This window comes from Pseudomonas fluorescens (assembly GCF_000968015.1).
Lineage (GTDB): Bacteria > Pseudomonadota > Gammaproteobacteria > Pseudomonadales > Pseudomonadaceae > Aquipseudomonas > Aquipseudomonas fluorescens_W.
This window is the reverse complement of the sequence record NZ_LACH01000047.1, coordinates 55,953-113,196: the sequence shown is the minus strand read 5'-3', so window position 1 is coordinate 113,196 and position 57,244 is coordinate 55,953. Positions and strand designations below refer to the sequence as shown.

General features: G+C 57.8%; 52 protein-coding genes and 1 pseudogene (1 of these 53 running past the window's edge). 23 read left to right on the top strand and 30 right to left on the bottom strand.

The window, feature by feature from the left end; translation table 11 throughout:
- The 5 genes from VD17_RS20770 to VD17_RS20750 all read left to right on the top strand — a co-directional run.
- Window positions 1–1,068, top strand: the 3' portion of a protein-coding gene (locus VD17_RS20770) for a sensor histidine kinase (protein ID WP_046055427.1). The gene continues 381 nt to the left of window position 1, outside the view; only the last 1,068 of its 1,449 coding nucleotides appear in the window; its start codon lies beyond the left edge, outside the window; the stop codon is at window positions 1,066–1,068.
- A gap of 173 nt (window positions 1,069–1,241) precedes the next feature.
- Complete coding sequence (locus VD17_RS20765; protein WP_046055426.1) at window positions 1,242–4,049, top strand: multicopper oxidase domain-containing protein; 2,808 nt, start codon at window positions 1,242–1,244, stop codon at window positions 4,047–4,049.
- 17 nt (window positions 4,050–4,066) lie between these two features.
- Complete coding sequence (locus tag VD17_RS20760; RefSeq protein WP_440130577.1) at window positions 4,067–5,086, top strand: SCO family protein; 1,020 nt, start codon at window positions 4,067–4,069, stop codon at window positions 5,084–5,086.
- Window positions 5,087–5,188: 102 nt separating this feature from the next.
- Window positions 5,189–6,682, top strand: coding sequence for an ATP-binding protein (locus VD17_RS20755; protein WP_046055424.1), 1,494 nt, complete (start codon window positions 5,189–5,191; stop codon window positions 6,680–6,682).
- On the top strand, window positions 6,651–8,081 hold the full coding sequence (locus VD17_RS20750; protein ID WP_046055423.1) for a sigma-54-dependent transcriptional regulator: 1,431 nt from the start codon (window positions 6,651–6,653) through the stop codon (window positions 8,079–8,081). Before VD17_RS20755 ends, VD17_RS20750 begins: the two co-directional genes overlap by 32 nt.
- 3 nt (window positions 8,082–8,084) lie before the next feature.
- Here the strand turns inward: VD17_RS20750 and VD17_RS20745 are convergent, their stop codons facing one another.
- Complete coding sequence (locus VD17_RS20745; protein WP_046055422.1) at window positions 8,085–8,471, bottom strand: hypothetical protein; 387 nt, start codon at window positions 8,469–8,471, stop codon at window positions 8,085–8,087.
- Window positions 8,472–8,924: 453 nt separating this feature from the next.
- On the opposite strand from VD17_RS20745, the gene VD17_RS20740 reads away from it, so the two are divergent.
- The 7 genes from VD17_RS20740 to VD17_RS20710 all read left to right on the top strand — a co-directional run bounded on the left by VD17_RS20740 (window position 8,925) and on the right by VD17_RS20710 (window position 16,336).
- Window positions 8,925–9,725: a class I SAM-dependent methyltransferase gene (locus VD17_RS20740; RefSeq protein WP_046055421.1), complete on the top strand. Its 801-nt coding sequence runs from the start codon at window positions 8,925–8,927 to the stop codon at window positions 9,723–9,725.
- Window positions 9,726–9,912: 187 nt separating this feature from the next.
- Window positions 9,913–10,581: an ABC transporter ATP-binding protein gene (locus tag VD17_RS20735; protein ID WP_046055420.1), complete on the top strand. Its 669-nt coding sequence runs from the start codon at window positions 9,913–9,915 to the stop codon at window positions 10,579–10,581.
- A 1-nt stretch (window position 10,582) separates the two neighbouring features.
- The gene (locus VD17_RS20730) at window positions 10,583–13,054 is read left to right on the top strand and encodes an ABC transporter permease (RefSeq protein ID WP_046055464.1); all 2,472 of its coding nucleotides are present in this window, start codon (window positions 10,583–10,585) and stop codon (window positions 13,052–13,054) included.
- Complete coding sequence (locus tag VD17_RS20725) at window positions 13,044–14,099, top strand: lipocalin-like domain-containing protein (RefSeq protein ID WP_046055419.1); 1,056 nt, start codon at window positions 13,044–13,046, stop codon at window positions 14,097–14,099. Before VD17_RS20730 ends, VD17_RS20725 begins: the two co-directional genes overlap by 11 nt.
- A gap of 125 nt (window positions 14,100–14,224) precedes the next feature.
- A complete protein-coding gene (locus VD17_RS20720; protein WP_046055418.1) occupies window positions 14,225–14,467 on the top strand; it encodes a hypothetical protein in 243 nt (80 codons plus the stop codon).
- A gap of 120 nt (window positions 14,468–14,587) precedes the next feature.
- Window positions 14,588–15,166, top strand: coding sequence for a hypothetical protein (locus tag VD17_RS20715; RefSeq protein WP_046055417.1), 579 nt, complete (start codon window positions 14,588–14,590; stop codon window positions 15,164–15,166).
- 357 nt (window positions 15,167–15,523) lie between these two features.
- A complete protein-coding gene (locus tag VD17_RS20710; protein ID WP_046055416.1) occupies window positions 15,524–16,336 on the top strand; it encodes a VanW family protein in 813 nt (270 codons plus the stop codon).
- Between the two features lie 287 nt (window positions 16,337–16,623).
- Here VD17_RS20710 and VD17_RS20705 read toward each other — a convergent pair whose 3' ends face one another.
- The 14 genes from VD17_RS20705 to VD17_RS20645 form a co-directional block, all read right to left on the bottom strand.
- A complete protein-coding gene (locus VD17_RS20705; protein WP_259674587.1) occupies window positions 16,624–17,118 on the bottom strand; it encodes an immunity 22 family protein in 495 nt (164 codons plus the stop codon).
- Window positions 17,119–17,135: 17 nt separating this feature from the next.
- Window positions 17,136–17,570, bottom strand: a complete 435-nt coding sequence (locus VD17_RS20700; protein WP_046055414.1) for a hypothetical protein — start codon at window positions 17,568–17,570, stop codon at window positions 17,136–17,138.
- Between the two features lie 160 nt (window positions 17,571–17,730).
- A complete protein-coding gene (locus tag VD17_RS20695; RefSeq protein ID WP_046055413.1) occupies window positions 17,731–18,081 on the bottom strand; it encodes a hypothetical protein in 351 nt (116 codons plus the stop codon).
- A 93-nt stretch (window positions 18,082–18,174) separates the two neighbouring features.
- Window positions 18,175–18,510, bottom strand: coding sequence for a DUF7716 domain-containing protein (locus VD17_RS20690; RefSeq protein WP_046055412.1), 336 nt, complete (start codon window positions 18,508–18,510; stop codon window positions 18,175–18,177).
- 93 nt (window positions 18,511–18,603) lie between these two features.
- Window positions 18,604–18,930 (bottom strand): DUF7716 domain-containing protein, encoded by a 327-nt coding sequence (locus VD17_RS20685; protein WP_259674586.1) that lies wholly within the window; start codon window positions 18,928–18,930, stop codon window positions 18,604–18,606.
- An 84-nt stretch (window positions 18,931–19,014) separates the two neighbouring features.
- The gene (locus VD17_RS31280; protein ID WP_052962725.1) at window positions 19,015–19,620 is read right to left on the bottom strand and encodes a hypothetical protein; all 606 of its coding nucleotides are present in this window, start codon (window positions 19,618–19,620) and stop codon (window positions 19,015–19,017) included.
- 189 nt (window positions 19,621–19,809) lie between these two features.
- Window positions 19,810–20,238: an SMI1/KNR4 family protein gene (locus VD17_RS31755; RefSeq protein WP_080932047.1), complete on the bottom strand. Its 429-nt coding sequence runs from the start codon at window positions 20,236–20,238 to the stop codon at window positions 19,810–19,812.
- A 184-nt stretch (window positions 20,239–20,422) separates the two neighbouring features.
- Window positions 20,423–20,893: a hypothetical protein gene (locus VD17_RS20675; RefSeq protein WP_046055410.1), complete on the bottom strand. Its 471-nt coding sequence runs from the start codon at window positions 20,891–20,893 to the stop codon at window positions 20,423–20,425.
- A gap of 298 nt (window positions 20,894–21,191) precedes the next feature.
- On the bottom strand, window positions 21,192–21,392 hold the full coding sequence (locus VD17_RS32685; protein WP_259674585.1) for an immunity 22 family protein: 201 nt from the start codon (window positions 21,390–21,392) through the stop codon (window positions 21,192–21,194).
- Window positions 21,393–21,522: 130 nt separating this feature from the next.
- Window positions 21,523–22,185, bottom strand: coding sequence for a hypothetical protein (locus VD17_RS20665; RefSeq protein WP_046055409.1), 663 nt, complete (start codon window positions 22,183–22,185; stop codon window positions 21,523–21,525).
- 12 nt (window positions 22,186–22,197) lie between these two features.
- Window positions 22,198–26,997 carry an RHS repeat-associated core domain-containing protein gene (locus VD17_RS20660; protein ID WP_046055408.1) on the bottom strand — a complete coding sequence of 1,600 codons (4,800 nt, stop codon included), beginning with the start codon at window positions 26,995–26,997 and terminating at the stop codon, window positions 22,198–22,200.
- A complete protein-coding gene (locus VD17_RS20655) occupies window positions 26,994–27,734 on the bottom strand; it encodes a DUF4123 domain-containing protein (RefSeq protein WP_046055407.1) in 741 nt (246 codons plus the stop codon). The genes VD17_RS20660 and VD17_RS20655 overlap by 4 nt, the downstream gene beginning before the upstream one ends.
- Window positions 27,724–29,766 carry a type VI secretion system Vgr family protein gene (gene tssI / locus VD17_RS20650; protein WP_046055406.1) on the bottom strand — a complete coding sequence of 681 codons (2,043 nt, stop codon included), beginning with the start codon at window positions 29,764–29,766 and terminating at the stop codon, window positions 27,724–27,726. Before tssI ends, VD17_RS20655 begins: the two co-directional genes overlap by 11 nt.
- A gap of 132 nt (window positions 29,767–29,898) precedes the next feature.
- Window positions 29,899–30,414 carry an Hcp family type VI secretion system effector gene (locus VD17_RS20645; RefSeq protein WP_033058787.1) on the bottom strand — a complete coding sequence of 172 codons (516 nt, stop codon included), beginning with the start codon at window positions 30,412–30,414 and terminating at the stop codon, window positions 29,899–29,901.
- A gap of 444 nt (window positions 30,415–30,858) precedes the next feature.
- Here VD17_RS20645 and VD17_RS20640 point away from each other — a divergent pair, with 444 nt between their 5' ends.
- Entirely contained in the window at window positions 30,859–31,536 is a 678-nt protein-coding gene (locus VD17_RS20640) for a type 1 glutamine amidotransferase domain-containing protein (RefSeq protein ID WP_046055462.1), read from the top strand.
- A 100-nt stretch (window positions 31,537–31,636) separates the two neighbouring features.
- Here VD17_RS20640 and hglS read toward each other — a convergent pair whose 3' ends face one another.
- From hglS to VD17_RS20625, 3 genes are all read right to left on the bottom strand, one after another.
- Entirely contained in the window at window positions 31,637–33,016 is a 1,380-nt protein-coding gene (gene hglS, locus VD17_RS20635; protein ID WP_046055405.1) for a 2-oxoadipate dioxygenase/decarboxylase HglS, read from the bottom strand.
- Window positions 33,017–33,266: 250 nt separating this feature from the next.
- Window positions 33,267–34,208, bottom strand: coding sequence for an alpha/beta fold hydrolase (locus VD17_RS20630; RefSeq protein WP_046055404.1), 942 nt, complete (start codon window positions 34,206–34,208; stop codon window positions 33,267–33,269).
- A gap of 22 nt (window positions 34,209–34,230) precedes the next feature.
- Window positions 34,231–35,685, bottom strand: coding sequence for a flavin-containing monooxygenase (locus tag VD17_RS20625; protein WP_046055403.1), 1,455 nt, complete (start codon window positions 35,683–35,685; stop codon window positions 34,231–34,233).
- A gap of 192 nt (window positions 35,686–35,877) precedes the next feature.
- Here VD17_RS20625 and VD17_RS20620 point away from each other — a divergent pair, with 192 nt between their 5' ends.
- From VD17_RS20620 to VD17_RS20610, 3 genes and pseudogenes are all read left to right on the top strand, one after another.
- On the top strand, window positions 35,878–36,951 hold the full coding sequence (locus VD17_RS20620; protein WP_046055402.1) for a diguanylate cyclase: 1,074 nt from the start codon (window positions 35,878–35,880) through the stop codon (window positions 36,949–36,951).
- A 164-nt stretch (window positions 36,952–37,115) separates the two neighbouring features.
- A complete protein-coding gene (locus VD17_RS20615) occupies window positions 37,116–38,360 on the top strand; it encodes a M20/M25/M40 family metallo-hydrolase (RefSeq protein ID WP_046055401.1) in 1,245 nt (414 codons plus the stop codon).
- A gap of 464 nt (window positions 38,361–38,824) precedes the next feature.
- A pseudogene (locus VD17_RS20610) lies at window positions 38,825–39,126 on the top strand (hypothetical protein).
- A 179-nt stretch (window positions 39,127–39,305) separates the two neighbouring features.
- Here the strand turns inward: VD17_RS20610 and VD17_RS20605 are convergent.
- The 8 genes from VD17_RS20605 to VD17_RS20570 form a co-directional block, all read right to left on the bottom strand.
- Entirely contained in the window at window positions 39,306–40,175 is an 870-nt protein-coding gene (locus tag VD17_RS20605) for an isocitrate lyase/PEP mutase family protein (protein WP_046055400.1), read from the bottom strand.
- 130 nt (window positions 40,176–40,305) lie between these two features.
- A complete protein-coding gene (gene astA / locus VD17_RS20600; protein WP_046055399.1) occupies window positions 40,306–41,340 on the bottom strand; it encodes an arginine N-succinyltransferase in 1,035 nt (344 codons plus the stop codon).
- A gap of 61 nt (window positions 41,341–41,401) precedes the next feature.
- On the bottom strand, window positions 41,402–42,418 hold the full coding sequence (locus tag VD17_RS20595) for an arginine N-succinyltransferase (RefSeq protein WP_046055398.1): 1,017 nt from the start codon (window positions 42,416–42,418) through the stop codon (window positions 41,402–41,404).
- Window positions 42,419–42,537: 119 nt separating this feature from the next.
- On the bottom strand, window positions 42,538–43,887 hold the full coding sequence (locus VD17_RS20590) for an APC family permease (protein WP_046055397.1): 1,350 nt from the start codon (window positions 43,885–43,887) through the stop codon (window positions 42,538–42,540).
- A gap of 57 nt (window positions 43,888–43,944) precedes the next feature.
- Complete coding sequence (locus tag VD17_RS20585; RefSeq protein ID WP_046055396.1) at window positions 43,945–44,697, bottom strand: N-formylglutamate amidohydrolase; 753 nt, start codon at window positions 44,695–44,697, stop codon at window positions 43,945–43,947.
- A complete protein-coding gene (locus VD17_RS20580; protein WP_046055395.1) occupies window positions 44,681–46,012 on the bottom strand; it encodes a glutamine synthetase family protein in 1,332 nt (443 codons plus the stop codon). Before VD17_RS20580 ends, VD17_RS20585 begins: the two co-directional genes overlap by 17 nt.
- A complete protein-coding gene (locus VD17_RS20575) occupies window positions 46,009–46,653 on the bottom strand; it encodes an isochorismatase family cysteine hydrolase (protein WP_046055394.1) in 645 nt (214 codons plus the stop codon). Before VD17_RS20575 ends, VD17_RS20580 begins: the two co-directional genes overlap by 4 nt.
- A 2-nt stretch (window positions 46,654–46,655) precedes the next feature.
- The gene (locus VD17_RS20570) at window positions 46,656–47,510 is read right to left on the bottom strand and encodes a MurR/RpiR family transcriptional regulator (RefSeq protein WP_046055393.1); all 855 of its coding nucleotides are present in this window, start codon (window positions 47,508–47,510) and stop codon (window positions 46,656–46,658) included.
- A 341-nt stretch (window positions 47,511–47,851) separates the two neighbouring features.
- On the opposite strand from VD17_RS20570, the gene VD17_RS20565 reads away from it, so the two are divergent.
- Window positions 47,852–48,424: a histidine phosphatase family protein gene (locus tag VD17_RS20565; RefSeq protein WP_046055392.1), complete on the top strand. Its 573-nt coding sequence runs from the start codon at window positions 47,852–47,854 to the stop codon at window positions 48,422–48,424.
- Window positions 48,424–49,179, top strand: coding sequence for a precorrin-6A synthase (deacetylating) (cobF, locus tag VD17_RS20560; protein ID WP_046055391.1), 756 nt, complete (start codon window positions 48,424–48,426; stop codon window positions 49,177–49,179). The genes VD17_RS20565 and cobF overlap by 1 nt, the downstream gene beginning before the upstream one ends.
- A 123-nt stretch (window positions 49,180–49,302) precedes the next feature.
- Here cobF and ftrA read toward each other — a convergent pair whose 3' ends face one another.
- Window positions 49,303–50,277: a transcriptional regulator FtrA gene (ftrA, locus tag VD17_RS20555; RefSeq protein ID WP_046055390.1), complete on the bottom strand. Its 975-nt coding sequence runs from the start codon at window positions 50,275–50,277 to the stop codon at window positions 49,303–49,305.
- A 101-nt stretch (window positions 50,278–50,378) separates the two neighbouring features.
- Here ftrA and VD17_RS20550 point away from each other — a divergent pair, with 101 nt between their 5' ends.
- The gene (locus VD17_RS20550; RefSeq protein ID WP_046055389.1) at window positions 50,379–50,813 is read left to right on the top strand and encodes a rhodanese-like domain-containing protein; all 435 of its coding nucleotides are present in this window, start codon (window positions 50,379–50,381) and stop codon (window positions 50,811–50,813) included.
- A gap of 111 nt (window positions 50,814–50,924) precedes the next feature.
- Here the strand turns inward: VD17_RS20550 and VD17_RS20545 are convergent, their stop codons facing one another.
- On the bottom strand, window positions 50,925–51,560 hold the full coding sequence (locus VD17_RS20545; protein WP_046055388.1) for a type 1 glutamine amidotransferase: 636 nt from the start codon (window positions 51,558–51,560) through the stop codon (window positions 50,925–50,927).
- A gap of 259 nt (window positions 51,561–51,819) precedes the next feature.
- On the opposite strand from VD17_RS20545, the gene VD17_RS20540 reads away from it, so the two are divergent.
- From VD17_RS20540 to VD17_RS20530, 3 genes are all read left to right on the top strand, one after another.
- Entirely contained in the window at window positions 51,820–52,599 is a 780-nt protein-coding gene (locus tag VD17_RS20540) for an ABC transporter substrate-binding protein (protein WP_046055387.1), read from the top strand.
- Window positions 52,600–52,816: 217 nt separating this feature from the next.
- The gene (locus VD17_RS20535) at window positions 52,817–53,929 is read left to right on the top strand and encodes a succinylglutamate desuccinylase/aspartoacylase family protein (protein WP_046055386.1); all 1,113 of its coding nucleotides are present in this window, start codon (window positions 52,817–52,819) and stop codon (window positions 53,927–53,929) included.
- A 183-nt stretch (window positions 53,930–54,112) separates the two neighbouring features.
- Window positions 54,113–54,829: an alpha/beta hydrolase gene (locus VD17_RS20530; protein ID WP_046055385.1), complete on the top strand. Its 717-nt coding sequence runs from the start codon at window positions 54,113–54,115 to the stop codon at window positions 54,827–54,829.
- 3 nt (window positions 54,830–54,832) lie between these two features.
- Here VD17_RS20530 and VD17_RS20525 read toward each other — a convergent pair whose 3' ends face one another.
- Entirely contained in the window at window positions 54,833–55,420 is a 588-nt protein-coding gene (locus VD17_RS20525; protein WP_046055384.1) for a hypothetical protein, read from the bottom strand.
- Window positions 55,421–56,034: 614 nt separating this feature from the next.
- Between VD17_RS20525 and VD17_RS20520 the strand changes: the two genes are divergently transcribed.
- Window positions 56,035–56,403 (top strand): DUF6124 family protein, encoded by a 369-nt coding sequence (locus VD17_RS20520; protein ID WP_046055383.1) that lies wholly within the window; start codon window positions 56,035–56,037, stop codon window positions 56,401–56,403.
- 150 nt (window positions 56,404–56,553) lie between these two features.
- Here the strand turns inward: VD17_RS20520 and VD17_RS20515 are convergent, their stop codons facing one another.
- Window positions 56,554–57,228 (bottom strand): glutathione S-transferase family protein, encoded by a 675-nt coding sequence (locus tag VD17_RS20515; protein WP_046049595.1) that lies wholly within the window; start codon window positions 57,226–57,228, stop codon window positions 56,554–56,556.
- Window positions 57,229–57,244 lie beyond the last annotated feature (16 nt).

The following is a 57,244-nucleotide window of genomic DNA, read 5'->3' as shown; positions in this document are numbered from 1 at the left end:
GCCAACATCTATGCCCCCGACCGCAGGGTGATCTGGTCGACCAACCCGGCGTTAATGGGCACCACGATCCACGCCGACGAAGACCTGGAGAAAGCCTTTGCTTCCAAAGTTCCTGTGTCGGTCAGTTATCACGATGTGGACAAGAGCCGCCTGGAACAGAAGTTCGTGACGCCTCCGGAATACATCTTCATCGAGAATTACATTCCGTTGTTCGATGCCGACGGCGACAAAGTCACGGCGATGGTCGAGATCTACAAGGAGCCCAAGGACCTGATCAGCCGCATGGAGCGAGGCCTGGTGTTGATCTGGCTGGCCACTGCACTGGGCGGTGGGCTGATTTACCTGGGGCTGTACTGGATCGTGCGCCGGGCGGCCATTTTGCTGGCGACGCAGCAAAAGCAACTGATCACCAACGAAACCTTTGTCGTCCTGGGCGAGATGTCGTCAGCGGTCGCCCACAGTTTGCGTAATCCGCTGGCGACCATCCGTTCAAGCGCCGAACTGGCGCTGGAGTTCGACAGCGGCCCGGCCCACAAGAACATCAACGACATCATCGGCCAAGTGGATCGCATGTCGAAGTGGGTGAGGGAGCTGCTGCAATCCTTGCGTCCGCTCAACGATGATGCCGAGCCTGTCAATTTGGTGGCGGCGCTGCATGACAGCCTGATGGCATTCGAGCATCAAATCGCCAAAGCCTCGGTCCACGTGGTGTTCGAACCGAAGCTGACGCCCATGGTCCTGAGCCAACAAGTACAGTTGACGCAGATCCTCAACAGTTTGCTGGCCAATGCACTGGAAGCCATGGACAAGAGCGGCACGTTAACCATCACATTGGAGCCGACCGATTCCCTTGGCCTCAGCGTGGTGGTGAGCGACACCGGCAAAGGCATGAACGAAGAACAGCGCAGCATGGCCTTCCGGCCGTTTTTCACCACCAAACAAGGTGGGTTGGGTGTCGGGCTGGTGCTGGTCAAGCGGATCATGGAACGGTTTGGCGGTGCGGTGACCCTGGAAAGCCGGGAAGGCGAGGGCACGAGTGTCCGTCTGTCGTTCAAATTGGTCCCCTGAAAACGGGTGTGAACTTTCCCCGTTAGCGGGTGTCATTCCCCAGTAATGGCACATTGATGTTGATAAGCCATTGTTTTGACAAGTATTAATACTTTCGTAAAAACCGGTTACAACTCTGGCGAGGTCCTTGCACCACCCCCATTACCCCCTTCATTACTTCGAGGCGGCTGGTGATGGACAGAAAAGCGCGTTACCCCTTCAAATGGTTCGGTCTCCTGACGCCTCTGAGCGTTCTTCTGACAATGACGCTGGGCTCAGCGACTCTGCGCGCCAGCCCCATCGACGACGAGCGACAGCCAGAACCTTCCGACCCCTCGGCTTACCACGATGAACCGGCTGACAAAGCGGCGGCGTTGAACGCCATTTTGACCATGCCCGAGGCTAATCTGGATTCCTTCGACTTGCCGGGTGGCGTCAAAGGCAGCAAAGACACCACGCAGGTGGAAAACATCCTGCCGCCGGCGGTGCAGACCAGTTTCAACTACCCCACCAACGGCAAGCCGAGCCCGCTGTATGGTGCTCTACCGTTTACTCAGCAGTTGGTGCTGTTCGAAGAATTCGGCCCGGAAAAACTCGACCCCACCACACCGGCGGCGCCGTTGGGTTTTCCACCGCCAGCCATCGGCCCGTTGCCACAGCAGGACCCCACCAGTGCAGCCCGCAGTGCGCCACCGAGTGCGGCACTCGACGCCTTTCTGCGTCAACCGGGGCTGACACCGTTCCCGAGTCTGTACTCCAACGTGGTCGACCGTAACCCGTGGCAGAAGCAGATCGAATTTTTCCTCAACCGCCGTATCGGCTCCTCGGCTGAAGGCCGTCCGCCAGGAAAAGGCTGGTCGCACCAGCGCTGGAACGAGTTTTACCCGCAGACGGCCTACAAGACCGTGCAAACCGGTGCACGGGTCAATACCGGTTTGCGTGACAGTCGTCAGATGCACCGCTATGCCGTGGGCGAGTTTGGCCCTGGCGGCCTCTATCACAACGTGGCGGGCGTACCGGCGACCGACGGCACCGCCAAAGGCGTCGATGCGCGTTTTCACCCGAAAATGCCGGTGCAGAACCACAACTCGGTATGGACCTTCGACGGCACCTTGCCGCCCAAGTTGCTCATGGTGCGTTACGGACAACCCGTGTTGATGCGCCATTACAACGGCTTGCCGATCGACCCGTCGGCGAACATGGGTTTTGGTCTGCACACCATCACCACCCACGAACACAACGGCCACCAACCGGCGGAAAGCGACGGTTATGCCAATGCGTTTTACTTCCCCGGGCAATTTTACGACTATCGCTGGCCGATCCAGTTGGCCGGCTACGACAGCATCAACACCAAGGCTGAAGACCCGCGTGCAGCGTTTCCGTGCTCGCCGGGCGAAACCCTGTGGACCAACGACCTCATCCCCAGCCTCAAGACCTGCAACAACGGCACGATCAAGATCCGCGGCGACTGGCGCGAAACCATGAGCACCCACTGGTTCCACGACCACATGCTCGATTTCACCGCGCAGAACGTCTACAAGGGCAACGCGGCGATGATGAACTACTACAGCGCGCTGGACCGCGGCAATGAGTCGGTGAATGACGGCGTCAACCTGCGTCTTCCCAGTGGCTCGGCGTTGCCGTGGGGTAACCGCGACTACGACGTCAACCTGCTGTTTGCCGACAAGGCGTGGGATAAAAACGGTCAACTGTGGTTCAACCCGTTCAATACCGACGGCTTCCTCGGTGATCAGGTGCTGGTCAACTGGCAGTGGAAACCGGCCCTGGATGTGCGCGCCCGCAGCTATCGGTTCCGTATGCTCAATGGCTCGGTGTCGCGCTACTTCAAACTGGCACTCGTGCGCGAGATCAAAGGCACCAGCGGGGAGTTCCAAGGGCCAGCCGGGTCGGGAGTGTCGTATGCCCGCGTGCCGTTCCACATGATTGCCAACGACGGCAACCTCATGGAACACACCGTGCCGTTCGACGGCAGCATGGACCTGGATGCCGACGGCGATAAACAGAACCACAACGCGATACTGCCAACCATGGGCATCGCCGAGCGTTTCGACATCATCGTCAACTTCTCGAAAAACGGGATCAAACCGGGCGACAAGCTGTTCTTCGTCAACCTGCTGGTGCACGAAGACGGCAAGGGCCCGGAAGAACCCGCCTCCCTGGCTGACGTGCTGTCCGAGAAATACAAGGCGATCATCAAGCAAACCAGCAAGGGGCCGAAGTGGGAAGACGGTGACCCGGCGGTCGGCAAAGTGTTGCAACTCAATGTCAAGGCGTACACCGGTCAGGACCTGGCCATGGACCCGGCTGCTTATGAACCGGCCAAACCGGGCAAGGCTGAAGGCCTGGTGATGATCCCCCTGAAGATTCACCGCGACAACATCGCCGACAAGGCGCTGCTGGCCAAGGCCCGTCACCGCACCTTCACCTTCGGCCGTTCCGACGGCACCGATGAAGCACCGTGGACGGTCAAGACGGATGGCGGTTTCGGTTTCTCCATGGACCCACGGCGTTTGAACGCCGCGCCCCAACTGGCCAGTGGCCCCACCGATGCCGGTGTGACCGGTTTCGGCACCCTGGAAGTGTGGAACATCAAGCTCGGCGGCGAGGGCTGGAGCCACCCGGTGCATGTGCACTTCGAGGAGGGGATCATCCTCAGTCGCGGCGGCAAGGCGCCACCGGAATGGGAAAAATGGGCACGCAAGGACGTCTACCGCATCGGCTCGGAAAAGGATGGCCTGGACAACGTCGAGATGGCGATCAACTTCCGCGAGTTCGCCGGGACATACATGGAGCACTGTCACAACACTCAGCATGAGGACAACTCCATGCTGCTGCGCTGGGACATTGAGAAACCCGGGCAATTCCAGCTGATGCCGACACCGCTGCCAAGTTGGGATGGTGTGCGTTACGTGAACTCCGCCGCGCTGCCAACCTTCCGTACTGGCGACGGTTACGGCCCTAAAGCGGTGGCCAAACCATGAGCCGCGAGGGAGCCGACATGAAACTGCATACGCCACGCTACCGCGCCCTGGGCATGCACCTGGTTTTGATGCTGGTCACCTGCCTGCTGGCCAGTCGGGTGCTGGTGGCTCATGAAGCTGCTCCGTCGGTGTCGTCACCGACGGAGTCGGCGACACCCTGGGGCGGCGATTACTTTCCCAACACCTTGCTGACCGATCAGAACGGTCGGCAGGTGCGTTTCTTTGATGACTTGATCAAGGACAAAGTGGTGGTGATCAATTTCATCTTCACGTCATGCAGCGACTCTTGCCCGCTGGAGACCGCGCGCCTGCGTCAGGTGCAGAAGTTGCTGGGGGACCGGGTCGGCCAGGACATTTTTTTCTACTCCATCAGCATCGACCCCTTGAGCGATACACCCGACGTGCTCAAGGCCTACGCACAACGCTTCAAGGTCGGGCCGGGCTGGAAGTTTCTCACCGGGGAATTTGCCGACGTCACCGAACTGCGGAAAAAACTCGGGCTGTTCATCGAAGGCGTCGACAACGGGCGCAACAAGGACCACAACCTCAGTCTGATTGTCGGCAACCAGACCACGGGCCGCTGGATGAAAGCTTCACCTTTCGAAAATCCGTGGATTCTGGCCGATCAGTTGGCCAACACGCTGCAGAACTGGAAGCAGCCCAGTATTGAAGAAAGCTACGCGGATGCGCCCGATATTCGTCCTCCGAGCAACGGCGAAGAACTGTTTCGCACCCGTTGCGCATCGTGTCACAGCCTGGGTCCGATGGACGGGCAGGGCCTCGGCATGCGCAGCATCGGCCCGGACCTGATCGGCGTCACTCGCCTGCGTGATCCGGCCTGGCTGAGTCGCTGGATTCGCGAGCCGGACCGCATGTTGGCGGAAAAAGACCCGATCGCGCTGGAGCTGTTTGAACGTTTCGACAAAATTCCCATGCCCAACCTGCGCCTGGATGAGAACGCTGCGCAGTCAATCATAGGGTTTTTGCAAGAAGAGACCGATCGTCAGCAACCGCTGCAGGCAGCGCAATCGCAATAGCGGCTTAATACTACATTGGGGCCGTCAGTCTCGATCAATGCCACCTACACTGATCCGAAACGCGGCTGAAAAGGCTTGATGCAAGGCAACCGGGAAGGTCCTATGCAGATACCAGAACAACAAAAAATACCTGCGTCGGCGATGTCGGCAGCAGACAGCAAGGGCTGGCGAGGACAGTTCAATTTGCTGCGCTGGTTTTCCCTGGGCAGTTTTTTCATTATTGCCGCCGTGGCGCTGGGGTTGGGCTACGTGTCCACGCGTTTCGTCGTCGATGAGAGCATTGAGCGTGATTCCTTGCTGACTGCGCAGTTCATTCAGGCCATTGGTGATGCAGAAATTCGCCATGCCGGCATCCCCTTGCAAAGAACCATGGGGGAAATGCTCGATCCGCGCGATGACATTGCCTATCCCGACGTAGATCCGGCGGCCCGTGCCGCTGCCCGTATAGAGTTTCTCGATCATGTCGAACACCTGCCGGACACGCTGTTGGCGGTGGTGTACGCCCTGGATCGCACCGTGGTCTGGTCGACCAATACGAAAATGATTGGCATGCGCGTCGAAGGTGATGAGGAACTGGACGAGTCTTTCGAAATGAAGGAACCCGTGTCCACCAGCTACCACCAAATTGATGAGGAGCGCCCCGAGCAGCAACTGCTGCGCGAGCCTGAATACCTGTTCATCGAGAACTACATCCCGATGTTCAATGCCGACAAAAGCAAAGTGATCGCCATGGTGGAGATCTACAAGGAACCCGTGGACCTGGTGGAACGCATCCAGCGTGGCTTCAAGTCGATCTGGCTGGCAACTCTGCTCGGCGGCCTGGCCATCTACCTCGGACTGTTCTGGATTGTGCGGCATGCGTCCACGCTGCTGCAGAGCCAGCAGAAACAACTGATCAGCAACGAGACCTTTGTCGCGCTGGGGGAAATGTCCTCGGCGGTGGCCCACAGCTTGCGCAATCCGTTGGCCAACATTCGTTCCAGTGCCGAACTGGCTCAGGAAATCGCCAGCCAGAACGCGCAAAAGAACATCGGCGACATCATCAACCAGGTCGATCGCATGTCGCGCTGGGTTCGGGAGTTGCTGGTGTCATTGCGACCCGTGAACGACGACTACGAAACGGTAGACCTGGTGCTGGTCATCGACGACACGTTGAGTGCGTTTGACGCGCTGATCAAACGCTCAGGCATCGACGTGCGTTTCACCCCTCAGAGTTGTCCGCCGGTCGTCAGCCAACAGGTGTTGCTCACGCAAATTCTTAATAGCCTGTTTGCCAATGCCCTGGAAGCCATGCCCAAGGGCGGCGTGCTGAGTATCGATATCGAAACGCCGCAGCCCGGACTCGTGCGCATGACCCTGAGCGATACCGGCAAGGGCATGACCACACAGCAACAACAAATGGCCTTCAAGCCGTTTTTCACCACCAAACAAGGAGGGTTGGGCGTGGGCCTGGCCCTGGTCAAAAGAATAATGGAGCGTTTCGAAGGCTCGGTCGAATTGACCAGCCAAGAGCAGGAAGGAACCCGCGTTTGTCTCAATTTCAAAGTGGCAACGGGAGGGGTATATGGAGCACAGCATTCTGCTGGTCGAGGATGATGAACTCCTCGCCGAGAATATTCAGACCTACCTGGAGCGTAAGGACTTCGAGGTGACGGTCTGCCACTCGGCTGAGGACGCGCTGGACCAATTGGGCACTTTCGTCCCGGACGTGGTGCTGACCGATAACTCGCTGCCGGGCATGAGCGGTCACGACCTGATCCAGAAGCTGCGCATCAGCGCGCCGGATCTGAAAGTGATCATGATGACCGGCTACGGCAACGTCGAAGACGCCGTGGTGGCGATGAAAGAGGGCGCTTTCCATTACGTCACCAAGCCGGTGGCGCTGCCGGAGCTCAAACTGCTGCTGGACAAGGCCATGGCCACCGACCGAATGGAACGCACACTGTCGTTCTATCAGGAGCGCGAAGCGCAGAAGTCAGGGGTGCAGGCATTGATCGGCGAATCGGCACCGATGCAGTACCTGAAAAGCACCATTGGCCAGTTAATCGACGCCGAGCGGCGCATGGCCAATACCGATCTGCCTCCGGTGTTGGTGGAAGGCGAGACCGGCACCGGCAAGGAATTGGTGGCCCGTGCGTTGCACTTCGACGGCCCGCGCAGCAAAGGCCCGTTCATTGAGTTCAACTGCGCCTCGATTCCTTCCAACCTGGTGGAGTCGGAGCTGTTCGGTCACGAGAAGGGCGCCTTCACCGACGCCAAGGACCGCCGCGTCGGGCTGGTGGAAGCGGCCGATGGCGGGACGCTGTTTCTCGATGAAGTCGGCGAGATGGACCTGTTGCTGCAAGCCAAACTGCTGAAGCTGCTGGAGGACCGGACGATCCGCCGGGTCGGCTCGGTAAAGGAGCGCAAGGTCGATTTGCGGGTGATCAGTGCGACCAACTGCAACCTCGAACAAATGGTCCAGCAGGGCAAGTTCCGCCGCGATCTGTTCTTCCGTTTGCGGATCATCTCGATCAAGGTGCCGCGCCTGTATGCCCGCGGTGCAGATATCCTGCTGCTGGCCCGGCACTTCCTGGCGGTCCACGGCAAACGCTATGGCAAACCGAACCTGCATTTCAGCGATCAGGCCGAGGAATTGCTGCTCAGCTACAGTTGGCCGGGCAACGTGCGCGAGTTGCGCAACATGCTTGAGCAAACCGTGTTGCTGGCCCAGAGCGACACCATCGCCGCCCATCAATTGAACGTGTGCCTTAGCCTGGTGGATGAGCCACTGCTGTTTCAGCAAGAGCCGCAATACTGCGAACCGCGTCCGGTCTACTACGGCACCGAGTCGATGAACCTGCCGGAAGTGGAGCGCGACATGGTGCGCAAGATGCTCGACAAGACCGACTGGAACGTCACCAAGTCCGCACGGCTGCTTGGCCTGAGCCGCGACATGCTGCGCTACCGAATCGAGAAACTCGGCCTCGCGCGCCCGGAGAAGCGCCAGTGGTAGGCCTTATTGCATCAATGGCCCCTGACGGCTGAGGCAGGCGAGCAGGCACGTGGGGTCGAGGACTTCTTCGTTCACGTAGACACCGCGTTGCTGATCGTAGGAGCGGATGAACACGCGAACCGTGGCATCCGCTACCGTCGGCAATCTTGAGTCGTAGAACACATGCTGACTCGAAATGGGGATGAAGTCCTGAGGTGCTGTCGGGATGTACGAGCCGGGCGGCACCGTGCTCAGTGACGGTGGCACGGGGTGAGCGAAGGGTTGGTCGGCCCCGTAGTAGTTGAACCCACTGCTGTAATCGGTAGTGGGTGTCAGGCTGTCGTCCGCGTAAGCACCGGTTGTGGTGATCAGGCAGAGGGCGAGCAGTAGCCTCGGATCAGTTGTTTTCATGGCAGCACCTGCGAAATCGGTTTTTCCCGCAATTCCCCAAGGTCATTAACTATAGCTCCCGTACGAGCGCGCGTTCGCCATGCGCGGAATACAAGATTTGAACAAAGACTCAATGGGGTTTTTCAAAACGCTGATCTAGGGGGCGTTCTCAATTAGTTTCCACACCGCGCCGGGTCTGCTGTTGCGCAGGGCAAGGCGCGAGAAGCGTGGTTTGGTCATTCCAACTAAGCTTCGAGCAACGCAGCCCTGCACAACAGCAGGCCCGGCGCTTCGGGTTGTGCCTTAAAGCGGGCCAGGCTGCGTTGCAGGCCTTGGAAAGGGAACAACCATTCCCAGCGGCCTGCGCCTTGCCTGGCCCGCTTTAAGGCGACAACGCGGCGTGGAAACTAATTGAGAACGCCCCCTATACTCGTGCCGGTCAATCAAGACCCCAGTCTGGAGCGCGCAAAGGAAATGCCGACAAAAGAAAAAGCCATCGCCAGCAACCGCGATGCCTGGAATGACTCCGCCCGACACCACAAAGACACCCCCGAATGGCAGGCCCGTTTGACGGCTGTGGGTGACAGGGATTTTTGCTGCATGGACGACACCCTCCGAGGTTTGCTGGAACACGTGGGTGTCGACGGCAAGGACGTGGTGCAACTGGGCTGCAATAACGGCCGCGAAAGCCTTTCGTTGTTTGCGTTGGGTGCCCGAAGCGTCGTAGGCGTCGACCAGTCCGAGGCCTTTCTCGATCAGGCGCGGGAACTGACGTCACGCTCGCCCCATGCGCCTGAGTTCATCGAGGCAGACATCCATCACTTGCCGCCTGAACTTCATGGCCGCTTCGACGTGGCCCTGATCACCATCGGCGTGTTGAACTGGATGCCGGACATCGGCGAATTCTTGCGCCACGTCGCGCAAACCCTCAAGCCCGGTGGCAGCCTGGTGGTGTACGAAACCCATCCCTTCCTCGAAATGTTCGACCCCGAGTCCGCCGATCCGTATCGGCCGGACAGCTCGTACTTTCGCAGCGAACCTTTCGTGCAGGACCAACCGATCGTCTACGAAGGCAAAGTCGATCGGCAGACGGCTCCGTCCTACTGGTTCGTCCACACCCTGGGCGCCATCTTCACCGGCGCCATCGACGCCGGATTGCAGATCAGCCACTTCAAGGAGTACCCGCATTCCAACCGCGAGGAGCTTTATGATCGGTATGAGCAGCAAACGGCGCAGTTGCCGTTGTGTTTTACGTGGGTGGCGGTGAAGACCTAAAGCCGCGTCGCCTGCATCGCGAGCAGGCTCGCTCCCACATTTGACCTCCATGAGACACAGATTGTGTGTACGACGAAAATCTACTGTGGGAGCGAGCTTGCTCCGGGCGGCGTTCCGACGATGAACGATAACGCGGTGCCGCTACCGTCCGCTATCCTTGCTCCACGCACATCGAACGGTTTCCCCCATGCTTTCGGTCCAAGGCGTCTTCAAAAGCTACGCCACTCCCCAGGGCCCATTAGCGGTTCTGCAAGGTGTCGACCTCACCTTGAAACCCGGCAGCAGCCTGGCGTTGATGGGGGAGTCGGGCAGTGGCAAGAGCACCTTGCTGCACCTGATTGCCGGACTGGACAAGGTTGATCGCGGCAGCATCCGCAGCGGCGAACATCGGCTGGAGCAGATGAACGAAGGGCAACTGGCGAACTGGCGGCGGACCGAAATCGGCCTGGTGTTTCAGCAGTTCAACCTGATCGGCAGTCTGCGCGTGGAGGACAACCTGGCGTTCCAGGCACGACTGGCGGGGCGCCATGATCCGCGCTGGCAGGCGCATCTGGTGCAACGTCTGGGCTTGGCTGATTTGCTGCGGCGTTATCCGGAACAGCTGTCCGGCGGCCAGCAGCAACGGGTCGCGCTGGGCCGGGCCCTGGCGTCGCAGCCAAAACTGCTGCTGGCCGACGAGCCCACCGGCAGCCTCGATGAAGCCGCCAGCGATGAGGTCTTGAAGTTGTTGCTGGAGTTGCTCGACGACAGTCCCACCACCTTGTTGATGGTCACCCACAGCCCACGCGTTGCCGCGCGCTTGGCCGAAAAAGTGGTGCTCCACGGTGGCCGTCTGGCTGGCGCGGACGAGCGCTGAGGTGCGGGTCTTTCGCGAGACGCTGCGGGCGCTGCTCAGTCATTGGCGGCAGCATCCGGTGCAGTTTTTCAGTGTGTTGACCGGGCTCTGGCTCGCCACCAGTCTGCTGACCGGCGTGCAGGCGCTGAACAGCCAGGCGCGCGAAAGCTATGCCCGGGCCAGTCAGTTGATCGGCGGCGAACCCCAGGCCAGCCTCAGTTCACCCAGTGGTGCAACCTTTTCCCAGCACGTGTTTGTCGATCTGCGTCGTGCGGGTTGGCCGGTGTCGCCGGTCCTGCAAGGCCGGGTGACGCTCAAGGGTCACGAAGACCAGCGTTTGCAGATGATGGGGATCGAGCCGGTGTCGCTGCCCGCCGGTTCCTCAGTGGCCGGGCAGGGGTTGGCGATTGAGCAGGTTGTCGAGTTTTTCAGCCCGCCGGGCAGTACCTGGATTTCGCCGCAGACGTTGCAGGCACTGGGTCTGCATGAAGGCGAACGCCCGCTGCCTTTGAGTGGTCAGGCCTTGCCGCCGCTGCATGCCCAACCTGATATGGCCCCCGGTGTGTTGTTGGTGGACATCGGCTTCGCCCAGCAGATTCTGGGCCTGCCGGATCAGCTGTCGCGCCTGCTGCTGCCGAAGGGTTTCACCGCGCCGCTGCCTGAGCAATTCAAGGGGCAACTGCAGCTCAAAACCAGCGGCGAAGAGAACAATTTGTCGCGCCTCACCGAAAGCTTTCACCTGAACCTCGATGCGCTGGGTTTTCTTTCATTCGTGGTCGGCCTGTTCATCGTCCACGCCGCGATCGGCCTGGCGCTGGAGCAACGTCGTGGCTTGCTCAGAACCCTGCGCGCCTGCGGTGTCAGTGCACGGATGCTGATTGCCTGTCTGGCGGTTGAACTGGGTGGGCTGGCGTTGATCGGCGGACTGGTCGGCGTCGCCAGCGGCTACCTGCTGGCCAGCGTGCTGTTGCCGGATGTCGCCGCGAGTCTGCGCGGGTTGTACGGCGCCGAAGTGGCGGGGCAGTTGAGCCTCAGTCCGTGGTGGTGGCTCAGCGGCGTCGGCCTGAGTCTGTTGGGCGCGTTGTTGGCGGGGGCCAACAGTTTGTTGCGGGCCGCGCGCCTGCCTTTGCTGGCCCTGGCCGACCCGCAAGCCTGGCATCAGGCTCACGCGCGCTGGTTGCGGCGCCAAGGTTGGGTTGCTGCGATTGCTGCGGTGATCGCACTGCTGGCGTTGATCTTTGGCGACAGCCTGAGCAGTGGCTTCGTGCTGATGGCGGCACTGTTGATCGGCGCTGCGCTGGCGTTGCCGGTGGTGCTCAACTGGGTGTTGAATCGGGTGCTGCATCGCAGTCGCTCGGTGCTCGGCCAATGGTTTCTCGCCGACTGCCGTCAGCAACTGCCGGCCCTGAGCCTGGCGCTGATGGCGCTGTTGTTGGCACTGGCGGCGAACATTGGCGCGGGCAGCATGACGGCCGGTTTTCGTCAGACCTTCAGCGATTGGCTCGAACAACGCCTGACCGCCGAACTCTACGTTAATCCGCAAAATCCGGCCCAGGCCAGAGAGCTGCAAACCTGGCTCAAGCAGCAACCCGGACTCACGGCGGTGCTGCCCAACTGGCAAGTGTCGATCCAGTTGCAAGGCTGGCCGGCGGACGTCTTCGGCGTGATCGATCACCCGACGTATCGCCAGCATTGGCCGCTGCTGGAAGCCTTGGGCGACAACCCGTGGGACCGACTGGCCAAGGACGATGCGCTGATGCTCAGCGAACAACTGGGCCGTCGGCTGAAGGTGCGCCTTGGCGATAACCTGACGATTCCGACACCGAACGGCGCCTGGTCGCCACGGATCGTCGGCATCTACGCCGACTACGGCAATCCCAAGGGCCACATGCTGGTCAACGTCAACCATCTGCTGCGCGGCTGGCCGCAGCTGACACCCAGCCGTTTCAACCTGCGCATCGACCCGACGTTGATCCCTGATTTCCTGACCGCGCTGCAAACCCGCTTCACGCTGGAGGACAGCCGCATCGTCGACCAGGCCCGGCTCAAGGGCTGGTCCACGCAAGTGTTCGAACGCACCTTTGCCGCGACCGCCGCGCTCAACAGCCTGACCCTCTGTGTGGCGGGCGTGGCGCTGTTCATCAGCCTGTTGACGCAAAGTCAGAGCCGCCTGGGGCAACTCGCCCCCCTGTGGGCGCTCGGCGTGACTCGCCGGCAACTGATGCTGCTCAATCTCGGGCAGACCTGGTTGCTGGCGGTGCTGACCCTGGTGCTGGCGTTGCCATTGGGGATCGCGTTGGCGTGGTGCCTGGACACGGTGATCAACGTCCAGGCCTTCGGTTGGCGCTTGCCGCTGCGGGTGTTTCCGCTGCAGCTGTTGCAGTTGATGGGGCTGGCGCTGTTGGCGACTTTACTGGCGTCGGCGTGGCCGCTGTACTCGCTGTACCGCACGCAACCGGCGGATCTGCTGAGGACGTTTGCTCATGAAGATTAAGGTCGGTGTGTTGCTATTGGCGTTATTGAGCGGGTGCGATAACTCGGCGCCTGTTGAGAAAGGCTTCGCCGGGCTGGGTCATCAGGCCGCCGCGTTCACCCCGGTGGTGCCCGGTCGGGTGTTCAGCTTTCCGGCGGATCACGGTCCTCATGACGGTTTTCGCATTGAATGGTGGTACGTCACCGCCAACCTCAAGGACGATCAGGGACGCGAGTTCGGCGCGCAGTGGACGCTGTTTCGCAGCGCCTTGAAAGCGACGCCCGAAGTGGCCGGCTGGGGTAATCAAATCATCTGGCTTGGCCACGCGGCCGTGACATCGGCGACGGTGCATCACGCCGCCGAGCGTTACGCCCGTGGTGGCGTTGGTCAGGCTGGCGTGAGTCTCGAACCGTTCAACGCGTGGATCGATGATTGGCGTTTCAGCAGTCAGGGTTCCGAGCCTATGGCGCAGCTTCAACTCAGCGCCCGGGACAAGGATTTTGGCTATCAACTGCGGCTGACCTCCACACGTCCTTTGGTGCTTCAGGGCGACAAAGGCTTCAGCCAGAAATCCGAACAGGGGCAGGCGTCGTACTACTACAGTCAGCCGTTTTTTCAGGCCAGCGGCACACTGGATATCGACGGCAAAACGTATCAAGTCAATGGTCCGGCCTGGCTCGACCGCGAATGGAGCAGCCAACCCCTGACCGCCAACCAGACCGGCTGGGACTGGTTTTCCCTGCACCTCGACAGCGGCGAACAGGTGATGCTCTACCGCATGCGGCAGAAGGACGGCGCGCCTTACCTCACCGGCACCTGGATCGACGCTCAAGGCCAGACGCAGTTGCTGCACGCCACCGACATCAGCCTCACACCGCAAGACACCGCCAAAGTCGCCGGACGTTTGATGCCGGTGCGCTGGTCGATCAAAATCCCCGACAAACACCTCGACATCACGATCAGCGCCCTTAATCCCAATGCCTGGATGGATTTGCGCATACCGTATTGGGAAGGTCCCGTGCAATTCAGCGGCGGGACGGGCTACCTCGAAATGACCGGCTACTAACCCCCTGTAGCAGCTGTCGAGTGAAACGAGGCTGCGATCCTTTGACCCTGCTTCTCACCAAATCCCCCGGAACTCCAAACGGTGCGCAAGCCTCTACCGTTAGAACGCCCAGCAGGAGCTCACTCATGAGCGAAGACCTAAAACCCCCCGACCTCGATGCCTGGCAGCGCCTGTTCGAAGACAAGGCCTACTGGCAACAATCCCCCGACGCCCATTACGCCGAACTGCTGCGGGTGGCCGACGACTTGCTGGGGCAGGGCGCCATTGACCTGGAACAGTGGCAAGCCTTGAAGGCCCAGGCCGATCAATCCCATAAAGACTCGCCTGCCGTGAACGTCGCCCAAGAAGTCGACGATCCCGAGGCTTGAGGAGCGCTCCAAGAAACTTCGAACACTCCCTGATCAGCGTCTATGCTCATTTGCGCAGAGGGCGCCGAACGGTGGTTCAGCGCTCGTTGCTGCCTCCAATTCACAGGGAATGTACCGCTTATGAAACTTCACACACTGACCAAAGCCATCACCCTCGCAACGCTGCTGTCTGCCGCCAGCCTTAGCGCCATGGCTGCGGACATCCCGCTGTCTGCCGTTGTGGAGGCGGATCAGGTCACCACCAAAGTTGTCTCGGTCGATGCTGCCAACCATCAGGTCGTCCTGGAGGGGCCGGAAGGTCGTCAGGTCCATGTGCAATTGACCGACAAGGCCAAAAACCTCGGCAACTTGAAAGTCGGCGACCAAGTCGATGTCAAGGTGACTAGCGCTGTCGCCGCCTACCTCGACACCGATGTCGACAAAGGCCTGCCAGGCACCGTCGAACGCGCTGGCGAAGTCCGCGCAGCCCCCGGCAGCGACAACCCGGGCGGCGAAGCCTACCGTCAGGTGCAGGTCCAACTGAAAATCACCAAAATCGACCTGAAGAAAAACCAGGTAACCTTCGAAAACCCCGCCGGCCAGTCCAAGACCGTTGACGTCGTAAGACCTGAAGTTCAAGCGAAATTGAAAGACCTGAAAGTTGGACAGAGTGTCGTTGTGACCTATACCGACATATTGACAGTGACCAGCAAGCACTGAAGTTGAGTATTAGCTCTATATGTTGATTGTTCTTGTACAACTTTTCTGTATAAGAGTAATCAGTTTTAATGGTCTAACTGGTGAGTTTGCGGGTTTGTAAATTTGTATTTGGGCCGACATTTAATCAAATGTTGTTTCGATAAATTTCATGTTCATGTACGCGGACATATTCGAAGACTTCAATTAAAATACTTCCCGTTCGCCCAGTGTCAGGGCTCTTTACCGGTGCATGGATTGCCAGGCCATTACACTGGGCGAACACCTTCTCGGCGTGCGATACACACCTGCAGCAATACGTTAAAATGCGCGGTATTTTGCAGATCAAGGAAGAAAACGGCAGCCGCCGTTCTGACACGGATGAAACCACTCTCTCTCTACCACCCGGCGCTCTACTGGCTCCGCGTGTGGCAAAAAAGACTGTTCCGGCAATTGGCCTGGCGCTTCTCCCGCAAGCAATACGCTGTTTCGCTGAACACCGTTTCCCGCTTGCCATTTCGCTACCTCAAGCACACCTCCAAACTGATCCGCAAACTCGGCAACTCCGATCTTGCCCTGCAACACAACAAAGTCATCAACCTGAAACTGGCCGTCGCTTCGATGGACGGCGTCATCATCGGTCCTGGCGAATATTTTTCATTCTGCCGCCTCGTGGGTCGACCCACCCGCAAACGCGGTTATGTCGAAGGCATGGAGCTGTCATTTGGTGAAGCACGCAGCGGCATCGGCGGCGGGATCTGCCAACTGAGCAACCTGATTCACTGGATGGCGATCCACTCGCCGCTGGTCGTGGTTGAGCGGTCGAACCACAGCTTCGATCCCTTTCCTGACGACGGGCGGGTCCTGCCATTCGGGTCCGGGGCTGCGATCTTCTACAACTACATTGACCTGGTATTGCATAACCCGACCGAACGCCATTTTCAGTTGAAGCTCAATGTCGCGGAGCAACAGTTGGAAGGGGAGTTGTTGTGCGATCAGGTGAGAGAGTTTCGATATCACGTTTATCAACTTGGGCATCGGTTTGTGCGAGACGGTGGGCGGGTTTTTCGCGAGAACGAGATATGGCGGGAGATCAGGAGCAAGGGGCAGGAGAGTGAGGTGTTGAAGAGTGAGCGGCTTTATAAGAATCGGGTGGTGGTTAAGTATGAGGTTGAGGAAGGGTTGCTGAGTTGAAGGGTATAAAAAAACGGTTGATCGATAGATCGCTCGTTTTTTAACGCAAAGTCGTGCAAAAGCGCGCCATCGTCATAGAGGCATCGGCTTGAGATCTGCGCAGATCATAAGTATTCGACATGGCTCAAACGATCCAGGCGTTCGAGGCTCTTATCAATCTTCACTTTCATCGGTTTCCCGGTATGCGAGTCGAAGTCTCCGGTTTAACATTGATGGGATTTCTCAGGGACAGATTCATTTTAAAGTGCAGTAGTATATCTTTCCCTTATTCTCTATTCTCTGAGAGTTTAGTCTTGATATTCAAAGCTTCCTTGGTATGTAAAGAGATTATTTCTGATTTTAGTGTTTTTGGGGGTGTCCGAGAAGGAGCAGTCGTAGATTGCAACTATGGTGTCTATAGGCGCTTCGGTCAGAGGGGTGTTTTTATTTTTCATGTCAGACGCGATGTCAAGGTCGTATGAACACCCGTCAATTGCATCAATTAGAGAGTTTGTTGGCTCGATTTTATCTGCTTCGACAGTGTCATCGTCAACAAAACCAAGTGAGAAAGCCTTGCTGAACTCAGAGCCAAGAAAGTCTCCGTCGTCAGAATACTCTGGGCTCATCACATCTCGAAGCGTAGACGGTTCCCAATCGGTGTTCGCCGTCCAAATAGAAACGATTTTTTTCGAGCCCATTTTTTGCTTCCTCAATTTTTTAGTCCTGAAGGCAGAGCATCGGCGCAGCGAACAAAAGGGGACAGATTTATTTTCGTGATTGCGTGGAAAATAAATCTGTTCCATTTTTTTAGTCCCGTTTTTTATTTTGTTGTCGAAAGATACCACCTGACAAACTCAAAAAAACCACTCCACTTTGGAGGAGTTAGGCCAGATACGAAGTCTTCTCGTTGAGCTAAGCCGAAGTCCCAAACGCCACCGCTATTCTTGTCGAGTAAATAACCTCCTTTACCTTGCAAGGAGGTGAAGCCTATGTAATTTTCTGGTAGCTCCCACATGTCGTGAATGAACTCAGTCCCCATCAGAATCTGCTCTATGGGCTCGGATATGTCAAAAATGTATTCGTCAGATACAGAGCTCTGAAAATTAGCAGGTAGGTAATTTATATAAATACTACCGAACTCGCTGTCTGGAGCGACCCCAAGTGTTTCAAGAGCGCTTATAGCCAGGTCCTTGTCGGTTCTATGTATGTTGCCTGGCTGCTTTTCTATCAGGCTAACTAAGTCTTTGGGTATCATTTGTTTACCTCGGCTGCGCGCCCCCTACAACATTGAGGAACCTCTTTGTCAAATAGCTTTCTGTCTACAGGTGCCAGCATAGAAAATAAATCCGCCCCCTTTTCCTTTACTCTTTTCGTCGAAGGCCGGTCAGGTATTCAAGTGTGAAGAAAGGGCTCGGCTACTCGTAAAGTCCTTTAGATGAATCCAGAGCGTTTAGCAGTTCCTCTTCAGATATTGAATATTGACTAAGGTTGTCTGTATCTAAATCCCCCCATTCCTGTTCATCTTCGATTTTCAGGAGCAGCAGTGGAAGTTTCTTTTGACTGAAGAAGGTAATTATGTCGCGAATGTCTTTTTCGCGCTGAACATGGTCATTTCCGTAAAGATTACATGTGTAAAAAAAGCCTCTATCACCCATGGCAAGTTTTTTTTGTGAGCCCACCAGTGACATCTTAAATCGTTGGTGTAGAAATTTTGCAGCTTTGAGGTCATCAGAAGGGGGTGCAGAAGCAATACTAATCTTGGTCATGGCTCAAAAATCCTCAGGAACCAACAACAAAAGGGGACAGATTTATTTTCGTGACTGCGTGGAAATAAATCTGTCCCCTTTTGTTCAATTTTTTTATAGGTCCATAAAGCTGTCGCGCTCATTATAATGTTTTATGGCTTTTAGTATTTCCTCATTTGTAGCAGATTTTTTTTGCTTCAGTACGTTGAATGTAACATCTTCCAAAAGCTCATCGGTAAACCAAAATTCGAGATTATTTTGAGTAATGTTCTCTGGGAAAATCTCTTCATCGTCATCGGTGATCTCCGAGTATTCATCAATCACGCAGTCGGTTTCCAGAGTCGCTTTGTCCGATGATCCTTTTCCATAAACACAATAGGTAAGGGTTTTCTTCTGTGTTTTTAAAAAATCGATTAGATCGGCAAGCTTGATAGTTTTATTGTATTTCATCGTTAATATTCACAACCAAAAAGGGGCACGCTTTTTTCTAATGCGCTGCCCAAAACGACGGGCAAGAGACCCCAAACAATCGACTGTTCTAGCTTAAGCATTTAATTTAATAAAGCTGTCATTTTCGAAGTAGAAAATAAATGCTTTGTAAGCGTTATCCAAATCATACCAGGCGCTCTGCTCTTGTAGGTTTTTTATGATGGACAATAGGTCGTCGCAAAGTAACACATACCTGTAATTGATTTTCGACATGGCTACTGGATTGTCATCCACATCACAATCTTCGTAATTGTCCGGGTTTTCGATAATTGCTTCGCAATTCAGACCCCATTCTTCTTTATTTTTTGGTAAATAAAGTGCGTCTTCCCAGTCTAGGTTCGCAACATCAGAAAGAACATCAGCAAATTTTATCTTTTTCATTTGGTTCGTCATTTGTTTTCGACCGCCTAGCCAAAGCTTCCCTTTGTTTTCTGACTGAATGTTTTTTTCACTGACTGTCCTGACTTAATATCGATATACGCTGAGCGAACCAACTTTCGCGTTCAACGTCAGGACAAATTCCTCTTCGGATGTGAACCCCGACGTTTCCAGAAAGTCCAGAAACCACTCCACGTCCAGCGCCGCGAATATCGCCAGCCACTCAGGTCTTTTCGCTTTGCAAGCCGGCATTGCTGTCCCAACCAGTCCATGACCCTTGCCTTCAAAAAACAAGAAGTAAGCTTCGTCGTAGCAGTAGCCTATCAACTTGGGCCAATCAGAACTATGGGGCTGCTGCGGTACAAGATCCTTTTCCGCAATCACGTAGTAACTGCGGACTTTGTGGGGCTGTGGGGCAGGGCGGTTGTCAGAAAGCCAGATCAGACATTGGGTTGCTTTGTCGGTGTCATCCATCCAGGCCGATTCTTTCTTGTCCAACTCAGTCATTGTCCCCGCCGCGTCTGCGCGATAAAACATCAGCCAACCGTCTCGACCTTCGTTGACGATTAAATAGGTGCGCCCATGGCCTTCGACGGTTAGCGACCAACAGCCAAAATAGTCTCGTTGATCTGAGTAATCAGTGATGGTGAGTCCGGCACGTTGAACAGCGTTTTGCAGATCGGGGTAAGGCATGCGGTGGAATCCTGTCCGGGGTGAAAGCGCTGGTTGAAGGACCAATAGGGGGTACCAACGTTTCTCTGGGGCAGTGGCTGTAGAGAACTAAAAGGAGCCAAAAGGGGACAGATTTATTTTCGTGTTTGCGTGGAAAATAAATCTACGCTCGTTGTTCGTCCCCCTTTTTTTCCTCAACTATGAAGCCCTCTATTCGCTCCACAAGTTAACAAAATCATCGAAGCTATTAGCAATAAAGTAAACGTTGCGCGAGTTTGTATCAAAAATCTCAACAGTGATTGAGAACGTTTTAAAATTCAGGCAAACCAGGTAACCACCTGCATCCCTTGCTATAGGGACCATTCCTTTGGGAAGGCCAAGGGGTCTTCCTGCCCCTAAATACCATGTGATGGTATACGGGGTCACAACAGGCGAGAAAGAAAAGAACTCGCTTATGCAGGTTTCTTCATTACCATATGAAAATGAAGATATTTCTGGAGAAGCTTCATTGGAGTATGTGACTAGATTCAAAAATGATTCTGGAAAAACTACACCAAGTAGTTTTTGTACTTGGAAAATCGTATCGCAATCAACTGAAGATCCTGGATCAATCCCATAAGAATTCCAGTCGAATTTCATATATGGCTCCCTTGCAGTGAATAAATCTACGCCCTCTTTTTGGAGGCGATGGAAACATGCACAAAAAAGGGACACATTTATTTTCGTGGTTACATAGAAAATAAATTAGTCCCCTATTTCCGGGTTTTTTTGTTTAGAAAAAAATCTATCTCAGTTTTTCTTCTCTTTTTTTTCTTGATGTCAGCTACAGTTTTTCTAGATCAAAACTGCAACCATTTGTCTTTATTTCAGACAGAAATTGGTTAAGGCTAATCACAGGCTTGCCAGCATTTTGGTTGGCGTACTCTCTACGTAGAAGTCTGAACAGTTCGCCGATTGTTTTTTTGTTTCTTTCGCTAAGGTTCGCTATTAAGTCAAAGCTGTCTTCGGGCATGAACGATGTATCATTTCGCATTAGATAGTAACAGCTTATATTTAACAGCAAGGAGTCCGCATCTTCGTAGCGGATCTGCAGTGATGTTAAATATTTACTGAATACGTCAAGTAGTATTTTGTTTGGGCTTTCTTTAGATTTTAGATATCCGCAGAGACCTTGCCAGTTGTTTATATAGAGATGATCTCCCCAATCAGGGTCTCGGGAGAAATATTGTCCTTGACCTTTAAAGAACTCGGAGGGCTCATTGTTTTCTAGTGCGATCTGAAATTTGGTTTTCATTGAGGTTTTTCCCAGTCCTCAAATTGGTTTGAACCAAAAAGGGACAGATTTATTTTCGTGATTGCGTGGAAAATAAATCTGTCCCCTTTGTTTCTATTCTCTGAGAGTTTAGTCTTGGTATTCAAAGCATCCGCGGTATGTAAAGAGATTATTTCTGAGTTTAGTATTTTGAGGGGGGGCCGAGAAGGAGTAGTCGTAGATTGCAACTATGGTGTCTATAGGCGCTTCGGTCAGAGGGGTGTTTTTATTTTTCATGTCAGACGCGATGTCAAAGTCGTATGAGCACCCGTCAATTGCATCAATTAGAGAATTTGTTGGCTCGATTTTTATCTGCTTCGACAGTGTCATCGTCAACAAAACCAAGTAAGAAAGCCTTGCTGAACTCAGTGCCAAGAAAGTCTCCGTCGTCAGAATACTCTGGGCTCATCACATCTCGAAGCGTAGACGGTTCCCAATCGGTGTTCGCCTTCCAAATAGAAACGATTTTTTTCGAGCCCATTAGTTGTTTCCTCAATTTTTAGTCCTGAGGGCAGAGCATCGGCGCAGCGAACAAAATGGGACAGATTTATTTTCGTGATTGCGTGGAAATAAATTTGTCCCCTTTTTCTTTTTTTCTTAATTGTTTTGGCTTAGTCGCATTGAGTAAGAATATATACGTTGTTGTCAAAAGCCTTTGAGGGTTGGCCGAAAAAGTACGTTTCATTTTGATTGAAGAAGAAGTAATTTCTTTTTTTTCTGTCTTTTTCGCCGCCAAATATATTAATTTCTTTTTGTGGTGGGGCTGCGTCTGTAATGTCAAAAGCCTGGTCGCGTTTTACTTGGAGTAGAAAATCGAGACTTTCACCTTCGTAAGTGGACGGAGCTTCGTCTTCAAGTATCCATTTTGGAGGTAGACCAGCCCAGCCAAAGATTTCTCCATTTTCTTGGGTGGAAAACTCTAGATGTTGAAGTTTTATGCGGGAGGCTATATTTAATGTTTTAGCTGTTTCTGTTTTAAATAAATATGTTTTGAAAAGCTTTTGATATGTTCTTAAAAAGCCGTTTGGAATAATTGCATTCTTTAGGTCCGTACTAAGCATTTCGGGTATCGTAAGATTTTCATCGGATTCATCTGTAGCACTGAAAAAGCTTAACGTGTAGCCGCTGAACGCGTGCGTGGCAGGGAACTCAATGGTAAAGAAAAAAGTTAGTGGTACGTCGCTTTTACTTTTCGGCGCATCTACTCCTGATGGAAGTACAGGATTACCACCAATGTACGAGTTTGTTTTGATGTCTGTTTTGACTATAAACATTGGTAGTGTCCTTTAGTTATCAAATTCTTTGGTGAGCTTTGTGCCGTCTGAGAATGTAATTTTATAGATCAATTTGTACGGGCGAGTGTCTTGCCCTTCATAAACTGCAGTCAAGCGGGCGCTAGCGCTGACGTCATTTTCAGTTATATGTTCTGCAACACCTTTTTCGAACACTCTAAATTGTCCCCGGTTTACTGATGGCGCTTGAGGGAAAATGTTGTCCAGCACCGTCCCTGGTCCACCTAGCTTGTTCCCTCTCGCATGTCCTGCGTCATCAGTTGCGTTCCCAAGCTCTCTTGCATGATCCCGAGCGGCTTGATTCGTCGCGCTACCCGTTCCTATGTCATCCGGAGTGACATCAAACTCCCAGTCTGTGATTCTGCCTTGTGCATCTCGAGTGACTTTGGGGCAATTTCCAACTCCGCAGGCCAACCCCAACGGATCCACCCACCCCGTAGGGTTAGGCACGTACTGGTAGTTGTTCAACCCACCTGCAAGCTTGATCGGATCCGGCGTCAAATACCGCCCAGTTCCCGGATTGTAGTAGCGATGCCGGTTGTAATGTAAGCCCGTTTCCGCATCGAAGTACTGACCCTGGAAGCGCAGCGGGTTGTCGATTTCCGCAATGTCGAGGGTGGCGAGGTTGCCGTAGGCGCGGTATTTCGCCGACCACATGATCTCGCCGCTGTAGTCGGTGAGTTCCTGCGGGGTGCCGAGGTGGTCGAGTTGGTAGTAGAACGGCTCGGCTTTTAGCGGGCCTTCGCCATCGAGCATCGCCAAGGGGCGGAAGGTGCCCGGCTCGTAGATGTAGCTGCGATAGCGGTTGTCCGCGCTTTCGGCGATGAGGCGTTCGCCTTGCCACAGGAATTCCGTGGTTTGACCATCGACGGTTTTGGCGATTCGACGGCCGAAGGCGTCGTACTTGTAGCTTGCGATGCTGCCACCCGGGAGGCTGACTCCGATCAATCGGTGCTGGCAGTCGTAACGGTATTCGGTGACAAGCTTTTGCCCGGTGCCGCGGCGTTCGCGGATCTGGTTGCCGTAGGCGTCGTAGTCGTAATGGCGGTCGCCCTGCATGAGCAGGCGGTTGCCTTTGACGTTGGCCAGGTTCGAGGTTGGCTGGTCGCCTTGACCCAGGAGGTTGCCCGCGGGGTCGTGGGCGAAGCTTTCCGGGGTGGTGCCACGGACGTTGATCAGGCGATCGAGCGGGTCGTAGTGGTAGCTGCGGTTGCCTTTGCGACTGTCGTCGATGCCGGCGAGGTTGCCGTTTGCGTCGTAGGCGTAGCGGCGCTGGAACAGGTTCCGGTCTTGCTGACTGACGCTGTGGGCTTGCAGTCGGCCTTGTTCGTCGTACTGGTATTGGCTGAGCAACAGACCCTGTTGACGCTGCTGTTCGCGTCCGGCGCTGAACTGGTGAGTGGTCAAGCGCGAGCCATTGAGGTCGATACTGCTCAGGCGACCGCCGGATTGGTGGCGGTAGTCGAGTTTGCTGCCGTCGGGGAGACGGCAGTGGCTCAATTGGCCGAGGTTGTCGTATTCGTAACGCGTGATGCCCCAGCCCTGGTGTTCGGTGATCAGACGGTCTTGCAGGTCGTATTCGTAGGCGAGGGGCCAGTGGCCGTCGTCGACGCTCACGAGGCGACCGAGGGCGTCATAGCTGTAGTGAATCTTCTCGCCATCGGCCAGGGTTTTCACCAGCAAGCGGCCAGCGGTGTCGCGTTGGTACTCAGTGAGCAGCTCACTGCCGTCGTCGCCGAACTCGGTTTTCTTCAGCAACTGACCTTTGAGGTCGTATTCGTAAGCGGTACGTCGACCGTCGAAACCGGTTTCCTGCTGGATGAGACCATTAGGGTAATAGTCGAGGTGGTAGTGCTCGCCACGTTGGTTTTCGATCTCGCTGAGCAGCAGGCGCGAGTTGTCGTAGCGATAGCGCAGCTGGCTGCCATCCGGGTTGATGCGGCGGCTGACCAGGTGCAGGTTATCGGCGTATTCGAAGCGGGTGACGCGACCCAGTTCATCACGTTCGGCGGTGACTTTGCCGTAGGCGTTGTAGGTGAACGCACGGGTTGCGCCACCGGGCAGGGTAATTTGCGCGAGGCGGTTCGCCGCGTCCCATTGGTATTGAGTGATTGCGCCGCTTTCGTCCTGGCGAGTGATTTGCCGACCAAGCGCGTCATAGCGGTACTTGCGCTGACCGCCATCCGGTAGCTGTTCTTCGAGCAGTTGGCCTAGGTTGTTCCAACCCAGCTGATGACGGCTGCCGTCGGGGTGGCGGATTTCCAGCAGACGGCCCTGACGGTCGTAGTTGTAATGGGTCGAATTGCCGTCCGGGTCGATTTGTTCGGTGATGTCGCCTTGGTCGTTGCGCCAGTATTTCCAGGTCGCCGGCCCACGGTTCACAACGCGGACGAAGCCGTGGTAGTACTCGTAGGTAGTCGGTGCATCTTCCGGTGGAATGACCGCCACCAGTCGGCCGGCGTCGTTGTACTGGTATTCGGTGACGGCGCCGAGTGGGTCTTTTTCGGCGATCAGGCGGCCCTTGTCGTCGTAGGCCTTGAGGTGTTCCGCACCGTCCGGATCGACTTTGGCAACCAGTCGAGCCTTATCGTCGTGGGTATAGACCTCTTCGCTGCCGTCAGCGTTGGTAACCGTGACGCTGCCTTTGTCATCCCAGGCGTAATGCGCGTCCATCTGCGAGAAGCTTGCCCAGTGATGGATGCAGCGCGCCGACTTACCTTCTTTTTCCCATTCCCAGTAGAAACTGGCGCCGCCGGCCAGTTGACGCTCGAGAATGACGTTTTGGTCGTTGTAGGCATAACGCTCGGCTTCACCAGCAGCGTTTTTGGCTTCGATCAGGCGGTGCTGGGCATCGTAGCCATAGGTGACCAACGTCTGGATGGTGCTCCAGGCATCTTCCAGATTGTCTGCCGGGCTGAACTGCTGATAGTCGATGGCGACGATGTGTTTTCGATCGTAACGCACGAGGAGGGCGCGACCGGCACCGTTATCGACACGTTTGATTCGATCGTGGATGTCACGAGTAATGTGCAGGCGATTGCCATAATCGTCACTGATGGCAATCAGCGTCGCGCCTTTGGTGTTGTAGCGGAAATGGTAGAACTGGGTGCGTTCACCGGCTTGGGTGAGGATCAGTTCGGAGGGATCCTCACCGAGGAAAATCGCCGCTTCCGACAGGCTGTTGGTAATAGCTGGGCGCTGCACACTTGGCAACGGGAATGTGGTGACGCGGTTTTCGTGGTCGGTCCAGATCACCTCGTCGCCGTTGATGTCGACGCGTTGCGCGAGGGCGTGGCTCCAACCGTAGCCGAGGCCGCAGTCGATTTCCGCAGCGCTGGTGCGATAAAGGCGCGTCCAGCTGAAGGGCAGCAGGCCGCCGAGTTCGCCGTCGGTCAGGGTCAGCAGTTCTTCGCCAGTGACCATCGATACGGGGCAGCCATTGGTGCAGGTTTTCTTGGCGCATGTGGCGCTTTTGTCGTCAGGTGTTTTCGACTGAGTAGAAACGTCGTCGATCTTTTCCTTTGGCTCCAGAACGAATTGTTTTTCTGCTTTCTTACGAGCAAATACAGAGGCGTTTTTCTCCAGCAGGGTAGGCGTGTCGCTGGTGATCGGCACTGGACCTTTGGCGGTTGCCTTCGTCGCTTGTTCGATTTTCAGTGCGGCCTTTTTGGCGGCATTCATCGGTACGCCTTGCGCGCTAGCAACAAGGGGTTTCACGGTTTCACCGTGAGCCTTCAAGGCGTGTCCCTTACTCGTCGCCAACAGTTTTTCGGCAAACTCTTGCAGCATTTGTACTGCGGTACCCGATTTGACTTTGACCAAGGTTTTTGTGCCAACACGAATCGCCAGCCCGACGCCACCGGAAAGACAGATCCCCAGCACCACGTTGATCAGAAAGGAAGTGCTGATGGCGGTAATCACTTCCACACAGACTTGCGGCGGCAACATGCCGACCCACGCGACAATGGCCGAGAGATAGATGAACATCAGCGGCTCGTCGCTGAGAATCAGCAGCCCGGTAGCAATGGCTTCTTTCGATGCTGAATAGAGTTTTTTTACCTCGTCTTCATCCAGGTACTGGAGAAGTTTCTTCGCATTGTCGACGGGGTGGGCTAATAATTCGAATAGGCTTTTGATGTCATCCCAGAGACCCAGAAGCGCTTTCTCAAGACTATCAAGTGCGGACTTCACCAAAATGACCGAGCGACCCGTCCGGTCAGCTGCCGTGTAGCTCGCCCATTGCGGCTGGAACTTACCCGACCACTCGCTTTTCAACCAGCCGTCAAGATTTCCGATAACACCCTGGTACGAGGCGTACAGCGCCTTGACGTTGCTTTCAGACACGTTCGGGAAAAAAGTAATGCGGTACATCTGACCCGGCTTGCAGCCTTTGATGACTTCAATACCGCTCGGACCGATATTTGCGGGAATCACCGGGCCGACAACATCGTATCCGCCGAACATCGCTTTTTTGACGGGTTCGAGCTTGACCGGCGTATTGCCAATGGGAACGTACCGCGCGCTTTCAAACATGTGGATCAGCGTGAAATCACCCATCAACGGACAGGTGGCGTAGGTTTCAACGGGGCCTGTCTTGGTCTTGCGCTCAGTGACGCTGACTTCGTTGCCCACTTTGAACTTTTGATCTACATCCATTGCCCAGCCAGTCCAGAAGCCGTCGGCCCAGGTCTTGTAGTCGCTCAGGCAATTATTGAAATCCTTGAGGATGACATTCACGTCAGGCGTCTTGGCGTCCAGGACTTGAAGGACCAATTTACCGATGGGATCAATCATGACGTGACTTCCTTTGTCAGCTCAGCAGCAAGACGCTCTGCCATATCTTCTGTATTGGATTGTTGGCGCACGAAGCGCTCGACCTTGTGGCGCAAGTTACTTTCGGGGAAGGCGAAGAACAGTTCCGGGCAATCTTCTCCCAACCACTGCATCAGGTTGTCGACGACGGTGGTGTGGTCTTTTTCCGCCAGCGTGTCGACTAACTTCTGCGGCACCTCCCACCACGGCCAGGCCTTGGCCGGCGGCACTCCTCTCGGTCCCACTTCCAGTGTCTGGCCATTGATCAGGTAGCGGTCGAACACTGGCAAAACCTCTCCCGCGCCAGCACCCAATCCTTCAAGAATCGGGAAGATATGCCGCCCATCCCAGAACCGAAAAAACACCTCGGTGCCATCGGGCATGCGCACTTGAGTCAAACTGCGAAGATGTTCGAAGACCACGTCCGGGGTGCTGGTGGACACCGCCAGCCAGCCCCAATCCTGAGCGTCGGTTTCAGCAATCCACTGAAGGAAACCGGCGTTGGGTTTCAGCTCGGCGAGGTAGGGCATCACTGGCTGCCAATCGGCGTACGGCGTGCCGCTCCAGATCGGGATCAGTTCCGGTGCCATCTCCTGCTGGTAGAAGGCCTTCAGTGGCTCGGCATCGCTCGCCGCACTGACAATCAAATAGAGACGTTCATTAGCCTGCAACGGCCGTTCCGCCAGCCAATCCTGCGGGGTCAAAAGATCAGATCGCACAAGCACCTGCCTTGCATTTTTCGCACTCTTCACAGAACGGCGCGTTGCGTTTGAGGGTGTTGATCTGCGCCGGGGTCAGGACCGCACCGGCCTTGTCGGCGTCGGCCTGCTTCAGCACGCCGGGCATCAGTGGCGCCGCGCCGGTGCCGTTGCCGGGGCTGCCACCCGAGTTCACGTTGATCACCGGCCCGCTCAGGGTCACGCCGCTGCCGTCGATCTTGATGAAGCTGCCGCCGCCCTTGAGGGTCAGTTCACTGCCCGCTTCGAGCACGACTTTCATGCCGCTGCTCAGGTGGATTTCCTGGCCGGCTTCGATGAATTGGCCAGTGCCGACCTTGATGTGCTGGTTGACGCCCACAGTGAGGTGGTCGTTGGCGCGGGTTTCGACTTTGCGGTCGGCGTAGACGGTGTGGTGTTCTTCGGCCTTGAATTCGCTGTAGCTGTTTTGCTCGACGGTGTCGTGGCGTTCGTTGCCGACGCGGATTTTCTGGTCGTGTTCGACGTTTTCGTCCCAGTCGCGCTGGGCGTGCAGGAAGATTTGTTCCTGGCCCTTTTTGTCTTCGATGCGCAGTTCGTTGTAACCGCCGCCACCGGGGGAACTGAGGGTTTTGAAGGTGCTGCGGGTTTTGTTCGCCGGCAGGGCGTACGGGACGACGTTTTCCTTGTGGTACAGGCAGCCGCTGATCAGCGGTTGGTCGGGGTCGCCTTCGAGGAAGGTGACAAGCACTTCCATGCCGATGCGCGGGATGGCGATGCCGCCGTAGTGGGCGCCGGCCCAGGCGGAGGAGACGCGCAGCCAGGAGCTGGTCTTGTCGTCGGCCTGGCCTTCGCGGTCCCAGTGGAATTGCACTTTGACGCGACCGTATGGGTCGCAGTGGATTTCTTCACCTTTTGGCCCGGTGACCACGGCGCTTTGGCTGCCGAGGATGCGCGGTTTCTTTTGCGTCAGGGGCGGGCGGTTCGGCACGTCCCACGGGGTGGCCTGGAAGCGGTTGCGGTAGCCCTGGTGGAAATCGCCTTTCAGATTGGTGGTGTCGCTGGTGACCGACTCTTCCAGCACTTGCGGCTGTTTGCCTTCGTGGAGGATTTCGGTGAGCAGCCACAGGTCGTTCCATTTGGCTTTCGGGTGTTGGGTCAGGGCCAGGAAGTGGCCGCTGACCAACAACGGCTGATCGCTTTTGCCTTCGGCGAGCTGGAAGTCACTGCGGTGACGTTCGAGGGCGCGTTTGGCCAGGTGCTTGCCGCGTTCGCGGTCGATGAAGCGGCCGGGATAGTCGTAGTCTTCGAGGTCGGGCAGGGCGTCGCCACGGTTTTCGCTTTCCAGGGTCAGGCGCGGTTTTTCGAAGTCGTAGTCGCGGCGGGTGGTGCGGCTGGTGCGGGTTTCCAGGCGCAGGTCAAAGCGCTTGATCACCGGGTCGTTGGCGACCATGCCGGAGTCTTGCTGGTAGGCCACAGGGGAGAGTTTCGGGAACACCGTCTGGTCATCGCCGAACACCAGTTTGTGGGCGGTGGCGCTGTGCTGAAAGTGGTAGTGGATACCTTCTTCCTCGCACAGGCGCTGGATGAATTGCAGGTCCGATTCATCGTACTGAACGCAGTAGATGCGCTCGGGATAAATCGCCCCGACTTTGAATTCGTAGGCATTGCTTTGGATGCCGTGCTCTTCGAGGACGCTGCCGATGATTTTCGGCACGGTGAGGTTCTGGAAGATGCGTTGGTTGATGCGGTGCGCCAGGTAAGACAGTTGCGGGCGCAGGGTCACCGCGTAGCGGGTCAGGCGTTTGCCGGAATCACCCTGGGCGGCGCGGTAGATCTGGCCATGTATGCCGCTGCCGTCAGGCGAGAGCTGCAAAAAGGCCGGTTTGTGCAGCAGGGTCTCGAGGTCCAGGGACGGCTGTTCACTGACCAGCTCCACCTCAAACACAAAAGGCTGGCTGATGGCTTCCCGACCTTGCAGGGAAAAAACCTGGAAGTCGCTGGAAAGACCTTCGATGGTCAGGGCAAAGTGAGTTTGATTGGCCGGCGCGAACATCCCTTGTTCCTCGTGCAGTGCAGCGGCGCTCGCCGGCACCCGTGCAGGGAGCTTGCGGACGCGAAAATTCTGGAAGGGCGAAAACAACATCGACCAGCAGAGCTGGCCGATGCTTGAGACGGTCGGCCTGAGTTAGGCGACCGGCAGACGCCAGTCATCGGAACCCGAAGTACCGGATACTTCGTGGGTCCAGGTGATTTTGCGGTAGGTGAATTGCACTTCTTCCAGGTGAGTGAAGTGCGAGTTCGACGGGTCCTGGCAGTTGTGCATTTTGTTGTTGATGGCGACGATGATCGCGTCTTCCAGTTTGGTGGTGTAGTAGTGCTCTTGGGTACCTTGAGCCGAGGTGCGGTACCACTGGATAACGATTTCGCTCATGCGCTCGCCGGAGGTCAGAGCCGCCTGCAGCAGTGGCGAAGCCTTGTCGTACACCTTGGTGATCACGACTGGCTTGTGGACGCGCTGACCGGTCGGTTGGCCGGACTGCGGGTCACGCGGGATGATCACGTCGTGGCTGAATGCCTGAACCATGACCTGGTCTTCGTGACCTTCCTGATAGGTGTTGCCAACCGAGTCGGCGGTGAAGGCGCCGGCGGTGATCAGACCTTGTTTTTCGCCAGTGACGGACATGTACGCTGGTGTAGCCATGGATGTGCTCCTTGCTAAAAGTTAGGGTGCCCGGGAGGCGGTATCGCCCGGTGGGTGCCTGACTGTTATCAAGGTCCGTGCCAGAAACGGTTAAGGCTATATAAATCAGGTGGTTGAGAGGATTTTCAGCACTCGCGGAGGATGTTCGGCAGCGATCGCCAGTGAATGTGCGCAAGAAGTTGCGCAGTACTGCGCAACTTCTTGCGCACTTGGCTGGGGCGCCTGACAGGCCGGGCGCTCAGCGACCCGGGAAGGGCGTTTGCAGCGCTGAGTGCGCAACTTCTTGCGCATCAAGGCGGTTAGCCATCATCCGGTGACCCATCGTCTGATTTGCCGGTAACCGGCAGCAGACGCGCTAGGGTGACAGGTGCAACGAATGCCGCAGCCTGGAGGTCAAACTCAGCGCCGAGATGAATGAACATCTGCGAATTCAAGGAGAACGACATGAAAATCTTGATGGTTCTAACGTCACACGATCAATTGGGTAACACGGGTAAGAAAACCGGCTTCTGGCTGGAAGAATTCGCCGCACCGTATTTCGCCTTTAAGGACGCCGGCGCTCAGTTGACCCTGGCCTCACCGAAGGGCGGTCAACCACCGCTGGACCCAAAAAGCGACGAGCCGGACGCGCAAACTGCGGCCACCGAGCGCTTTCGCAAAGACTCTGCCGCCCAGTCCGCATTGGCCTCTACCGCTCTGCTGAGCAGCGCGAGAGCTGAAGATTACGACGCGGTTTTTTATCCGGGCGGCCATGGCCCGCTGTGGGATTTGGCCGAAGACAAAATTTCGATCGCTCTGATCGAGGCATTTTACAAGGCAGGCAAACCGGTCGCGGCCGTCTGCCACGCACCGGGTGTGTTGCGTCACGTCAAAGGCGCGGACGGCCAGCCGCTGGTCAAAGGCAAGCGCGTGACGGGCTTTACCAATTCCGAGGAAGAGGCTGTGCAACTGACGAAGGTTGTACCGTTTTTGGTGGAGGACATGCTTAAGGAGAAGGGTGGCGTCTATTCCAAAGGTGCTGACTGGGCGAGTTATGTGCTCACTGATGGTTTGCTGATCACCGGTCAGAATCCGGCATCATCCGAGGCTGCCGCCGAGGCGTTGTTGGCGAAGCTGAAATAGATCAAAAGATCGCAGCCTGCGGCAGCTCCTACATGGGAACGCGAACACCTGTAGGAGCTGCCGCAGGTTCGGGCCGCGTTCGGACGATCTTTTCAACGTGTCATCGCGTAATAGCCGCGAAACATTCCTCGATCGAGCGCCGCTGCGTCTCGGCATACAACGCCAACTCATCAATTGTCGAACGCCCCAGCGCCTTCTCGAACACCTGCCGGTTCGACTGCACGCCATAGTGGGTTTGCGCCGCATCCCCCAGGTTCGACTGAAAAATCCCCGCAGCGCTCACCGGCAGGAAATCTTCGTACACCAACGGTTCAACCCGCCAATAGCCGCCGCTGAGCAGATCCTCCAGCGAACGCGATTTCAGCTCATCGGCCCCCAAACCTTTTTCCGTGACGAAGTAGCGAAAATACGCCAGTTCCTGTTGGCGCATGCCCTCAACGGTGTCAGGGAATTCTGCAAAGTGCTGCACCATCAGCGCGTTGTAACGTGCGGCATTGGCCTCATTGGGGAAGTCTTTCAATTCATCCCGGGCAGCGTTGAGCAAACGGTCGTAAAGCGCCCGGCCTTTGGGGGTGAGCGCCGCGCCGCGTTGCTCGATTTCGCCGAAACGGGCGCTGTGGCTGCCACGATTCTCGGCTTGATCGGTGAAGGCGACAGGCTCGTCCAGGGCCTTGAAACTGGTCTGGCGCAGGAGGATCGGGCACTGACGGCGGGGCGGGCCTTCGATCACCGCTTTGGGGGTGATGCCGTGGGCAGGCATTTGCGCCTGGACGATGTCGATGTCCAGGGTGCGCGGCGTCAGGTGGTTGATATGCGGGCCAGTGAACGCCACCACGTCGGCGATCAGGCGATGCTGGGCGCTGAGTTTGCGGTACTGCTCGGCGGTCACAGTGGCGGTGTGATGCCAACGGAACGTTTCCAGCGCCTGCCCGACGAAGTCCTGGGCCTCCTGTTCGGTGAGGCCGCCCTGTGTTTCGGCGCGCTCGATGAGAATCAGCGCAGTGGGCGTGAAGATCGAACGCTTATCCAGCACCGATTGGGCGAACGCTCGCAGTTCAAGGTCTTCGATCAGTTCCAGGCGCAGCAGGGAAGTGAATACCCGGAACGGGCTGACCTGCAAAGCCGTCTCATGCACCGCGCGAAAAGCCGTGGAGTGCACCGGTACGCCGGCCGGGGTCAGGTCGTAATAACCCACCGGCTGCATGCCCATCACCGCAAACAGCCGGGCGAGGGTGGCCAGTTCATCGGCGGTGCCGACACGGATCGCGCCATGCCGCTCCAGGTCCAGGCGCTGGATTTCACCGGTGCTGTTCAACTGTCGGGCGATCTGTGGATCGCTGTCCAGCACGTGACGGTTGGTCTGTTCCACCAGTTCCATCAGCGCGCCATAGAGCGGCACTTCTTCGCGGTACATGTCGGACATCGCTTTGGAAAAGCGTTGGCGGATCAGGTCAGGGCTGACGAAGTTCGGGTGGCTCATGAAAACAATTCCTGGTGCGGTGACGTAAAGGATGCGGGAAAAGATCGCAGCCTTGCGCGGCGCCGACAAACGAAGAATCTTACGGACTTCATTCTGCAAAGGACTGCTGTGTAGCAGCTGTCTTGTGGCGAGGGGATTTATCCCCGTTGGGCTGCGAAGCGGCCCCTGTCTGCCCAGCCACACCGCGTCCAATGGATTACGACGGCTTCGCCGCCGAACGGGGATAAATCCCCTCGCCACAAGGCTGCTGCTACACAGGAAGTTCAGAGCGCAGCGATGCCAAAAATTCCCGATACAGCCGCGCCGTGTTCGTCGGTTGTTCCACCATCGGCATATGGCCGGTGTGGTCCCAGACTTCAACTCGCAGATCGGCGATGCCTTTGCTCCAGATCGCCACGCTGCTGACATCGATCAAGCGGTCCTTGCGCCCCCACAGCAACAGCGCCTGGCACTTGATGTCGGGCAGTTTCGGCTCCATCGGCGGGCTGGCGCGAAAGTCCCTGAAGATTTCCTCCAGCTCCTCGCATTGCTGTTCATAGCGTTGCGCGATGGCGTCCAGCACCACCTTGGGTACCCACGGCGGTTCGGCCATGGTCATGGCGTAGAAGCGCTGGAATTCTTCCCGTGAATGAATCAGGAACGGGTTGTGGCCCTTGGCTAAATGCCGCTCCAGGTCGCTGGCTTCGGGGGCGGTGACACCCGCCGGGTCGATCAGGGCCACCGAAACAATGCGGTCCGGGTACGTGGCCGCGAGCCACGCTGCCATGTAACCGCCCATCGAGTTGCCGATCACATGGACTTTCTCGACGCCGCAGACATCGAGCAACTGGATCATCCGCTTGGCCTGCAAGGGAATGTCGTAGCCGCCGCCCGCCTTGAAGCCGGTTTCGCCATGGCCGGCGATGTCGGGGATGATCACCCGATAGTTGCCGACAAAGTGCCGGGCAAAACGCAGCCAGATGTTCTTGTCGGCGCTGTAGCCGTGGAGCATCAGCACGCTGCTGGACGCTTCGTACGGCCCACCTTGCCAGGTCGAGACGGTCATTTCGGCGATCGGCACGACAATTTTGTGCAGACCATACAGCTTGGCCTCTATCGACATGTTCAAGTCATAGAGCCAATGACCGACGGCCGGGTAACTCAACCAGCTCCAGGCCACGAAAACTGCGAGTGCGACAACCAACAAAAGCATCTGGCATCTTCCTTTTACGTGATCAGGACAGAATGTGATCGGCGGGTTTCAGCGCTCTGGTCAACCGGTGATAGCTGAAACTGAACCCCGGAAACATCGCAATCACATGACCGCTCTTGCTTTGATACCAACTGTGGCAGCCCCCGGACTTCCAGACGGTGCGTTCCATCTCCCGGTGGATCATTTCAGTGTAGGTACGTTCTGCTTCGGGGCGTACTTCGATGCTGCGCAAACCGTGTTCTTTTAACGTGCGGATACAATCGAGAATGTAGTTCATCTGCGACTCGATGATGAACAGCGCCGAGGTGTGGCCGATGCCCGTGTTGGGGCCGGTGACGATAAACAGGTTGGGGAAGTCTGGCAGGCTGGTGCCGAGATAGGCCCGCGGATACTGGGCCCAGAAATCTTTGAGTTGTGTGCCGTTTTTGCCGGTGACCGGGTAGGAAATCACCCCGTCGGTGGCGTCGTAACCGGTGGACCAGACGATCAGGTCCAGGTCGATGTGTTGGCCATCCTGGGTGACGATGCCGGTTTCATCGATGGTGGCGATGCCTTGCTCGCGGCTGTGCAGGCTCACGTTACTGCGACCCAGCGCCGGGTACAGGGTGCTGGAGATGATCACCCGTTTGCAGCCGATGACGTAGTCGGGCGTCAGTTTCTGCCGCAATTGCGGGTCGGGCACTTGCCGTTTGAGGAAGTGCAGGGCGTGTTGCTGGACCAAGCGGATCGCTGGTTTCGAATACTTGAAGGCAATCACCCGGGTTTCGAACAGCCAGTAGATGATCCAGCGCAACAGTTTGTAGGCCGGTTTGAGCCCCAGCAACCAACGCTGGAATGGCCCAAAGGCACGGTCGGCACGAGGCAATACCCAGTGAGGCGTGCGCTGGAACACGTGCAGATGCTCGACGTCCGGGGCAATCGTCGGAATCACCTGGGCGGCGCTGGCGCCGCTGCCAACGATGGCCACGCGTTTTTGCCGGTAATCGTAGGTGTGATCCCAGTTGTTGGTGTGAAAAGTCTTGCCCTGAAACCGCTCCTGGCCCTCGAAGTGTGGAATCACGGGTTGGCTCAACGGCCCGGTGGCGTTGATCAGGAACTGCGCATGGAACGTGCCTTTGCTGGTGGTGTGCACCTCCCAGCGTTTGCCGTCGTCGTCCCATTCGATGCGCTCGACATTGGCCTGCAGTTCCACCTTGTCTCGCAGGCCGAAGTGCTCCACCACGTACTGGGTGTAGTGGTGCAATTCAGCCTGTTCGGCGAACATTTGCGTCCAGCGGTAGGGCGCGAAGGACAGTGAATACAGCGGCGAGGGCACGTCGACCGCGGCACCCGGGTAGGTGTTTTGGCACCAGGTGCCGCCGAAAAAGTCCCGTCGTTCCAGCAGGCGGAAATCGCCGATGCCTGCCTTGAGCAAATTGATCGCCGCGCACTGGCCGCCAAAACCGCTGCCGATGATCAACACTTGAAAGGTTTGCATGGGCCTCCTTTTTTATCGTTATTGATCGAACCCTCCTTTCATGTATAGCCAAACATTGGTCGCTCGCCTCATGGCTATGCCTTGGTATTCAGACCGCCAGCCGGTGATGGCTATTTGCCGTTGCCCTGATAGACTCTCACCACACTTGAAACCCTGTGTTTTCAGGTTCCGTTCAGTGGCGCAGAGGCCTCTATGGAAAAAACGGGAGGAAAAGGACTTTCACTGGCCAGGAGGCTCTATACATCGCGAACCCTGGGTTTGGCTTTGGGGCTGTTGCTCGTGAGCGCGGCGATGTATCCACTCAACCCTGCACCGTGGGTCTGGGGGGCGATGCTGCTCAACGCCGTACTCTGGCCGCACCTGGCTTATCAATGGGCGCGCCGCGCGCAAGTGCCTTATCACGCCGAACACCGCAACCTGCTGGTGGACGCCTTCCTCGGCGGCTTTTGGGTCGCCGCCATGCACTTCAATCCGCTGCCCAGCGCGACGACCCTGGGCATGATGGCGATGAACAATGTGGCCATTGGCGGTTTACGTTTCCTGTTGGCGGGAACCGTGGCGCAGATTCTCGGGATGGGCGTCGGACTGCTGATTTTCTCCCCCGCCTTCATCCCGCAAACCAGCCAACTGCAGATGTATGCCTGTTTGCCCTTGATGTGTTTGTATCCGCTGGCATTGGGCTGGATCTGCTTCCGACAGGCCCACACCCTCGGTCGACAAAAGCGTGAATTGCTGGCCCTGAGCCGCACCGACAGCCTCACTGGCCTGCTGAACCACGGCGCCTGGAAGGATCAACTGGAAGTCGAATTCCAGCGTTGCCAACGTCAGCAGCAGGGCGGGGCGATTGCGCTGATCGACATCGACCATTTCAAATCCATCAACGACACCTACGGCCACGTTGCCGGGGACATCGTGCTGCGCCAGTTGAGCAAAATGCTCAAGCAGAACCTGCGCGCGGCGGATGTTGCCGGGCGCTACGGTGGCGACGAATTCTGCGTGATCCTCCCGGACCTTCCGCTCACGAGCGCTGCGGCCGCCATGGATGCCTTGCGTGATCGTTTCGCTACCTTGGGCTACGAGCAGAACCCGGCGCTGACAGTCAGCCTGAGCATCGGCCTGGCCGCCTTCAACCCGGCACACACCGACGCAACCCTGTGGCTCAACGACGCCGACCAGGCGCTCTACGAAGCCAAAGCCACCGGTCGCAACCGCGTCATCTGTTGCGGCGATGGCGAACCGCATTACGAAATGCTCGATTCAGTGTGATCCATCACCAGTACTGTCGCCTGACATTCCGCCATCGCGAGCTTGCTCGCGATGGCTTCAACTCGGTCCAAAGCCGAACGCTCAGTGTTGCATTCGGTCTAGAGCCTTGCGCCGTAGTCAGGTAGGGTGTTTTTCACCCCCCGACACGAAACAAGGATCGATTCATGACGTTCAATCTCCCTCGCTCCCTGCTGGCCACCAGCCTTGGCCTGACCCTCGCCCTTGGCGCTTTCGCTCCCGCAGTTTCCGCCGAACCACACAAACAAGTCCTCGCCGATTCCGAACAGTACAAGGGCGAAGCCCTGAAGTTGCTGGAACGTTTGGTGAACATCGATTCCGGTTCCGGCTATGAACCGGGCCTGACGAAAGTCAGCGATATCGCCATCGACGAACTGAAAAAACTCGGCGCGACTATCGAGCTTGTGCCCAATACACCGGACAAAAGCAGCCATGTGATCGCGACCCTGAAAGGCACCGGCAAGGCAAAAATCCTGCTGATGGCGCACATGGACACCGTCTTCAAGGAAGGTTCGGCCGCCGAGCGTCCGTTCCACATCAAGGACGGCCGCGCCTACGGGCCGGGCGTGATGGATGACAAGGGCGGCATCGTTGCCGGGATCTACGCGCTGAAAGTCCTGAAAAACCTCGACTTCAAGGACTACGCGCAAATCACCTTCCTGCTCGACGCCAGCGAAGAAACCGGCTCGGACATCGCCACCGACTTGATCAAGAAAACCGCCAAGGCCCACGACGTCACCCTCAACCTCGAACCCGGTCGCCCGGCGGATGGCCTGGTGGTGTGGCGCAAAGGCAGTGCCACCGCCGTGGTCGAGGTCAAGGGCAAGGCGGCTCATGCCGGTGTCGCGCCAGAGCTGGGACGCAACGCCGCCATGGAAGCGGCGCACCAGATTTTGCAGCTCGGCAAACTGGGCGATGCAGAGAAGAAAACCACCATCAACTTCACCGTGCTCAAGGCCGGCGACCGCACCAACGTCATTCCGGATCAAGCCACCGCCAAGGCAGACGTGCGGGCGGCGGTGCCGGAAGAGTTTGACCGGATCGAGAAGGACCTGGCGCGGGTTTCGAAAGACAAGCTGATTGCTGACACCGAAGTCACCACCACACTGCAGCGCGGATTGCCGCCGATGCCGCAGACGCCGGAATCGGATCGGTTGATGGCCATGGCTCAGGGGATTTATGGGGAGATTGGGCGCAAATTGACGGAAGAGGGAAGTGGTGGGGCGGCGGATGCCAGCCTGTCAGCGGGCGTGGGAACGCCGACGCTGGATGGGTTCGGGATTGTTGGCGGCAATATTCATACGCCGGAGGAATACGCGGAGGTTGAGAGCGTGGCGCCGCGGATTTATCTGTTGTCGCGGATGATTATGGAGTTGGCTAAGGCTCATTGAATTGCGTGCGGTTTGGGGGCGGTGGTGGGTCAGTTGGATCCGCCCCTCACCCTAACCCTCCCGAAACGTCGGACCGCCCCAGAGGGTAGAGGGGACTGACCGTGGGTTTCTTGAGGCATCCGGCGACGTGAACGACCGAGTTGAATGCGATTTTTAAGTGCTTTGCTGTTGGCCGAACCAAGTTCGACTCAATCTCTCAGGTCGCAGTAAATAGCCAAAACAACTCGGTCAGTCCCCTCTACCCTCTGGGGCGGTCCGACGTTTCGGGAGGGTTAGGGTGAGGGGTGTTTCTCCCGCCGGACACCGCCGTCAAAACCACCCCACAACTTTCCAAGACGTTTCCTACGACGTGCCCTGTTGCCGCGTTTCAGCATCGACCCTTATAGTTGCGTCTCGCGGCAACCCTCCGCGACGATCTTGGCCGGTCGAACACCTGGAAAACTCATTAATAAGGAGCTACCAATATGTTCGACCAAGTCATGCCCCGTTACCTCCCATCGACACCTACGACGCCGAAACCCCGGTGCTCTTCATCAACACCCACAAAGAACTCAGCGACATCGCCGCTTGCGCTGCGCATCGCTTCACCGTTGTTCGCGATCTGGCGGACACCTTGTCCAGCCTGAACCTCAAAGACATTTCCGATTGCGATCTGATGCGCGTTACCCGGGCGGTTCATCTGCTGATGCGCGAAGGCTGCGCGATGCTGGATGTGGTTCAGGCGCGGGCGTTGCAGCGGGAGGAGGGGTTTAAAGCCGAGATTTAGCAGTGTTTGAACTGACGCCATCGTCGGAACGCCGCCCGGAGCAAGCTCGCTCCCACAGGTGATTGCAGGTGTACACAAATCATGCGTCCACAAAAAATTCCCTGTGGGAGCGAGCTTGCTCCGGGCGGCGTTCCGACGATGGCGTCGGCCCGGTTCACACCGTCAAACGCATTGAACCATCACTCCTTAACGCTCATAAACTCTTCCGCCCAACGGATGTATTCCTCAGGCTGCGTATAGGTATGAGTCAGCTCGGTAGCGCTCAAGTCCGATGCCTGGGTAAAGATCTGCCGTTGTTCCCGCAGGCTGTCGTAAGTCGCCTTGATCGCGGCGAAGTAGGCGCCGTGACCATCGATGGTCACCCGCACACCCAGCTCGGCCAGGCGTTTGTCGTCGCGCAGCAACGGGTTGCCGTAGGTGACCAGCATCAGCGGCACGCTCAGGTGCTCGGAGATTTGTTCGAGGTGGTCGAAGTCCCGCACGCCCACCATGCAAATCCCGTCCGCACCGGCCTGCTGGTAATGACAGGTACGGCTGATGACTTCCTGCACCGGCAGAATCCCCGCATTGGTACGGGCGATGATCGCCATCTCCGAGTCGACCCGGGCTTCCAGTGCCGCACGAATCTTGCCGACACCTTCTGCCACCCCGATCAGGTCGGTGGACTTGCGGCCGAACTGGGCGGGCAGCAGCGTATCTTCGATGGTCAGGGCGGCCACACCGGCGCGTTCGAGTTCGACGATGGTGCGCATGACGTTGAGTGCGTTGCCGTAGCCGTGGTCGGCGTCGGCGATGACCGGCAGTTGGGCAACACGGCCAATGCGAGTGGCCTGCTCGGCAAACTCGCTGAGGGTGATCAGGGCGAAGTCAGGCGCACCCAGTACCTGCAACGATGCGACCGAACCGCCCAGGATCCCCACTTCAAAACCCAGGTCAGCGGCAATTCGGGCCGACATCGGGTCGAAGACCGACGCCGTGTGGTAGCAGGCGTTGGAGGCGAACAGTTCGCGAAAGTTACGGCGCAAATCTTGATGAGAAAGCCTGGACATATGAGTTCCACCACTGCAATGGGAATGGAAGGGCTTGAGCAAAAGTGTCAACGCCGAAGGAACAAAAGGCTATCACGCGAGCGGGGGAAGGATGATGACGAATTTGCAGAGGCGGACGGACCACCGTCGGTCACGCCGCCACCGACTGCTGTTGTTGATTGAGCAGCGGCACCGCGCGTACCGAGTTGCCGGGTTGCAGTTGCAGGCGTTTGGCGGTGAGGCGGTCGACGATCAGGCTGTTGCCCACTTGCCTGGCCTGGGCGGCGGTGATGCGGCAGTTTTCCAGGCGACGGTTGTGGATCAGCCACACCGGGGCCTGCTCGTCGGGTGTGCCGATGGCCAGCACCAGCGGTAGGCTATCGCGCACGGTGCGGATATTCGAGACCGGGGCTTCGATCACCGGGCCGGCGTCAAAGATGTCGATGTAACCCTTATGGGCAAAGCCTTCGGCGGTGAGGATTTTCAGCGCCGGTTCCGTGTTCGGGTGCGCCTTGCCGATCACGGCCTGGGCCTGTTCGGTGAGCAGGCAGGTATAGAGCGGTTGGCGTGGCATCAGTTCAGCGATGAACGACTTGTTGCCCAGCCCCGACAAGTGATCGGCGTGGCTGAAATCCATCTTGAAGAAGTGCCGGCCCAGGCTGTCCCAGAACGGTGAACAGCCATGTTCGTCGGCACTGCCACGCAGTTCGGCGATGAGTTTGTCGCCGAACAGGTGCGCAAACTCTGCCACAAACAACAAACGCCCCAACGACAGCAATCGACCGTTACTGCCGTGGCGTTGATCGGGTCGCAGAAACAGCGAGCAAATCTCCGATTGGCCGGTCATTTCATTGTTCAGGAACAACGTCGGAATCTGTCGCCGGATACCCAGGTCCGGTGACGAACTGACCGTGAGCCCGACCCGGTAGTTGTACCAGGGCTCGCGCAGGCCCACGGCGCCTACCAGGGCACTGACGCCCACCAGTTGCTGATCGTCGTCTTCGAGTACGAAGAGGTAATCGGCATCGGCGCGTTCGACCTGTTCGGCGAAGGTTCGTTGGGCCCATCGCACCCGGTGGGTCAGGCGTTCCTCGTTGGCCGGCAGGGTGGTGAAGCCGGGGCCAGCCTGGTGCACCAGGTTCAGCAGGGCGGGCAGGTCGGTGACGTGAACCGGGCGGACAATCATGATGCAACTCCTTCTGCACGCCCGCTCGGGCGCTGTCGTTGGGCGCGGGGCCGGGTGATGCTCACAGTGCGATCAGCCGGATCGGGCTGCCTTCGGTCACGTTCAGGGCGGTGCACATCTCGGCGCTCAACCCCACAGGTTGCCCGGCCTGGTAATTCAGATCGGCGACGATGGCGCGATAGTCCTTCAGCGAATCGTTGCTCACCAGATAGCTGCCACGAGCGTCGATCGGGGAGCCCGGTTTCGCCGTGCTGGTCTGGCTCTGGGCGATGGAGCGGATGCCGGGAGTGCGCGCATACAACGTCGGACCGCCGTCGAACAGGTCGATGTAGCTGTTGGTCTCGAAGCCTTCGCGTTCGAGGATATCGAAGGCCTCCTGGCCATCGGGGTGGATGCGGCCGATACAGTCCCGTGCAGCCTGGGGCAGCATCGGCACGTAGATCGGGTATTGCGGCATCAGTTCGGCGAGGAAGGTTCGGCTTTCCAGGCCGCAAAGTCGCTCGGCCTCTGCGTAGGGCAGGTCGAAGAAATGCTTGCCCACCGCATCCCAGAACGGCGATTGCCCTTCATCGCTGCTGAAGCCGACGATCTCGGTGATCACGGCTTCGGAAAATCGTTGCGAGTGGGCGGCGATGAACAATAGCCGCGCTCGGGACAACAGTTCAGAGAACCGAGTTCGCACCAGCGCTGCGTCAATATGAAAACCCCGCAGCAAGGTATGGCCGCTGAGGTCGTGGCACAACGACAACGCGGGCACGCCGTGCTCGATGTTCAGCTCCCGCGAGGCGCTGGTGAAGTGCCGGTTGCGCAGGCTATAGAACGGCTCGCTGAAACCAGCGGTGGCAAGGATCTCCGAGCAGCCCACCAAACGCTCCCGGGTCAGATCTTCCAGCACGAAGAAGTAATTCTCCGGGCCATGACCCTCGACGTTTTTTTCGAATGAGGCGCAGGAGTCGAGAATCTTCTCGCGCAGGCATTCGGTGTCGTCCGGCAAAGACGTGACGCCTACCAGGCTGTCGCGCGCCAGTTGCTGCAACTGGGGCAGGTCGGTTAACTCGACTGGGCGTAAGACCAGCATGGATGCACTCCTGTATCAAAGGGTTCGGCGGTTGGCACCGAACCTGACTATCACTGTCGGTTTCCACGCGTTATATCGGCGGTCGCCTGAATTGTTGTCAGACGCCGCTCTTTTTCTTGTCAGCCGTTGCTTGGGTCGGGCAGTACCGCACGGGTGCCCAGTTTGTTGAGTACAAACAGGTAGACCAGGCCCAGGGCAATCCAGATGAGGCCGAGTTTCTGTGCTTCGACGCCCATGTTGTACATGATGGCCGCGACGATGATGAAGCCGATCACCGGGCAGATCAGGTGACGGATCACCTGGCCGGATTTCTGCCGACGCCAGTAGTAGTTGATGACCGTCAGGTGCAGCAACATGAAGCCGCTCAGTGCGCCGAAGTTCACCAGTGAGGTGAGGGTGTCCACCGAGTTGATGAACAGGTAGCAGATCACCAGCGACAGTACGGCCACCAGGTAGATGCTCACGTACGGCGTGTTGTGTTTGGGATGAACCTTGGCCAGTACCTTTGGCAGCTTGCCGTCTCGGGCCATGCCGAACAGCAGACGAGACACTGCCGCTTGGGAGGTGATTGCCACCGCCACACCCCAGGCCAGCGCCGTCGCCACGGCGGTCAGGGTGGCCAGCCAGCTGCCGGCCGCGAGTTCAGCGATTTCATAAAAAGCCGTGTCAGCCGATTTGAAACCCATGCCGGCCGCCAGATCCGTCGCAATCCAGGTCTGCACGACGAAGATCACGCCCATGACCACCAGCGTGATCAGCGCGGCCTTGCCGATGCTGCGGCCCGGGTCACCCTTGATCTCTTCGGCGAGGGTGGAAATCGCATCGAAACCGAGGAACGACAGCACCGCAATCGACACCGCTTGCATCAACAGGGCGAAGTTGAACGTCTCGGGGTTGTACAGCGGCGCCAGTGTCAGCTGACCGTTACCGCCGCCACTGTGCAACGCGTTCCAGGCGTAAAACAGGAAGATCCCCAGCACCACCAGTTGCGCCAGCAGAAAGACGATGTTCATTCGCGCGGTGAAGGTGATGCCCCGCAAGTTGACGAACGTCGCGCTGACCAGGAAGGCCAGGATGAAACCGACCTTCGGAATGTCCGGGTACAAATGATTCAGGGCCATGGCCGCGTACACATACAGCAGTGGCGGAATCAGCAGGTAATCGAGGAGCATCAGCCAACCGGCGATAAACCCTACGTGCTGGTTCAGGCCGCGTTGCGCGTAGGAATAAACCGAGCCGGCAATCGGAAAGGCCCGAGCCATGCTGCCGTAACTCAGGGCCGTGAAGAGCATCGCCACCATGCCGATGATGTAGGCCAGCGGCACCAGGCCCGGGGCCTCGGCGTTGACGTAGCCATAAACACCAAACGGTGCGATGGGGATCATGAAGATCATCCCGTACACCACCAGGTCGGTCAGTGACAGGCTGCGTTTCAACTCTTGCTTGTAGCCGAATTCTTCTATTTCCATGAAGCCCTTCTCCTTGGGATCAAAGCAGCTGCAAGCTGCGAGTTTGAAACGATTCCTTTACAACAGCGGCGCCAGGTATTCGGTAAAGCGATTGATGTCTTCAGGCGTGCGCAGCAGGTCGTTGCGCACCTCGATCAACACCGATTCCAGGCCGCGTGCATCGCCGTGGACCGGCACGGTCATGTCGCCCAGCGGGTTGATTTTGTACGGCTCATTACCGGCAACCTTCAATGGGTGCTGACTCAAGCCATCGATCAAGCGCTGGGCATATTCCCTGGCCTCTCTATACAACACGCCAACTTCAAGCAAGCGGGGCTGGCCGTGATAGACCGGCGTGAAGCTGTGAATGCCTACCACCCGCACCGGTCGTCCTTGAGCCACACGTTCGTCGATCAAGTCTGTCAGACGCGAGTGAAACGGCTCGAACAGGGTTTGCCGACGGTACTCGCGGGTGGCTTCGTCCAGGTCCCGGTTGCCCGGCACCTGATAAATCTCGCTCTGCGCCGGAATGCTGTCCGGGGCTTGGCGCGGTCGGTTGAGGTCGACCAACAGTCGCGAATAATTGGCCGCCAACAGGGTTGCGCCCAATGCTCGGGACAAACCCTCGGCCAGCGCCAGAGCGCCGATGTCCCAGGCGATGTGCTCGCGGGCCGCCTCGCGACTCAGGCCCAGGTCATTTAACCCGGCCGGAATAAAACGGCTGGCGTGCTCGCACACCAAAATCAACGGGTGGCCGGAGTCTTCCCGGCTCAGGGTGTACGCGGGCTCGGTGTATAGACCAAGCTCAGCAGATTCAGTACAGGCGCGCATAGTGCTCACAGCGTTCGGCGGACGACAGCTGTTCCGTCAGCGTCAGCTCCTCGGTTTTAAGGGCGAAGTAGGTGTCCAGCAACGCGCTCGGCAGGGCTTCGATCAGGGCCTCGCTGTTGCGCAGGCAATCCAGGGCCTGGGCAAGGGACGCGGGCAGGGCGACGATGCCGCGCGCCTGGCGTTGCTCTTCGTTCAGGGAGTCGGGGACTTCATCGGTGATTGCGTTCAAGGCCAGGCGTTGCTCGATGCCCAGCCGACCGGCAATCAACAGCGCGGCCATGGCCAGGTGCGGTGAGGACGTGGCGTCCATGGCGCGAAATTCGAGGTTGTATTGCGATGCCACCGATTTGCCGCCCAGGCTTGTCGTCGGGCAGATTCGCAGCGCCGCTTCGCGGTTGTGTTGGCCGAGGCACGCGTAGGACGCGCTCCAGCGATGAGGCTGCAAACGTTCGTAGGACACCGGCGTCGGCGCGGTAAACGCACAGAGTGCAGGCAGGTGATGCAGGATGCCGGCGGCCCAGTGCTGGCCGAGGGTCGACAAACCATTGGTGGTGCCGGCGTCGTACATCACTGGTTGGCCAGCCAGGTCCAGCAGGCTGACGTGCAGGTGCACGCCGTTGCACACCGCATGCTCCGAGGTCTTGGGCGCGAAGCTCAACGCCAGGCCCATTTGCCGGGCGATCTCTCGGCTGATTTCACGCACGTTCACCGCGCGGTCGGCAGCCGCCACACCCATGGTCGGGCGACAGGTGATTTCGTATTGATGCTTGCCGTACTCGGGCAGGAACATTTCCGGCTCGACGCCACCGGCACGCAGGGCGCTGAGCAGCCAACCGCCAAACTCGGCACCCTGACGCTGGGCTTGCAGCGAAAACGCCAGGTGTTCAACGTCGCCGGTGTTCAAGTTGAATTCATGCTCGAACGCCGCATTGACCTGCAAGCCCAACTCGGCGCGATAACGCTCTACCTCGTTGCGCAACACCGTACGCGGGCAGGCACCCCACGGGCGGCCATCGGTTTCGCGAATGTCACTGTGCATAAAATCCAGCGCCGGAGCGTTGGCATCCGGGCCGTTATTGACCGTCACTCGGCTGGCCGGATCGGGCATCAGCCGCAAATCGCCATAAGCACCCCACGGGTTGGCGTAGGCGATGATGTCTTGCGGGGTCAGCGCGCTGTTGGCCGGCACCCAGCCACATCCTGTCCTTTGATAGTGCTCGAGTTCGTCCGTGGGAAAGGAGCGTCCGCGTGTCACGCCGATCAGGTCGGTGGTGACGAGGGTGGTCATGGGCAGTGGCAACAGGCGTTCGCTCATGGCTGCATCTCCTGCAACCGGCCGAGCACCGTCTGGGTATTGGTGATCCAGCAGTAACCCTTGATTGCATTCAGGCAGGCCTGATGCCGCGCGGGCGTGTAAGTCGCGCAGGCATCTTCCACCAGCGTTACCAGATAACCGCGGTCCGCGGCGTCACGCACAGCCATGTCCACGCACTGGTCGGTGATGATGCCGGCGATGATCAGGTGCTGCGTCCCGAGGTTGCGCAGCACGTAGTCGATGTTGGTGGAGTTGAAGACCCCGGACGAGGTCTTGGGCAGCACGATTTCGTTTTCTGCCGGGGTCAGGTCGTCGATGATCCGCGCTTGCGGGCTGCCCTTGGGCAAGTGCATGTCTGAGAGTTTGTGGTCCAGCGAGCGGTCGCGGCCATCGGCGGTGAGGCTTTCGATGATCGTGTGCAGCACGTTTTGCCGGGCGCTGCGAAAGGCGCTGAGCAATCGGCGTTGATTGGGCACCACCTGCATGTGGGTGCGGGTCAGGAAGTACTCGGCGTCCGGTCCGTTGAGGTGCGGGTCGAACTGCGGTTCAAGCCAGGCGCGTTGCATGTCCACCAGCAACAGCGCGGTGTGATCGGTGACGAATGGCAAATCCCGAGGCGAGTGGTGGGGGAGCGTGAACATCCTTATTTATCCTCCAGCAGGTGGGTGTCGAAGTCGGTCCGCAGGGCGTCGATGCCTTCCAGGCGATCGGCCAGATCCGGACTGCGCAGGGACAGGCAGGCAATCAGCGCTTCGACCTGGGCCAGCGCCGGAACCAGGGAGTCGAAGGCCGACACCGACTCAACCGGCGCACTGATAATCAGGTCGGCCATTTCCCGCAACGGTGAAGCATAGATGTCGGTGAACAACACCACGCGTGCATATCGACTTTTTGCCGCATTGGCCACGCGCAGGGCCTGTGACTGGTAGCGGCGATAGTCGAACACCAGCACCACGTCCTGACGCTGCACGTCGAACAATCGGTCGGGCAGTTGCGCGTTGTCTTCCAGGGCTAAACAGCCTGGACGCAGCAGGCGCAGGTGGTTGAGCAAATAACTGGCGAGAAAACTGCTGAAGCGGCCGCCAAAGCAATGCACCTGATGGCGGGTGTCGAGCAGCCATTCCACCAGAATCCGCACATCTTCGGGTTGGGTCAGCGCATGGGTGTCCACCAGCGCTCGATGGCTGTGCGCCAGATATTGGCTCCAGGCGTCGCCTTTCTGAAGATGGGCACGAGGTTGCAACAGGGCCCTGGGGGAGCGGAGGCGGTGGTCCATGTCGCTGAGCAAGGCATCCTGGAAATCGGCATAACCGCTGAAACCCAGTTTTTTGACCAGTCGCACGATGGTGGGATCGCTGACACCGGCATGTTCGGCCAAACGTGACATCGGGCCCAGTCCGTTACGCGGGTACTGGTCCAGCAAGGCACGGATGACTTTGCGTTCCGACGGCGTAAGGTCCAGGCCGGGATCGGTGATCAGGTCTCTGAGAGAGGGCATCCGGGCTCCTGCTGGATGGGTATGTCGGTTTCATTTCATAAATTGCTAAAACAGTATTTATGTAGCGGACTCAACATGTCTAGTGAATTTTTTCAGGGTTTTTTAAAGCCCCAAAACAGGGCGAAAAGCCCGTGGGCATTGGGCTACATGGATGTCGACTGAGCTTGTAGGTCATTGCCCTTATCGGCGTCGGATATCGCCGATTTTTTCAGGTGTGGGTGAGGTCGAACCTGAGTTGGCTGGCTCAAACGAAACGCCCTGGATCGCGCTTCTTGCGGCACAATTGGGCAACTATTTTCGGCGTGACGCCGTTTCAATTTCCATCGACAGAGTGATCCCTCGTGCAGGCGACCCGTTTGACCCTGATGTGCCACGCTCGAACCGTCGCACAAAAATTGGCGAGTTTTCCTACGAATGAGCCCATAGAGATGGATTGGCAATCGGCAAGGGGATCGCGTCGTGCTCAGTTCAAAGGGACGCCGCGACTGATGTGTGGACCTGAACTGCGAACCCGGCAAACCGCCGAGCTGTTCGGCAGCGACGCGCAGATTGTCGAGGCATTGAGGGATTGCGATTTCGGGCACTGGAAAGGCGTACGGATCGACGATCTGCAAAAAAACGCAGCCGAAACGCTGCAGGTCTGGCTCGATGATCCGAATTCGGCGCCCCACGGTGGCGAGTCGGTGGTGCAACTCGGTGAGCGGGTCGCCGCTTGGCTGAAAACGCTGGAGGCCACACCGGGACACATTGTTGCCATCACCCATCCGTTTGTCATTCGCGCCGCGCTGACGCAGGTGCTGCAAGGCGCAGCGTTCAACCTGATCGACATTGAACCGCTGTCGGCCATCGAGTTGCGGTTCAACGGCCGCTGGCGCCTACGCTTGCTGGGCACGGACCCTGAGGGAGCACGTTGATGAAAAAACTTCTGGTCATCGGTATCGGCGCCGGCAATCCCGACTACATCACGATGCAAGCCGTGAAAGCGCTGAACCTCGTCGACGTGTTTTTCCTTATGGACAAGGGCCAGAGCAAAGATAAATTGATCGACCTGCGCCGCGAGATCTGCGAGCGCTACATCACCGATCGCGACTACCGCTTCGTTGAGGCCCACAGCCCGGAGCGCGAACGCGGTGATGTGGACTACAAGGCTAGCGTGGAAGACCTGAACCTGGCCAAGCAGCAGACTTTCGAACGGTTGATCAGCGAGGAATTGACGGATGACCAGTGCGCCGGTTTTCTGGTGTGGGGCGATCCGGCGTTGTACGACAGCACCATTCGAATCTTGCAGGCGATTCTGGCTTCGGGCCGGTGCGTCTTCGAATTTGAAGTGATCCCCGGTATCACCAGTGTCCAGGCGCTGGCGGCGCAGCATAAGGTGCCGCTGAACCGCATTGGCCGCTCGATTGAAATCACCACGGGCCGACGGCTGGCGGCGGGGCAGGTGAGCGATGCCGACAGCCTGGTGGTGATGCTGGATGCGGAAGATTCCTACCATCGGGTGGCGGACCAGGAGACGGAGATTTACTGGGGGGCCTACCTGGGGACGCCGGATGAAATCCTGATCAGTGGCAAGCTCAAGGATGTGGCGGATGAGATCGAACGGGTGCGCAAGGTGGCTCGATTGGAGAATGGGTGGATTATGGATACCTATTTGTTGCGCAAGCCTTGAGTGCATCGGTGTCTGCGCTGGCCTCATCGCGAGCAAGCTCGCTCCCACATAGACCGCGTCCGTCAATACAACTCGGTCAACTGTGGGAGCGAGCTTGCTCGCGATGAGGCCCTCAAAAACTCCTCAAATTATTGCTTTAACCTCCCGCCCAAACCGCTCCCGATACACCGACGGCGGCACGCCGACCACCCCACGAAACGCCACCCGAAAACTCTCCACCGAGCGATAACCGCAGCGTTGGGCAATCTGGTCGGTGTTCTGATTCGTGCTCTCAAGCAGCTCCCGAGCCCGGCCCAGGCGTTCATGCTGCAACCAGGCTTTGGGCGGCATGCCGGTGGCTTCAGTGAAGCGGCGCAGAAACGTCCGTTCACTCATCGCCGCCTCACTCGCCAGCTCGCGCACCTCCAGCGGTTCATGCAAACGCTCGCGTGCCCACTGCATGACGCGCGATAAATCGCTACGCGGCGTAGGACTGACAGGTGTCGGAATGAACTGCGCCTGACCGCCGGTGCGTTGCGGCGACATCACCAGCCGCCGCGCCACCGAGTTGGCCACTTGCGTACCGAAGTCCCGCGCCACCAAGTGCAGGCAGGCATCGATACCGGCAGCACTGCCGGCCGAGGTGATCAGCTGACCTGAATCGACATAGAGCACGTCCGGGTCCACCAGAATGTTCGGAAAACGCTCGGCCAACTCAGCGGTGTAGCGCCAGTGCGTGGTGGCGCTGCGACCGTCGAGCAAACCGGTGGCCGCCAGCACGAACACGCCTGAGCAGATCGACAGCAGCCGCGCACCCCGCGCATGGGCCTGGCGCAGGGCCGCGATCAATGCCTCAGGCACCGGGGCGCTGCGATCACGCCAGCCGGGAATGATAATGGTCCGGGCGTCCTCAAGCAGTTCCATGCCGCCATCGGCCAGCACCTGAATGCCTCCCATAGCGCGCATCGGGCCCTGATCCACGGCGGCGATCCGGTGCTCGTACCAAGGGAAGTCGAACTCCGGACGGGCCAGGCCGAAGATCTCCACGGCGATGCCGAACTCGAATGTACAGAGGCCGTCGTAGGCCAGAATCGCGACCAGTCCAGGGGTGGGTTGCATTTGGCGGAAAGTTCCCGGTGAGTGTCTTGTGCGCAACTTTAGCCGCAAGCGCCGGGCGGATAAAGTCTTCTCACACCCACACAGAATTTGGAGTACAGCCCATGACCAGCCTGGTCCGCAAGATTCCCGCCGCCCCCTCGGCCATCGCCCTGATGCATTTCAGCAACCGTCTGACCTTCGAAACCGACTGTTCCGACGTCTACGGCAGCCAACAGGCCGGCGAAGTTGATTTTGTCCTGGTGGACGTGCGCGGCCCGCTCGCGTTCGAGCGTGGCCATGTGCCGGGAGCGATCAATATTCCGGGGCGACTGCTGAGCGCTGAAGGTCTGGCGGCCTACCCGAAAGCCGCCATGTTCGTGGTGTATTGCGCCGGGCCCCACTGCAACGGTGCCAACAAGGCTGCCGTGAAACTGGCGGCGCTGGGTTACCCGGTCAAGGAAATGATCGGCGGGGTGACCGGGTGGCTGGATGAAGGCTTTGAGTTGAGTGTTGCGATGCAACGGCCTGTCAGCACCGTGATCGGTTGCGAGTGTTGATGTAGTCGAAAAGATCGCAGCCTCGTTTCACTCGACAGCTCCTACAGGTCTACGTGATCGCCTGTAGGAGCTGTCGAGTGAAACGAGGCTGCGATCTTTTGATCTTGCTTCTTAAACCCGCGCCTCCCACCACCCATCTAGCGCCGCCTGCAACCACTCGAACACGGCCGCGTAGGCGGCGCTGTCCTGTCGACCCCGGGGCAGCGGTGACTCGTCGGCAAAGTGTTCATTGAGCATCGCCACCGATTCAGCCGTCCACTCCGGATGAAACTGCAACCCCACCCGCGTCGGCCCGACGCGAAACATCTGCTGCTCGCACTGATCACTGCTGGCCAGCAACTGCGCGTTTGGCGGCAGGTCGATGGCGTCTTCGTGCCATTCCAGCACGTTCAGATGCTGACCATCGGCGAACGTCACGCGGGTCCAACCGGTTTCGGTTCGATCCATCCGCCGCACATTCCCGCCCAGACTCAGCGCCAGTAACTGCGCCCCCAGGCAAATCGCAAACACCGACGCGCCTTGGTCCAGACTGCCTGCCAACCACTGGCGTTCGGCTTCCAGCCAGGCGGGTCCGGCGTTGGATTCATAAGGCCCGCCCAAAAAAATCACGGGTACTGCACTCACTGGCGGCAACTGGCCGAGGTCGGCGCGAAATACGTTCAAGGTCAAACCTCGGGACGCAGCCCATGTAGCAATGGCACCGGGACCTTCGGCGGGGTGGTGCTGGATCAGGTTCAACGTGGGCATAAGGGCTCTCTTGTAGTTTTTGCTTGTAGGTTTTGTCTGAAAAAAGGGCTTGTCCTACAGTCTTTGCACTGGCTTGGCGCACGCTTCAAGGGACTTGAATCCGTCGGCCACTTTTCTATAAGTATTTGTCGCTTAAACACAATTTGCCCTCCTTGAGCCGCTCTAGACTGCCGCCCACTTCGGTGCTCTCCAATCGGAAGCAGCAACCGAAAGCCAATCGAAAGCTGCCAATAAAAGCCTCCGCACACAGGAGTTATAAATGAAGAAGCTAGTGATGTTCGGTGCCCTGGCACTGTCGATGTTGTCTCTGACGGCTGTGGCCGAAGACGCCAAGCCGATCCGCCTCGGTATCGAAGCCGGTTACCCGCCATTCTCGATGAAAACCCCTGACGGCAAACTCACCGGCTTCGACGTGGACATCGGCGACGCGCTGTGCGAGCAGATGAAAGTGAAGTGCACCTGGGTCGAGCAAGAGTTCGACGGCCTGATCCCGGCGCTGAAGGTCAAGAAAATCGACGCGATCCTGTCGTCCATGACCATCACCGACGATCGCAAAAAGAACGTCGATTTCACCATCAAGTACTACCACACCCCGGCGCGCTTCGTGATGAAGGAAGGCACCGACATCAAGGACCCGCTGACCGAGCTCAAAGGCAAGAAAGTCGGTGTGCTGCGCGCCAGTACCCACGACCGCTTCGCCACTGAAGTGCTGGTGCCGGCCGGTATCAATCTGGTTCGCTACGGCTCGCAGCAGGAAGCCAACCTGGACATGGTCGCCGGTCGTCTCGACGCGATGCTGGCCGACTCGGTCAGCCTGGACGACGGTTTCCTGAAAACCGACGCCGGTAAAGGTTTCGCTTTCGTCGGCCCGACCTACGAAGACGCCAAATACTTCGGCGGCGGCGCCGGTATTGCGGTGCGCAAGGGCGATACCGAGCTGGCAGAGAAATTCAACACCGCCATCACCGAAATTCGCGCCAATGGCAAGTACAAGCAAGTGCAAGACAAGTACTTCGACTTTGACGTTTACGGCCAGTAATCACGCCGTTCAAAAAAGTGGCAACCGTTGACGCGGTTGCCACTTTTTTTATGTGATTTATCCTGCGACATACATCCAATGTAGGAGCTGCCGAAGGCTGCGATCTTTTGATTTTCTGCAGTTTCACTGCCGCTAAAGATCAAGATCTAAAGATCGCAGCCTTCGGCAGCTCCTACGCTCAGCGATCCTGAGCACCGATAGCTACAGGAGCACCCCCATGCAACGCATCGATCATTCACTGCCCTGGAGTCACTTGGGCACCGAGCGCACCCTCAGCGTGTTTCGTTTTGGCGCGGGCACTCGCAAGGTCTACATCCAGGCCAGCCTGCACGCTGATGAACTGCCGGGCATGCGCACGGCGTGGGAGCTGAAAAAACGTCTGGCCGAGCTCGAAACCCAAGGTCAATTGAAGGGCGTGATCGAACTGGTCCCGGTGGCGAATCCCATCGGCCTCGATCAACACCTGCAAGGCAGCCACATGGGCCGCTTCGAACTGGGCAGCGGCAAGAACTTCAACCGCTCCTTCGTCGAACTCAGCGCACCGGTGGCCGAGTTGATCGGTGATCGGTTGGGCAATGATGCGGTTGCCAACATTGCGCTGATTCGCCAGACCATGGGCCAGGTACTCGACGGCTTGCCGGCACCTGCCTCGCAGCTTGAAGCCATGCACCGCTTGCTGCTGCGCCACGCCTGTGAGGCCGACATCACCCTCGATCTGCATTGTGATTTCGACGCGGCGATTCATCTGTATGCCTTGCCGCAACACTGGCCGCAGTGGCAATCCCTGGCGGCACGTTTGAAGGCTGGGGTGGCGTTGCTCTGTGAAGACTCCGGCGGCAGCTCATTCGATGAGTCGTGTTCAACGCCGTGGTTGCGCCTGGCCAAGGCTTTCCCTGAGGCCGCGATCCCGCCGGCCAATCTGGCGACGACGCTGGAGCTGGGCAGCATGGGTGATACGCGAGTCGATCAGGCTCAAGCCAATTGCGAGGCGATTCTCGGGTTCCTCGCCGAGCAGGGTTTCATCACCGGTACTTGGCCATCGGCCCCGAGCGAATGCTGTGAAGGCATGCCGTTCGAAGGCACCCAATACCTGTTCGCGCCGCATCACGGGGTCGTCAGTTTCCTGCGCGATTCCGGTGAGTGGGTGGAGAAGGGTGATGCGCTGTTTGAAGTGGTCGACCCGCTGAATGATCGGGTCACGACCGTTTGCGCCGGGACCAGTGGCGTGTTGTTTGCGATTGATCGTGGGCGTTATACGCAGCCGGGCACTTGGCAGGCGAAGGTCGCGGGGCGTGAACCGATTCGGGTCGGAAAACTCATCAACGATTAGCCGAGGAATCTTCGTAGCGTCTTAGGGCCTCATCGCGAGCAAGCTCGCTCCCACATTTGAAATGCATTCCCCTGTGGGAGCGAGCCTGCTCGCGAAGGCGGCATCAGCAGCACCTAATATGCCCCGGCAAGCTTCACAGTGTTAGGCTCTGCCCCGAATCCTGCGCTCTGTGAAGGAAGGTTTATGTTGAAGTTTCTCGCTCTGCTGACACTCCTGGCGTCCGCCGCCGTCCACGCTCAAACCCCGTTGCAAACCGATCTGCCGCTCAAGTACCTGGAACAGGCCAACCCCGAATCGCGCAATCAGCCCCTGGTGATTTTCCTTCACGGTTACGGCAGTAACGAGGAGGATTTGTTCGGCATCAAGGATGAGTTGCCCGCGCAATACAACTTCCTGTCGGTGCGGGCGCCGATGACGATGGAAGAGGGCAGCTATCAGTGGTTTCGCAAGAAAGGCGAAGGTGCCTACAACGGCGAGACCGATGATCTGAAGGCCAGCGGTGAGGTCTTGCTGGATTTCGTCGCACAAGCGGCGAAGAAATATCACACCGAACCGAACAAGGTGTTCTTGGTGGGTTTCAGCCAGGGCGCGATCATGTCCTACGAGGTGGCCCTGCGTCATCCCGAGGCAGTGGGCGGGATCGCGGCGTTGAGCGGACGGATTTTGCCGGTGCTCCGGTCCGAACTGAAACCGGATGAAAAGCGCCAGAAGCTGGCGATTTTCATCGGTCATGGCACTGCGGATAAACGTCTTCCGTACATTGACGGTACGGACGCCGACAGCCTGTTGCAGAGCCTGTCACTCAAGCCTGAATTTCATGCCTACCCTGGCGTCGGTCACAGCATCAGTGCTGTCGAATTGCAGGACTTGAGCGCCTGGTTGCAGCGCCTCAATCCTTGATACTTACTTGCCAGTGACGATCTGTTTGACCAGCGTCTCGTGGCCAGCATTGTCACTGAGGCGGGAAATCACCTGAACGATCGCCATGCGCGTGTTGGACGCGGCCATCAGCGTGGTGTCGAGGGTTTTGCCGCCGCCCTGGGTGGCGGTGCTGTCGATCTGCCGCAACCCCAGGCCAGTGCCTTTTTGGGTCAGGCTTTTTTCACTGAGTTTGGTGAAGTCCGGCAGCGCCGTGGCTTGTTCGGTGGCGAAGGCGGACGCCGTGGAGTCGAGGAACTGACCGTCGTTGTCTTTGACGTTGAGGCCACTGGGGATGGTGTTTTCAGCGGCGATCACAACGGTTTTAGTCGCCTGATTGGTGTACATGGTGCCCGTTGCCCCGGCGGTGCCGGTGGTCGCGTCGCCGGCAGGCAACGGGTTGGCGACGAAGCCTTTAGGCAGGGTGAACGTGAACTTGCCGCCGAGCATCGAGACTTTCTGTGCGGGCGCGGTATCGCTGGCAGTGGCCTTGGCGGCCTGCGCATTCAGCGCTCCCAGGCTGGCAACCGCCGTCAACAACAAGACAACGGTTTTTTTACTCAACAATGACATTCAGAAACTCCAGGGGATGGTCGGTCTCGCGGTGGGGGGCGATCATCCCATGGAGGTTGCGGCGCATTCCAGCGCGGTCTAACGGACGGTCACGTTCCTTTGGCCAGCGCAATTACCTATGGCTACTTATGGGCTCAAAAAACACTACGTCGCCACGCGAGTCCGGCAGGATTTAAAGCGGCCAGCGGGTAAGGTCGCGCCCCCGGAAAAATGTCGAACGCTTCCTCGATTTTTGGAAAGCTTTCACGCGTTTAACGTACGCGTTTAAAGACACCCGCTGTTACGTCCTAACGGCTACAACGCCTTGCGTCGTTGCCTACGCGTACGCCAGAATTCGCTGGCTTGTGCGGCTGTGGGGCGGGCTATATCGTTTGCTGGTCACTGCAAAACAGTGATCGGGTTTGGTAGCCCACCTCGAAACGGTCACATGGCGACACCTATGCAGTCTCTTTTTTTGGGACTCGGCTTTATGGTGGGCATGCGTGGGGCTCCTTTGTGAGCGCCGGGTTTCCCGTTTTCGACCGGTCTACCAACCCACGTATGGCCGCCACCCTTCGTTTGGTAGCGAGGGTGATGGCTCCTCAATCTCAATATTGAAAATGGGAGCTTCATCTATGTTCAAAGTTACGCCCAACCCCCCGAATACCACTCCGATACCCTACGACGCTTTTCTTGATCTTGACCCCAAGAAAATGAAAGAGGCGGCCGACCGCGCACTCAGCTTCTACCTCAACCCCGGGGCGTCGAAAACGCAGATACCGCCCCGCAAGCCCAGCACCATTTTCACCATCGACGCAGCGGTGGATGACGAAACGTTGCTCGTCGAGGCCTGCGAATCGTTGGCATCCGCCAGCGCCATGGTCAACGATCTCACTGACTTGACCGACGGCCCACGACGGCAAACGATGCTGGTGCTGCAACGGGTCATCATGTTGAGTGAGTTAGCGGTCAATCGCGTACTGGATAACCACAAGCCTGGGTAGTAGCCAGGCGGGTAGCGAGGGCGCTTGCGCCCTCGCTGTTTTGCAGCAGTCAAGGGTCGCAACCGCGATGCGCTTCCTTATGTTTTTTTGCAGTAAACAATAAACGCGACTTGATCACTCATTTCATCACCTTCGAATGCTGTGAATGGGTTACTGCGCCTGGTTCTGCGGGAACAGGTTGCGACGGGTTTCTTCGTCGAATTCAGCCTTCAGCACCAGTTTCTCTTTAAGACCGTGGGCACGTTGGGCGGCCGGACGGGCGCTGATTTCATCGAACAGGCGCTTGACGTTCGGGTACGCCGCCAGGCCGTTCTCGCCGAGGATGTACGGCGCGTAATTGGCCCAACCCCAGAGCGCCATGTCGGCGATGCTGTAGGTGTCGCCGGCCAGGTATTGATGGTCGGCCAGACGCTGATCGAGCACGCGGTAGTGGCGTTCGACTTCCTTGAGGTAGCGGTTTTTCGCATACGCAAGGTCTTCCGGTGCGTGGTGCAGGAAATGCACCGCCTGACCGGAAAATGGTGACAGGCCAGTGGCGATGAACATCAGCCATGACAGTAGCTCGGCTTGCCCGGCCACGGAGGTCGGCAGGAAGCGCTGATGTTTCTGCGCCAGGTGCAGCAGGATTGCCTGGGAGTCGAAGACGGTCGCGTCGCCATCGACCAGGGCTGGCACTTTGGCGTTCGGGTTGATCGCCAAAAAGGCCGGCAGGTGTTGCTCGCCCTTGAAGGTGTCGACGCCAATCAATTCGTAGGGCGTTTGCAGTTCTTCGAGCAGCAGGGCGACTTTCATCGGATTGGGCGAAGGATGGAAAAAGAACTTCATGGTGTAGGCCTCAGTC

Excerpts from the sequence above, each read along its gene's own strand:
- VD17_RS20765 (WP_046055426.1), top strand. The coding sequence starts at position 1,242 with ATGGACAGAAAAGCGCGTTACCCCTTCAAATGGTTCGGTCTCCTGACG.
- VD17_RS20760 (WP_440130577.1), top strand. The coding sequence starts at position 4,067 with ATGAAACTGCATACGCCACGCTACCGCGCCCTGGGCATGCACCTGGTT.
- VD17_RS20755 (WP_046055424.1), top strand. The coding sequence starts at position 5,189 with ATGCAGATACCAGAACAACAAAAAATACCTGCGTCGGCGATGTCGGCA.
- VD17_RS20750 (WP_046055423.1), top strand. The coding sequence starts at position 6,651 with ATGGAGCACAGCATTCTGCTGGTCGAGGATGATGAACTCCTCGCCGAG.
- VD17_RS20745 (WP_046055422.1), bottom strand. The coding sequence starts at position 8,471 with ATGAAAACAACTGATCCGAGGCTACTGCTCGCCCTCTGCCTGATCACC.
- VD17_RS20740 (WP_046055421.1), top strand. The coding sequence starts at position 8,925 with ATGCCGACAAAAGAAAAAGCCATCGCCAGCAACCGCGATGCCTGGAAT.
- VD17_RS20735 (WP_046055420.1), top strand. The coding sequence starts at position 9,913 with ATGCTTTCGGTCCAAGGCGTCTTCAAAAGCTACGCCACTCCCCAGGGC.
- VD17_RS20725 (WP_046055419.1), top strand. The coding sequence starts at position 13,044 with ATGAAGATTAAGGTCGGTGTGTTGCTATTGGCGTTATTGAGCGGGTGC.
- VD17_RS20720 (WP_046055418.1), top strand. The coding sequence starts at position 14,225 with ATGAGCGAAGACCTAAAACCCCCCGACCTCGATGCCTGGCAGCGCCTG.
- VD17_RS20715 (WP_046055417.1), top strand. The coding sequence starts at position 14,588 with ATGAAACTTCACACACTGACCAAAGCCATCACCCTCGCAACGCTGCTG.
- VD17_RS20710 (WP_046055416.1), top strand. The coding sequence starts at position 15,524 with ATGAAACCACTCTCTCTCTACCACCCGGCGCTCTACTGGCTCCGCGTG.
- VD17_RS20705 (WP_259674587.1), bottom strand. The coding sequence starts at position 17,118 with ATGGAACAGATTTATTTTCCACGCAATCACGAAAATAAATCTGTCCCC.
- VD17_RS20700 (WP_046055414.1), bottom strand. The coding sequence starts at position 17,570 with ATGATACCCAAAGACTTAGTTAGCCTGATAGAAAAGCAGCCAGGCAAC.
- VD17_RS20695 (WP_046055413.1), bottom strand. The coding sequence starts at position 18,081 with ATGACCAAGATTAGTATTGCTTCTGCACCCCCTTCTGATGACCTCAAA.
- VD17_RS20690 (WP_046055412.1), bottom strand. The coding sequence starts at position 18,510 with ATGAAATACAATAAAACTATCAAGCTTGCCGATCTAATCGATTTTTTA.
- VD17_RS20685 (WP_259674586.1), bottom strand. The coding sequence starts at position 18,930 with ATGAAAAAGATAAAATTTGCTGATGTTCTTTCTGATGTTGCGAACCTA.
- VD17_RS31280 (WP_052962725.1), bottom strand. The coding sequence starts at position 19,620 with ATGCCTTACCCCGATCTGCAAAACGCTGTTCAACGTGCCGGACTCACC.
- VD17_RS31755 (WP_080932047.1), bottom strand. The coding sequence starts at position 20,238 with ATGAAATTCGACTGGAATTCTTATGGGATTGATCCAGGATCTTCAGTT.
- VD17_RS20675 (WP_046055410.1), bottom strand. The coding sequence starts at position 20,893 with ATGAAAACCAAATTTCAGATCGCACTAGAAAACAATGAGCCCTCCGAG.
- VD17_RS32685 (WP_259674585.1), bottom strand. The coding sequence starts at position 21,392 with ATGGGCTCGAAAAAAATCGTTTCTATTTGGAAGGCGAACACCGATTGG.
- VD17_RS20665 (WP_046055409.1), bottom strand. The coding sequence starts at position 22,185 with ATGTTTATAGTCAAAACAGACATCAAAACAAACTCGTACATTGGTGGT.
- VD17_RS20660 (WP_046055408.1), bottom strand. The coding sequence starts at position 26,997 with ATGATTGATCCCATCGGTAAATTGGTCCTTCAAGTCCTGGACGCCAAG.
- tssI (WP_046055406.1), bottom strand. The coding sequence starts at position 29,766 with ATGTTCGCGCCGGCCAATCAAACTCACTTTGCCCTGACCATCGAAGGT.
- VD17_RS20645 (WP_033058787.1), bottom strand. The coding sequence starts at position 30,414 with ATGGCTACACCAGCGTACATGTCCGTCACTGGCGAAAAACAAGGTCTG.
- VD17_RS20640 (WP_046055462.1), top strand. The coding sequence starts at position 30,859 with ATGAAAATCTTGATGGTTCTAACGTCACACGATCAATTGGGTAACACG.
- hglS (WP_046055405.1), bottom strand. The coding sequence starts at position 33,016 with ATGAGCCACCCGAACTTCGTCAGCCCTGACCTGATCCGCCAACGCTTT.
- VD17_RS20630 (WP_046055404.1), bottom strand. The coding sequence starts at position 34,208 with ATGCTTTTGTTGGTTGTCGCACTCGCAGTTTTCGTGGCCTGGAGCTGG.
- VD17_RS20625 (WP_046055403.1), bottom strand. The coding sequence starts at position 35,685 with ATGCAAACCTTTCAAGTGTTGATCATCGGCAGCGGTTTTGGCGGCCAG.
- VD17_RS20620 (WP_046055402.1), top strand. The coding sequence starts at position 35,878 with ATGGAAAAAACGGGAGGAAAAGGACTTTCACTGGCCAGGAGGCTCTAT.
- VD17_RS20615 (WP_046055401.1), top strand. The coding sequence starts at position 37,116 with ATGACGTTCAATCTCCCTCGCTCCCTGCTGGCCACCAGCCTTGGCCTG.
- VD17_RS20605 (WP_046055400.1), bottom strand. The coding sequence starts at position 40,175 with ATGTCCAGGCTTTCTCATCAAGATTTGCGCCGTAACTTTCGCGAACTG.
- astA (WP_046055399.1), bottom strand. The coding sequence starts at position 41,340 with ATGATTGTCCGCCCGGTTCACGTCACCGACCTGCCCGCCCTGCTGAAC.
- VD17_RS20595 (WP_046055398.1), bottom strand. The coding sequence starts at position 42,418 with ATGCTGGTCTTACGCCCAGTCGAGTTAACCGACCTGCCCCAGTTGCAG.
- VD17_RS20590 (WP_046055397.1), bottom strand. The coding sequence starts at position 43,887 with ATGGAAATAGAAGAATTCGGCTACAAGCAAGAGTTGAAACGCAGCCTG.
- VD17_RS20585 (WP_046055396.1), bottom strand. The coding sequence starts at position 44,697 with ATGCGCGCCTGTACTGAATCTGCTGAGCTTGGTCTATACACCGAGCCC.
- VD17_RS20580 (WP_046055395.1), bottom strand. The coding sequence starts at position 46,012 with ATGAGCGAACGCCTGTTGCCACTGCCCATGACCACCCTCGTCACCACC.
- VD17_RS20575 (WP_046055394.1), bottom strand. The coding sequence starts at position 46,653 with ATGTTCACGCTCCCCCACCACTCGCCTCGGGATTTGCCATTCGTCACC.
- VD17_RS20570 (WP_046055393.1), bottom strand. The coding sequence starts at position 47,510 with ATGCCCTCTCTCAGAGACCTGATCACCGATCCCGGCCTGGACCTTACG.
- cobF (WP_046055391.1), top strand. The coding sequence starts at position 48,424 with ATGAAAAAACTTCTGGTCATCGGTATCGGCGCCGGCAATCCCGACTAC.
- ftrA (WP_046055390.1), bottom strand. The coding sequence starts at position 50,277 with ATGCAACCCACCCCTGGACTGGTCGCGATTCTGGCCTACGACGGCCTC.
- VD17_RS20550 (WP_046055389.1), top strand. The coding sequence starts at position 50,379 with ATGACCAGCCTGGTCCGCAAGATTCCCGCCGCCCCCTCGGCCATCGCC.
- VD17_RS20545 (WP_046055388.1), bottom strand. The coding sequence starts at position 51,560 with ATGCCCACGTTGAACCTGATCCAGCACCACCCCGCCGAAGGTCCCGGT.
- VD17_RS20540 (WP_046055387.1), top strand. The coding sequence starts at position 51,820 with ATGAAGAAGCTAGTGATGTTCGGTGCCCTGGCACTGTCGATGTTGTCT.
- VD17_RS20535 (WP_046055386.1), top strand. The coding sequence starts at position 52,817 with ATGCAACGCATCGATCATTCACTGCCCTGGAGTCACTTGGGCACCGAG.
- VD17_RS20530 (WP_046055385.1), top strand. The coding sequence starts at position 54,113 with ATGTTGAAGTTTCTCGCTCTGCTGACACTCCTGGCGTCCGCCGCCGTC.
- VD17_RS20525 (WP_046055384.1), bottom strand. The coding sequence starts at position 55,420 with ATGTCATTGTTGAGTAAAAAAACCGTTGTCTTGTTGTTGACGGCGGTT.
- VD17_RS20520 (WP_046055383.1), top strand. The coding sequence starts at position 56,035 with ATGTTCAAAGTTACGCCCAACCCCCCGAATACCACTCCGATACCCTAC.
- VD17_RS20515 (WP_046049595.1), bottom strand. The coding sequence starts at position 57,228 with ATGAAGTTCTTTTTCCATCCTTCGCCCAATCCGATGAAAGTCGCCCTG.